The 56,200-nt window shown below is 48.0% G+C and carries 33 protein-coding genes and 1 rRNA gene; 8 read left to right on the top strand and 26 right to left on the bottom strand.

The genetic code is table 11. The annotated features are described in order from the left end of the window. Positions 1 to 197: 197 nt before the first annotated feature. The 4 genes from HPS57_RS13995 to HPS57_RS13980 all read left to right on the top strand — a co-directional run bounded on the left by HPS57_RS13995 (position 198) and on the right by HPS57_RS13980 (position 5,742). Positions 198 to 1,115 carry a helix-turn-helix domain-containing protein gene (locus HPS57_RS13995; protein WP_172184199.1) on the top strand — a complete coding sequence of 306 codons (918 nt, stop codon included), beginning with the start codon at positions 198 to 200 and terminating at the stop codon, positions 1,113 to 1,115. Between the two features lie 98 nt (positions 1,116 to 1,213). Then, on the top strand, positions 1,214 to 3,289 hold the full coding sequence (locus HPS57_RS13990) for a TonB-dependent receptor plug domain-containing protein (RefSeq protein ID WP_172184197.1): 2,076 nt from the start codon (positions 1,214 to 1,216) through the stop codon (positions 3,287 to 3,289). Positions 3,290 to 3,821: 532 nt separating this feature from the next. Continuing rightward, complete coding sequence (locus HPS57_RS13985) at positions 3,822 to 4,478, top strand: BACON domain-containing protein (RefSeq protein ID WP_172184194.1); 657 nt, start codon at positions 3,822 to 3,824, stop codon at positions 4,476 to 4,478. After that, positions 4,447 to 5,742, top strand: a complete 1,296-nt coding sequence (locus tag HPS57_RS13980; protein ID WP_172184192.1) for a hypothetical protein — start codon at positions 4,447 to 4,449, stop codon at positions 5,740 to 5,742. The genes HPS57_RS13985 and HPS57_RS13980 overlap by 32 nt, the downstream gene beginning before the upstream one ends. Positions 5,743 to 5,910: 168 nt before the next feature. On the opposite strand, the gene HPS57_RS14565 is transcribed toward HPS57_RS13980, so the two are convergent. The 11 genes from HPS57_RS14565 to trxB form a co-directional block, all read right to left on the bottom strand. After that, positions 5,911 to 6,036, bottom strand: a complete 126-nt coding sequence (locus HPS57_RS14565; RefSeq protein WP_369811555.1) for a hypothetical protein — start codon at positions 6,034 to 6,036, stop codon at positions 5,911 to 5,913. 7 nt (positions 6,037 to 6,043) lie between these two features. Then, the gene (locus HPS57_RS13975) at positions 6,044 to 6,328 is read right to left on the bottom strand and encodes a type II toxin-antitoxin system VapC family toxin (RefSeq protein ID WP_172184190.1); all 285 of its coding nucleotides are present in this window, start codon (positions 6,326 to 6,328) and stop codon (positions 6,044 to 6,046) included. A gap of 1 nt (position 6,329) precedes the next feature. Beyond that, positions 6,330 to 6,557: a hypothetical protein gene (locus HPS57_RS13970; protein ID WP_172184188.1), complete on the bottom strand. Its 228-nt coding sequence runs from the start codon at positions 6,555 to 6,557 to the stop codon at positions 6,330 to 6,332. Positions 6,558 to 6,776: 219 nt separating this feature from the next. Next, on the bottom strand, positions 6,777 to 7,331 hold the full coding sequence (gene pdxT, locus HPS57_RS13965; protein ID WP_172184186.1) for a pyridoxal 5'-phosphate synthase glutaminase subunit PdxT: 555 nt from the start codon (positions 7,329 to 7,331) through the stop codon (positions 6,777 to 6,779). Between the two features lie 4 nt (positions 7,332 to 7,335). After that, positions 7,336 to 8,208, bottom strand: a complete 873-nt coding sequence (gene pdxS / locus HPS57_RS13960) for a pyridoxal 5'-phosphate synthase lyase subunit PdxS (RefSeq protein WP_172184184.1) — start codon at positions 8,206 to 8,208, stop codon at positions 7,336 to 7,338. Positions 8,209 to 8,344: 136 nt separating this feature from the next. Next, the gene (locus HPS57_RS13955; RefSeq protein ID WP_253946590.1) at positions 8,345 to 8,785 is read right to left on the bottom strand and encodes an acyl-CoA thioesterase; all 441 of its coding nucleotides are present in this window, start codon (positions 8,783 to 8,785) and stop codon (positions 8,345 to 8,347) included. 101 nt (positions 8,786 to 8,886) lie between these two features. After that, entirely contained in the window at positions 8,887 to 10,515 is a 1,629-nt protein-coding gene (locus HPS57_RS13950) for a class I adenylate-forming enzyme family protein (protein WP_172184181.1), read from the bottom strand. A gap of 201 nt (positions 10,516 to 10,716) precedes the next feature. After that, complete coding sequence (locus tag HPS57_RS13945) at positions 10,717 to 11,463, bottom strand: LytR/AlgR family response regulator transcription factor (protein WP_172184179.1); 747 nt, start codon at positions 11,461 to 11,463, stop codon at positions 10,717 to 10,719. 322 nt (positions 11,464 to 11,785) lie between these two features. Beyond that, on the bottom strand, positions 11,786 to 14,713 hold the full coding sequence (locus tag HPS57_RS13940) for an outer membrane beta-barrel protein (protein WP_172184176.1): 2,928 nt from the start codon (positions 14,711 to 14,713) through the stop codon (positions 11,786 to 11,788). Positions 14,714 to 14,847: 134 nt separating this feature from the next. Further along, positions 14,848 to 19,335 (bottom strand): InlB B-repeat-containing protein, encoded by a 4,488-nt coding sequence (locus tag HPS57_RS13935; protein WP_172184174.1) that lies wholly within the window; start codon positions 19,333 to 19,335, stop codon positions 14,848 to 14,850. A 140-nt stretch (positions 19,336 to 19,475) separates the two neighbouring features. Then, a complete protein-coding gene (gene trxB / locus HPS57_RS13930) occupies positions 19,476 to 20,408 on the bottom strand; it encodes a thioredoxin-disulfide reductase (RefSeq protein WP_172184171.1) in 933 nt (310 codons plus the stop codon). A gap of 937 nt (positions 20,409 to 21,345) precedes the next feature. Here trxB and HPS57_RS13925 point away from each other — a divergent pair. From HPS57_RS13925 to HPS57_RS13915, 3 genes are all read left to right on the top strand, one after another. Beyond that, positions 21,346 to 22,857: an endonuclease I family protein gene (locus HPS57_RS13925; RefSeq protein WP_172184169.1), complete on the top strand. Its 1,512-nt coding sequence runs from the start codon at positions 21,346 to 21,348 to the stop codon at positions 22,855 to 22,857. Between the two features lie 62 nt (positions 22,858 to 22,919). Next, positions 22,920 to 25,304 (top strand): two-component regulator propeller domain-containing protein, encoded by a 2,385-nt coding sequence (locus HPS57_RS13920; RefSeq protein WP_172184167.1) that lies wholly within the window; start codon positions 22,920 to 22,922, stop codon positions 25,302 to 25,304. A 520-nt stretch (positions 25,305 to 25,824) separates the two neighbouring features. Next, on the top strand, positions 25,825 to 27,045 hold the full coding sequence (locus HPS57_RS13915; protein WP_172184165.1) for an ATP-binding cassette domain-containing protein: 1,221 nt from the start codon (positions 25,825 to 25,827) through the stop codon (positions 27,043 to 27,045). A 174-nt stretch (positions 27,046 to 27,219) separates the two neighbouring features. Here HPS57_RS13915 and HPS57_RS13910 read toward each other — a convergent pair whose 3' ends face one another. The 8 genes from HPS57_RS13910 to HPS57_RS13875 all read right to left on the bottom strand — a co-directional run bounded on the left by HPS57_RS13910 (position 27,220) and on the right by HPS57_RS13875 (position 40,775). After that, positions 27,220 to 28,164 carry a DNA/RNA non-specific endonuclease gene (locus HPS57_RS13910; protein WP_172184162.1) on the bottom strand — a complete coding sequence of 315 codons (945 nt, stop codon included), beginning with the start codon at positions 28,162 to 28,164 and terminating at the stop codon, positions 27,220 to 27,222. A 561-nt stretch (positions 28,165 to 28,725) separates the two neighbouring features. Beyond that, a complete protein-coding gene (gene lpxA, locus HPS57_RS13905) occupies positions 28,726 to 29,505 on the bottom strand; it encodes an acyl-ACP--UDP-N-acetylglucosamine O-acyltransferase (RefSeq protein ID WP_172184159.1) in 780 nt (259 codons plus the stop codon). Between the two features lie 20 nt (positions 29,506 to 29,525). Continuing rightward, positions 29,526 to 30,914 (bottom strand): TolC family protein, encoded by a 1,389-nt coding sequence (locus HPS57_RS13900; protein WP_172184156.1) that lies wholly within the window; start codon positions 30,912 to 30,914, stop codon positions 29,526 to 29,528. A 5-nt stretch (positions 30,915 to 30,919) separates the two neighbouring features. Beyond that, positions 30,920 to 34,177: an efflux RND transporter permease subunit gene (locus HPS57_RS13895; protein ID WP_172184153.1), complete on the bottom strand. Its 3,258-nt coding sequence runs from the start codon at positions 34,175 to 34,177 to the stop codon at positions 30,920 to 30,922. Between the two features lie 114 nt (positions 34,178 to 34,291). Continuing rightward, positions 34,292 to 35,494, bottom strand: a complete 1,203-nt coding sequence (locus HPS57_RS13890; protein WP_172184150.1) for an efflux RND transporter periplasmic adaptor subunit — start codon at positions 35,492 to 35,494, stop codon at positions 34,292 to 34,294. Between the two features lie 371 nt (positions 35,495 to 35,865). Further along, positions 35,866 to 37,212, bottom strand: a complete 1,347-nt coding sequence (locus HPS57_RS13885) for a hypothetical protein (RefSeq protein WP_172184148.1) — start codon at positions 37,210 to 37,212, stop codon at positions 35,866 to 35,868. 48 nt (positions 37,213 to 37,260) lie between these two features. Then, positions 37,261 to 38,148, bottom strand: a complete 888-nt coding sequence (locus tag HPS57_RS13880) for a DUF5689 domain-containing protein (RefSeq protein WP_172184146.1) — start codon at positions 38,146 to 38,148, stop codon at positions 37,261 to 37,263. A gap of 20 nt (positions 38,149 to 38,168) precedes the next feature. Continuing rightward, positions 38,169 to 40,775 (bottom strand): TonB-dependent receptor, encoded by a 2,607-nt coding sequence (locus HPS57_RS13875; protein ID WP_369811553.1) that lies wholly within the window; start codon positions 40,773 to 40,775, stop codon positions 38,169 to 38,171. A 211-nt stretch (positions 40,776 to 40,986) separates the two neighbouring features. On the opposite strand from HPS57_RS13875, the gene HPS57_RS13870 reads away from it, so the two are divergent. Beyond that, positions 40,987 to 42,051, top strand: coding sequence for an endonuclease/exonuclease/phosphatase family protein (locus HPS57_RS13870; RefSeq protein ID WP_172184144.1), 1,065 nt, complete (start codon positions 40,987 to 40,989; stop codon positions 42,049 to 42,051). Between the two features lie 198 nt (positions 42,052 to 42,249). Here the strand turns inward: HPS57_RS13870 and HPS57_RS13865 are convergent, their stop codons facing one another. The 7 genes from HPS57_RS13865 to rrf all read right to left on the bottom strand — a co-directional run. Further along, positions 42,250 to 43,188: an Rpn family recombination-promoting nuclease/putative transposase gene (locus tag HPS57_RS13865; protein ID WP_172184142.1), complete on the bottom strand. Its 939-nt coding sequence runs from the start codon at positions 43,186 to 43,188 to the stop codon at positions 42,250 to 42,252. A 617-nt stretch (positions 43,189 to 43,805) separates the two neighbouring features. Further along, on the bottom strand, positions 43,806 to 45,059 hold the full coding sequence (locus HPS57_RS13860) for an ATP-binding protein (RefSeq protein ID WP_172184139.1): 1,254 nt from the start codon (positions 45,057 to 45,059) through the stop codon (positions 43,806 to 43,808). Between the two features lie 266 nt (positions 45,060 to 45,325). Beyond that, on the bottom strand, positions 45,326 to 50,725 hold the full coding sequence (locus tag HPS57_RS13855) for a pectinesterase family protein (RefSeq protein ID WP_172184137.1): 5,400 nt from the start codon (positions 50,723 to 50,725) through the stop codon (positions 45,326 to 45,328). Between the two features lie 396 nt (positions 50,726 to 51,121). Next, positions 51,122 to 51,334, bottom strand: a complete 213-nt coding sequence (locus HPS57_RS13850; protein ID WP_135940897.1) for a hypothetical protein — start codon at positions 51,332 to 51,334, stop codon at positions 51,122 to 51,124. Positions 51,335 to 51,346: 12 nt separating this feature from the next. Further along, positions 51,347 to 55,066 carry a hypothetical protein gene (locus HPS57_RS13845; RefSeq protein ID WP_172184135.1) on the bottom strand — a complete coding sequence of 1,240 codons (3,720 nt, stop codon included), beginning with the start codon at positions 55,064 to 55,066 and terminating at the stop codon, positions 51,347 to 51,349. A gap of 278 nt (positions 55,067 to 55,344) precedes the next feature. Continuing rightward, positions 55,345 to 55,776 carry a Fur family transcriptional regulator gene (locus HPS57_RS13840; RefSeq protein ID WP_253946589.1) on the bottom strand — a complete coding sequence of 144 codons (432 nt, stop codon included), beginning with the start codon at positions 55,774 to 55,776 and terminating at the stop codon, positions 55,345 to 55,347. A gap of 327 nt (positions 55,777 to 56,103) precedes the next feature. Further along, positions 56,104 to 56,200 (bottom strand): 5S ribosomal RNA (gene rrf / locus HPS57_RS13835); the annotation flags it as partial.

Genomic DNA, 56,200 nt, shown 5'->3' with positions numbered 1-56,200 from the left:
ACCAAGGGAAAAACTGAAATTCTCTACGCCGGTAAGGGAGTTTTTCAAATTCTTTATGTAACTTTGCAAAAACAATTGCACTTGCGGGTTGACTCTTTAGTGGTTTCTTTTTTGCACGAATATGCACATTTTTAACTTTCATAAGTGGTAGTTTCAGGGAATTTTAGTATTTTTGCACAACTAAATAATTGGGCATAATGGAAAAGGGTTCTCTCGGTGATATATATAATATGGTGTGCGAAGCACCCTCCGGTGATGGTTTCGGCATAGAAGCGATGCCGGAATTCCTTGACATGGACATGGAAACCAACAGTCATCCGCATGTCCATACCTTCTACGAGATACTGTGGTTCTTTGAAGGTGGTGGCATCCATACTGTGGATTTTCAGGACTATATTGTTGAGGAAAATTCCATATTCTTCCTCTCTCCGGGGCAGATTCACAGTTTTGACGGCCGAACAAGGCATAAGGGCATCTCTGTGAAGCTGTGTACGGATTTCCTTAAGTATGAGAATGCCGATGAGGATATTTTCATAAAGTACAATATGTTCAATGCTTTTGATACCGCGCCTTACTTTGTGATAAAGGAATCTTCTGTGGTGGACCACCTTCACGGAATCATAGAGCGTATGCGCCTGGAGCAGGAGAGTGTGGATGATTTCGGTCACATGGACATTCTCCGTGCGCTGGTGAAGATATTCCTTGTAAATGTGCAGCGTCATGGTGTGCGTCCCGATTCCCTGCCGTTGCATACGACGCGCGCGTCCCACCGCCTGTTCCTGCTCTTCCGCAAAATGCTGGAGCAGGAATTTGACCGCATACATACCGTAAAGGACTATGCCGAACGGCTTAATGTCTCGTCAAAAACCCTTACCAACAGCGTGACGGAATGCTCGCGCAAGTCTCCTCTTGCGTTCATCAACGACCGTGTCATCCTGGAGGCGAAGCGTCTCCTGCGCTTCACAAACCTTATGGTGAAGGAGATAGCCTACCGCATGGGCTATGACGACCCGTCGTACTTCGTGAAGTTCTTCAAGCGCCAGACCGGTTATCTTCCCTCTGATTTCCGTGACAAAGTGCTTGTGGAGGAGAAGGAAAGGGTTGCCGGCAAGTGACTTTAGAACATGAATAAGTTATAGAAGAAAACTTCAAAATCCCTATATATAATAATTTTCAATGCAGGTTAGGGACCTGCTTTTATCAAAACAACATTATGCAGAAAAAATCATTCTGTGAGTTCAACAGGCTGCGTTTCACACGTTTCTCCCGCAAGAGCTATGCTCTGTTTGCGTGCGTGGGACGTGAAGTGATTATCGGCACACTGAGCGTCGCGACCCTTACGCACACGAAGGCTGAGGGAGTAAGCGTGCGCACGGACGCTGTCGGCGACTCGTTGCAGCACAACGAACTCAGGCTCGACGAGGTGGTGGTCACCGGAAGTCGGGTGCCGCTGACTCTTAGTGAGTCGGCGAAGATTGTCTCTGTCATCACACGTGAGGATATTCATCGTGCGGCGGCGGAAACCATCAACGATTTATTGAAGTCAGTCACAGGCGTGGATGTCCGTCAGCGCGGTGGCTTTGGTGTGCAGACGGACATTTCCATTCGTGGAGGAAACTTTGACCAAATTACGATTCTTATTAACGGAGTCAACATTTCCTCACCTCAAACCGGACATCTTTCGGCAGATTTCCCTGTCAGTATGGAGGACATCGAGCGCATAGAAGTGCTTGAAGGCCCTGCAGCGCGCGTGTATGGCACGTCGGCGTTCAACGGTGTGATAAACATCATAACGCGGCAGTCGGGCAATGAAGCTATGGCGCATCTTTACGGCGGCAGTTACGGCTATGCCGGAGGAAACGGCTCTGTCTCCATCGATGCCGGCAGGCTTGGCAGCAATGGTGCCGGACGCTTCCGCTCGATGCTTTCCGGAGGCTACACACGGGCGGACGGAGGCACACCGAACAGTGATTTCTCGTCGACGCGCTTCTTTTACAACGGAGGCTTATCCATGGACAATTTCTCCATAAGCGGTCAGGCGGGCTATAGCTATAAGCCCTACGGTGCGAACACATTCTATGGTGCTGCGAGCACCGACCAATGGGAAAGCACCGAGAGGTGGATGTTTGCATTGAACGGAACAGTGAAAGTGGGTAAGGTGCATATTGCCCCGCAACTCTATTGGAACCGTTGGTACGACCATTACCAATGGCATAAAGGAAACCCTGCCGGTGAGAATTTCCATAAGGTAGACTCAAAATGTGTCTCTGCCAACGCATGGGTTTCGACCTCTCTCGGAAGGACATCCCTTGGCGTTGAGGTGCGCGAAGAGTCTGTACTCAGCACATCTCTTGGGAATCCTCTTGCGGAAAACGAGTGGCAGGCGACAGGCGGACATGATGCACAGGACGGAAAATTCTACAAGTTCAAGGATTCAAGGACAAATGTCTCTGCATTCCTGGAGCATGACATTCTCCTTGACCATTGGACATTCTCCCTCGGACTGCTTGCCAACATGAACACCGGCAATGACCACCGCCTAAGGTTTTATCCCGGTCTGGACCTTGCATGGCGGCCCGACAGCCATTGGCGGCTGTATGCCTCATGGAACATGGCACTGCGCATGCCGACATTCACGGACTTGTATTACAGCGGAAAGAACATAGAAGGCAACCGCAACATCCGTCCGGAGAAGACATCCGACCTGCAACTTGGCGCATCCTTCTCTGCCAAAGGTGTTGCCGTCGACGCACAAGCGTTCTACAGCCACAAGACCGACATGATTGACTGGGTGACCTACAGCACCCTTTCTCCGTCAGGAGAGCCGGAGTCGGACGGCATATTCCACTCCGTCAATTTCCGCCTTGACAATGTCGGAGCAGAACTGAATGTGCGCTTCCTGCCACAACAGTTGTGGGGCGATAGATTCCCTCTTGCAACAGTCGGGCTGCAATACGCCTACATCAGCGAGAATCCTGCATACACCGTCGATGTCATTTCCAGCAAGTATGCCATGGAATACCTCCGCCACAAGTTGGTCCTTTCCGCCTCTGGCAGGCTGTGGAAGAACCTTGAGCTCAGCCTTTCCTGGCGCTGGCAGGACCGTGTGGGGGAGAACAACCCAAGCTATGCACTCCTTGACGGACGCCTTTCGTGGAACGCAAACCGCTGGCGGCTGTATGTCGACGGTGAGAACCTCCTCGACAAACGCTACTGTGACTATGCCACAATCCCGCAGCCCGGACTCTGGCTGCGTGCCGGAGTGGCTGTAAGCCTGTGGCGTAAATAAAGTAATGATAAATAGGGATTTTGAAGTTTATGGTAGACTATTCGCAATGCTTTTTTACATGTTTTATAAGGTATCTTGCTAAAGGAAATGTGGTGGTGTGAGAAATTAACAATTTAATTGTTTGGAAATTAAAGGAAAAATTCGTAATTTTGCACCTGACATTAATTAGTATTAACATAAATATATTGCGTATGATATAAAAACGGAATAAACGCTTATGGAAATGCCTTGCGGAGCAAGGTCGTTTTCACCGGGAAACTAACAAAATATTAATAACGGGGAAGCGTTTCCATTCCATACTTTTTAGATATATGAGCTTTTAGCTCTTGTTCTTCTTTATGCTGAATACCGCCAATATTCATGAGGAGTAAGTCTTTTTTTACTCCATTCTCTACGAAGACAAGTTGCTTGAAGGTTCACGCTTATAGGCGTGGACCATTCACACTTGTGGTAGAGAACGGTCACTTGGCGGTAACCGAGCATAAATACAAGTTGCGAATGGTTAACGCCTTTTTTTATTATCAAAAAACAAATGAGAAAATTATTATTACTATTATCTGTATTGCTTGCTGTCGCGTTTTCTGCCATGTCATTCATTTCTTGTTCCAATGATGTGGATGATGTTTATTTGGAGGTAGACAAGACGGATATTAGCATTGACAACTCGTCTGAGACTGAAACGGTGATTATAAGAACCAATGCTAATTGGAGAGTTGTCACACAAAATGCTTCTTGGATTTCTTTCGATAAGACCTCCGGTTCTGGTGACGGTGAACTGGTAATGACAATCTCCAGAAATAGCTCGAATAAACGGACGGGCAAGGTGATTGTTTGCGCTGGTACTGAATATGTTGAAATAAACGTCACACAGGCGGCATCTACTTCTGGAGTTTTGACTGTTACAACAGGCTCTTGCACCATGACACGGGTAAAAAGTGGCAGTCAATATAAATACACTGTCAAAGCTCAGTACACCATCCGTGGTGGACATCTTGCTTCAGAGGCTGGTGTTATGTTCGGAAATTCAGCGAGCAGGACTCAAGGCACTATCTCTGACGGCACACATACTGCGACTGTTACAATCACAACGTCAAATGCGAATTATGCAGTCACATATCAAGCTTATGCGGTTAAGAAATCAAATGGAGCGAAAATATATGGAACATCAAAAACTAAAAAGTACAATTAATGGTATGAAAACTATATTATCTTTTATATCAATGTTATTTATTAGCTGTAGTGTGTTTGCTCAGTTTACGCAAACATCATCAACACAGACTCCTCTGAAAGAAGGTCGCCATAGAGGACTGGACTTCAGTGTTGATGCTGGCTATAATATCGCAACAAAAGGAGGAGGCGGAAGCATATCTGCAGAAATAGGCATAGGCAAACGCTTTAACAAGAATTTTTATTGGGGCATAGGCAGCGGAGCCTTTATTCCGACAGATGAAGGCGACCCACAAATACCTGTGACATCTGATTTTAAAGTCTATTTCCCTTTGAAATCAACATCACTCACTCCTGGGGCAATTATTCGTGCTGGTTACGTGTTCAACACAGCAGGTGACATTACAGTCGGGACAGGCAAGCATGCAACAACCATAGAAATGCCTGACAATATTATGATTCAGGTAATGCCGAGCTTGTCAATTCCGCTTTCTAAACGTGTTGATTTCAATCTGGCTGTCGGCTATACCCATTTCATACCTACAAAAAGTGGTGGCGATGGCAGTGGAGCCTTTACTATCAGGACTGGATTCAGTTTTCATAAGTCGCCAATAAGCAAACCAAAAGTCCCTACGCGCGAGCGTGGATTGCAGATGACATTGGAAGGCGGGAAAGTAGGTTTTGGAGATGATGAATATGATGGTGGCTCAGGAGCACTTGTGCTAACATATAAGTTTAATCCTCATGTGAGCCTTGGTGTAGGTTTTGGTGCTGATGTCGTTTCCGCGTTCAAGCAGGATGGAGTGAAATCTTTACAAATCAGGGATGACGGTAATGTCTACCAGTCTGTACGCAATATTGATATGGATACTCCTGCCTTTAAGGTTTTCCTTCGCGGGGTGTATAGGCTGACGGATAAGCGGCTGTCGCCAATCGCCGCTTGTGATGGCGGTATGCGTTTTTATTCGTTTGATGACATCTATGGTTACAGGGACGACGAAGGTAGTGTAGAGCGAGTGCTTGGAACACCATCAAGTGTTGGATTTTATGTTTCTCCTTCTGTGGGAATCTCTATGCGTACGACTAACAATTCCTATTTGGAACTGAAGGCTGGCTATAGTATTGCTCCGAATATATTGGGTAAAGAAGGTGAGATTGAATACACTTCTTCAGGGAACAACCATTTTATACATACAGCTTCTTGCAAATCAGTGAAGATGTCTGCTCCTTTTGTGACATTGGGCTACACCCACACATTCCGTTGGGGAAGCAAATGGGGCAAATAAACCAGCAGGGAGAAATCTCAGAAAAATAATTGTGTGTACAAATGAGGGCATTTCAAATAGGAGTGCCCTCATTTTAGTTTGCCTGGTATATATGCCACAACGCAGCCTAATATGCCTATAGCCAAGAGCAAATAATAGAGCTGATAGTCAAGTATACCATGCATTTTGCTACAATCCTGTTGTGTCCAAAAACTCTTTTATTGCATAAACAGGAATCTCTGATTGGATGAAATCCTTCTTGTTTCTTGTGATGATGCAATCGCATCCGCCTTCTATCGCAACATTTGTCTGCACGCAATCTTCAAAATCTTTCCAATCGGAAAGCAGTATCTGTTATGTTTTTGCCGTTAGGTAAGTCAAGAATCTCTGTGAACGAAGCTATGTTGGCAAGGACAGATTTGATGCTTTCCAATGTAAAACCGTATTTTTTCGAGATATAGACAGCATTTACAAAGGACAATGTTGAGAATGCCATGGCAATCTTCTCGGTATAACCTAACAGAAACAATTCCTTTGCTTCCTCAATGAAATCTTTCCTTTGGCAAGCAAGGTCAATAAGGATGTTGGTGTCAACGAATACTTTCATATTACAGATATTTTTCAATTCGAGCCTCTATGCCCCTTTCGTCGTTAGGGATTTCCCTGCCTCCTGTCATTTTCAGGCTTTCAATGAATCTGCGAGCTTCTTCAATGTCTGCTCCCTTGGCGTTGCCATCTGCCGGCATTCTTTTGGGATGCGAAGCATTTGCTTTGTCAATCAACTTGCCGGCAATAGACATAAGTGAACTGTTTGACAAGTTGAGTGCCATAATCATATCAAAAACTTTGTTTTCTAATACTGCTGTTGTCATGTTCTTTCCGATTTTGCTCCAAAGTTAATTGTTTTATTTCTAATTTCCAAGGAACTAAAACAAATATTACATTTTTTCATCTGAAATTGTGTATATTGGCAATTTGAGATATAAATATAAAGGAGATGAACGCCTTATGTTCGGTGTTCATCTCCTGTTGATAATTATGCAATCCCGTTTTTTTTAATCTCCGCCATTGACAATATTCTTCACGAAAAACTCATGGACGCATGTGTCGTTGTTAAGTTCCGGGTGGAAAGCAGTGACGAGTTGGCTGCCTTGTTGTGCCGCAACAATATGTCCGTTGAGTTCGGCAAGGACCTCGACATTGTCGCCTGCGGCAGTGATGTATGGCGCACGGATGAAGGTCATGGGAATCTCGCCGATGCCTTTCATTGTGTGGACAGTGCGGAAACTGCCGAGCTGTCTGCCATAGGCGTTGCGCTTCACGGTGATGTCCATTGTCCCGAGATGCTCATGGTCAAGCATGATCAGTCCGGCGCATGTGCCGAAGACGGGCAGACCGTTGAGGATTGCGTCACGGATTGGTGTGAAAAGACCTTCGTCACGGATGATGCGCATCATGGCAGTGCTCTCGCCTCCGGGGATTATCAGCCCGTCTTTCGGCTGCTGCCAGTCATCGATGTTCCTGACAAGGAAGGATTCCACACCAATGCGTTGCAGCATTTCGCTGTGTTCGGCAAATGCTCCCTGTAATGCCAATATAGCTATTTTCATGGTTTTACTTGCCCCTTTCCGCCATCAGCAGCTCTATCTCACTTTCGTTGATGCCGACCATTGCTTCGCCAAGGTCCTCACTCAGTTCGGCGATGATTTTCGGATTGTTGTAGTTTGTGACAGCCTTCACGATAGCCTGCGCACGCTTCACAGGGTCGCCGCTCTTGAATATGCCGCTTCCCACGAACACACCTTCTGCGCCAAGCTGCATCATAAGGGCAGCGTCGGCAGGTGTTGCCACACCTCCTGCTGCGAAATTGACGACAGGGAGCTTGCCGTTCTCATGCACATACTGCACGAGGTCAAACGGCACGCGCAACTGCTTGGCAGCCTCATACAGTTCATCCTCGCTCATGGAGACAAGGCGGCGTATCTCGCTCTGCATCATGCGCATGTGGCGCACGGCCTGAATGACATCACCTGTGCCCGGCTCGCCCTTTGTGCGTATCATGGTTGCGCCCTCGTTTATGCGTCGCAGAGCCTCGCCGAGGTCTTTGGCACCGCAGACGAAAGGCACATTGAACTTGCGCTTGTCGATATGGTACACATCATCGGCAGGGGAGAGAACCTCGCTCTCGTCTATGTAGTCAATCTCGATAGCCTCAAGTATCTGCGCCTCGACAAAGTGACCGATGCGGCATTTCGCCATAACAGGGATTGTCACCGCTTCCTGTATGCCCTTTATCATCTTAGGGTCGCTCATGCGGCTTACGCCTCCTGCAGCACGGATGTCGGCAGGAATACGCTCCAATGCCATTACCGCACATGCGCCGGCAGCCTCGGCGATTCTTGCCTGTTCAGGCGTAGTTACATCCATGATGACACCGCCCTTAAGCATTTGTGCAAGGTTGCGGTTAAGTTCTGTTCTGTTTTCCATTTCTTTGTCCTTTTGCTTTTGTTGGTTACGGTGTGCCTTATGCCCACCGTTTCAAGTCGGGTGCAAAGGTAGTGAGAGGAGCATTGCCATGCAAAAATCCGTTCCCGAATGGAAAAACATTGTTCCGAAATCTGCTTTATTTCGTCAGAAGATTGTTGTCTCCCTCATATTCCGCAATCTTCTGCTTGAAGGATTCCGGCATTGGGATGGAGTGGTTGTGCACTGTGTCGAAAAAGACCATGACCGTGTTGCACTCGCACTTCACCTCCTTGGTCCTTTTGTTGATGGCTCGTTGGAAGAGTCGGAAGCTCTTTGTGCCAAGGTGCGTTATAGTCGTCTGCAGGACAATCTCGTCAGGATAGAATATCGGTGCGAGGAAATTCGCGTCGATGTGTGCCACGACAATGCCGAGACTGTCAAAGACATGTTGTCCGAGTACATCGATGAAGTACCGTGTCTTGCACATGTCGAACAATGAGAAGTAGACGGAATTGTTCATGTGCCCGAACTTGTCGATGTCGGAGAAGCGCAGCTGTGCCGGCATCTGGTGGCGGAAGGTCATATTATCTGTTTCCATGGTGGTTATGTTTGCTTATCTGTGAAGATACCGCCGGTGTCTCCATGCATGCGGAGTCACCGGCGGCATCGTGTTATGCTGTAATAATGGATGTCGTAAAACTATACTCGATAGAGCAGCCCATTCTTCAAATCCACCTCTGCAGTGTGCTTGATTTTCACATGCAGCTTCTTGCCTGTGGCATTGAACGGAATCTGCTCGACAAAGCGATAATAGCGCGGACGCTTGAAGTTGGCGATTGCTGTGCTCTCCTTGCAGAATGCGTCAAGCTCTTCCGGAGTGAGCGACATGTCGTTCCTCACAACGTAGGCAGTGACCATCTGTCCGCGAATCTTGTCAGGTACGGAGGTCACGATGCAGTCCTTCACCTTCGGATGTGTGTTGAGCACAGCCTCAATCTCAGTAGGATAGATGTTCTCTCCTGAAGAGATGATCATGTCGTCCTTGCGTCCCACGATGGTTATGAACTGATGTTCATCCCATGTGGCGAGGTCGTTGGTGTAGATAAAGCCCTTGTAGTACTTCTTCTCTGTCTCCTCATCGTTGTTCACATAGTAATAAGGAGACTTGGCAGGAGAGCAGATTATCACCTCGCCAACTTCCTTTCCGTCGGTCAATGCAAGGTCGTCCGGTTCGGCACGGTGGTCCTCATAGACTTTCACCACCCGCACATCATCATCCACACATGATGCTCCGGCTGTTCCGGCGAAGTCAGGAAGGTCGAACGGACGCAGGAATGTATTCCAAAAAGTCTCCGTCGTACCATATCCGTTGAAGATGTTCGGAGTGAGCACCTTCTGGTAGCGGATGCATGCAGAGCGTTCCAACGGGCTGCCCATGGTGACAATGCCCTTCAGTGCGCTTATGTCATAGCCCTGTCGCTCCTGCTCGTCGGCAAGCGCTTCAAGTACGGTAGGCACACCGATGATGAATGTTATCTTGTATTTCCACACATGCTTCAATGTCATGTGTGCGTCAAATTTGCCCTGTATCACCAGCGATGCGCCGGCATAGAACACAACGCAAGGACCGGCACAGTGCAGTCCGCCACGGTGGAACCATGGTGTGGTGTTCATGGTCACGTCCTTATAGCTCATCGGGAAATGAATCATCACGTCATGGGCGGAAAGAACCTCATTGATGCTCGTAAGGCAAACACCCTTCGGGCGTCCTGTAGTACCGGAAGTGTAGAGGCGTGTTGTCTCGTCATAGATGTTGTATTCGCATGTGAATGGCGGTTCTTCCGTTGATGCATCCTTCACATAGTCGCTGTAAGAGATTATGTCGCCATGGGTCTGTCCTCCAACCACAATGATTCGTTTCGGAGTATAGTTGGCGATTTTTATGGCTTCCTGCACGTCAGGGAGCTTGGATTCGCAGCAGAGAATCACCATCGGCTTTGAGTCCTCGATGTTGAATGACAGCTCGCCACAGCTTACTCGGTAGCTCACAGGAGCGCAGACACCGTGCATCTTGTGGGCAGTGACGTAGGCAAAAGCAAACTCAGGACAGTTGAGCAGCTGCATCATGATGACATCGCCCTTCTTGAATCCGTCCTTTGCCAATGCGTTGCACAGGCGGTTGACGTCGCGGTTAAGGTCGGCATAAGTCCATATTGTGTTGGTTTCGTGGCATATCATAGCCTGTCTTGTGGCATATCTGCGCACATTACGCATGAAGCCTTCTATCCAGGTATAACGGCTCTCGAAAATTGTCTTGAAATCGTTCATGTTTTTGTATTTCTTGTTTTTAACTTTCTTGTTAGGATATATTGTTCACAAATGCCTGCTTTTGGTTGCGTTATGCTTGCAAAACAGCATAGAAAACCAACATCAGGCAGTCATCTGTATGCAAAATTAAGAAAACTGTCTGACGGAACAAGAATGTTTCCTGCAAAAAATACTGAATTGTCGTTTTTGGTGGATGAAGCGTCAGTGCCATTCAAGCCATTTGCACACTTCCGCTTTCCGTGTGCGGCTGACAATAACCTCCGGATGATTGTCTCCTTTGAGGCAGACGGACATCTTCCCGTTTTCGAGGCTCTCGGTGCCTGCAACCTGTCCGAGAGGGATGATGTACTTACGGTTCACGCGCATGAAAAGCCTCGGATTAAGCAGCTTCGCAACCTCGTCGAGGTTTTTTGGCAGGGCATAAGAAGTGCCGTCCTGGAGCTTCAGGTACGTGGTTTTCTGTTCGGAGACTACATACCTCAGATTGGCTGTAAGGATTACTTTCTCGCCTTTGGTGGTCTTGACAAGGAACCGCTCGCGGTAGCCACTCTCACCGGCAGTGCTGCGTGCATGCCGTTTCCTGTGCGGCTTTTGCAGTCGGCGTGCCTTGTCCAATGCTTGTGAAAGTGCTTCGCTGTCAATGGGTTTGAGCAGATACGACAGACTGTTGTACCCGAATGCCTGCAACGCATGGTCGCCATAAGTGGTGGTGAAGATTATCGGTGTGTCCTCCGGAGCATAGTTCAGCGCATCGAAACTGAGTCCGTCATCGAGCCGTATGTCGGCGATGATGATGCCGATGCCATACGGACAGTATTGCAGATAGTCTTTCGCCTGCGCCACGGTGGATATGGGACCGATAATCTCCGCCTCCGGTCTGAGGTCTTCCAGCAGATGCTTCAGCAGGTGGAAATCATGTTTGTCGTTTTCAAGAACAAGTATTTTCATGGGCGTTATGTTGTGGGGAATCTGTTTCCGATGTTTTCTTATGTTGCTGCAAAGTTACATTTTTTCTTTGGAAACGGTGCACGAAAGGGAAGATTTTTCATAGTCAGAATGATGTTTGTTTACTTAAGTGAGTCCGCAAAATTAAACGACATTATTTTCAATCGTTATGTATGGATTTGTCTTTCGCCTTCTCTGCTTGTTAATTTTGTGGACTAACTTACTTGGGGTCATTAATGCAAAAGGTGACGATTCAATCACGAACCGTCACCTTTCATTTTATCAGTCAGAATTCCTCTGACTTCATTACCTTAACAAACAACAATCACATCATGTGAGGAGGGCGCATGCCGCCCATTCCTCCGCCACGGCTGAAGCGGCTGTCATTGAAATCAGGCCTGCCGCCGTCCCTGCCATTTCCTCGGCGTGCGTCCTTTCCTCCGAAAGAGTTTATCTTATATATAAGGTGGAACATCACGTAGGAATTTATCGTGTTATACTCCGAGTCGGTACGCTGCGTATCCGAGATTGCGCGTGAGAGGCTGGACTGTTTCTTCAGTATGTCGTAGAACTGCACGGAAAGTGTCAGAGGCTTGCCCTTGAGGAACGACTGCGAAACCTGCGCGTTCCATACAAACTCATTGGTGTTCAGGGACGCATCGTTATATCCTCTGCGGGAATTCATGTGCGCGTCAGTAGAGAATCCAGTGCCCCACGGTGCAGTAACGGTGATGTTCATACCGTAATTGAAGTTCCATGTGTCAAGATTTGACTGCGACTGGAGCAGGTTGCGTGTATGTGCGAAACTCAACTGTCCGTTCGGTTCCACCTCAAGCCATGAACTGCGGTAGCTGATTGACAAGCGTTCGCCGACGGTTGTTGAGCGTGTAGTGTTCTTCAGCGTCACCTTATCCTGCATGAGATAAGAGACACGGTTCTGATAATTGACGCTTGTGAACGTGTTGATGTTCCACACTCCTGCGGAGTCTATGCTGCGGTTGTACATCAATGCGCCATTGAGATTCCAGTTACCGTTGATGTTCTCCGGCTTTGTAATCTTGCCACCGGTATCTTCATCATATGTCACGCAGCTGGCAATACTGTTCTGCGTCAAGGAGAAATTAACATGTGTCATCCATGACTGGCTGTGATTTGGAGAATATCCATTATAGAACAGGCGGAAATTATGATTGAACGAAGGCTTCAGTTCCGGGTTGCCTTGAGAGATGTTGAGAGGGTCGGAGTTGTCTTCGATGTCGAGAAGGTCGGTCATTGACGGCTGGCTCGTTGTTGAACGGTAGGTGGCGCGCAGCTGGCTGACCTTTGAAATCTTGTAACGCAAGTCAAGTGAAGGTGCGAAATTGACCACATCGCGCTTCACATCTACGTCCGCTCCCTGGTATTTGTATCTAAGGCGAGTGTGCTGTGGTTGTGCCATCACTCCGACGGTATAGTTCCATTTCCTGCCGATTTTCCTCAGCTGAAGAGAGCCTTCGTGAGTGTATGTATCGTATTCAGACTTCTTTGACAAGTCTTCGTCAAGATATTCACCCAAATCAGGATAGCCGTTGAGTCTGCCGAGATATGTCTCCCAATCGCGATATACAGGCATTACAAGGTCATATCCGCCGATATTGGAATAGTCATAAGTGCTGCGGTCGCTCTTCGACTTTGAGTACTTGAATGAGTATGCAGCCTGCAAGAACATCTGTTTTCCCAACGGTTCGGAGTAAGTTCCTTTCAATGTATAGCCATAAGACTTTGTCGGAGTTACGTTATACCTGTTTATTTGATAATTGTTGTTGTCCAACGCCTGGAATATGGTCACATCCTGAAGGCTTGTACTCTTGGAATCACCGTCACTGTAACTGAAGTTTCCACGGAATGTTATGTTGCGTCCGCGGTTGCCCAGCTTACGGTTGAACTGGAACATTCCTTTCGCCGATGTTGACTTGCTGTAAGAAAGTGAGCTTGCTTTCTTTGAGTTCACAAGCTGTCCAAGTTCTTCCAACTTGCTCAAGCCTTCTTCCGAAAGAGGGTCACCGACACTCTCGTAAGGGTCGGCATTGAACGTTGCATCGGCAGAGTTTGACGCATTGTCGGAAGTGGAGATAGAGATGTTCGGACGGAACATGATGTTCGTCATCGTGTCCGGTGTCCATTCGAGTCGCATCTGGGCATTCCATGAGTCGCCACGTGAGAAGGATTGGGACTTAGAGTTGCCGAACGACTTTGTGGAACTGAGGAAGTTCTCTGTGGATTTCTTTGACATCACATCCTTGTCATTATGGTTCCAGCGCACCGAACCGTCGATTTTCAGAATCTTTGCATTCTGATAGTTGACATTGAATCCCAACATCTTGTGCGCATTAAGACCATTGTTTCCACCGCCGAAGCGCATACCGCCACCACCGCCGGGGAAACCTTTGTTGCCGGTGTTGTTGGCACTGCCGAATGCCATTATCTTCAGATTGTCCCTCATGTATGCCCCCATGCCACGCTCGGCATAACGGGCGTCGGTACCGATGGACAAGTCCACATTAGCCATGATTCCCTTGTTCATGCCGCGCTTGATGCCAAAGTCGAGGACAGTCTCCTCCTCTCCGTCATCGATGCCTGTCACACGGGCAAGGTCAGACTTTTGGTCGTAGGACTTCACTTTCTCGATAATCGATGTCGGAAGGTTCTTCAAGGCGGTCTCTGTGTCACCTGTCATGAACTCCTTGCCGTCTACAAGTATCTTCTTTACCTCCTTGCCATTCATGGTTATCTTACCGTTCTCATCCACTTGGGCACCCGGAAGACGCTTGACAAGTTCCTCTATGGCAGAGCCTTCGGGAGTATGGTAAGCTGCAGCGTTATATACGAAAGTATCTTCCTTGACAGTCATCTTTGCTGCCTGTCCGGTGACGATAGCCTCTTTAAGCATCACAGCATCGAGGGCAAGCGTGATCTTCCCAAGAGAGACATTGGAGCCGCTGACCCGAACAGGCTTGACCAAAGTCTTATAGCCCACACTTGTCACTTTCAGCAGATAGCTGCCGTCCTTCGGTGCTGTCACCGAGAATTTGCCGTTAATGTCAGAAATCACACCTTTCACGAAGGCGCTGTCTCTCTTCAGAAGCGATACCGTAACCTGTGCGATACCGTCATCGCTGTCTTTGTCAACGAATGTTCCGCTGATAACCCTCTGCGCCATCACGTTGACCGTGGCACAAAGAGCGATAACCATCAATAAAAATATTTTCTTCATATACATAAAAAAAGTGTTTACACCCTTATTAGATGCAAACACTTTATTGAAAGTTTAAATTGTTCTTGTTTTTTTATCTGACATTTTGTCAAGTTGTCAATTTGCCAACCTGACAAATCGCCGGATAATCAGCCTTATTTCAGCATTTGTCCTGCTGCGGAGAACTTCTTGCCGTCCTTTACGATAACAACCTTTCCGTTCTCGATGAACTTGCTGACGGTATTGGCATTGGCAGCATTGCCTGTCTCAACATTGCTGATACCCGTGCCTGTTGTAGCGACAGCAGCCTCGCCAAGTCCACCCATCTCGTTTGCAGCGCGTACAGACCATACAGCCTTCGCGTCATCGACAGTGTAGGTAGGCTCTGTTGTAAAGTCAACAACCTTGCCGTCCTTGCATACAGCCCAGCAGAGAACATAGTAGGAATCATCCCAAGTGATGTCGTTGCCTGTCAGCTTAACGTTCACCGGAGCACTTGCCTGCTCTGTCAATGCAGTAGGATCCCAGTCATCATCCTGTCCCATAACGTTTGCGAGAGTCAGCTCTGCAGCCTCTTCCGCTGTCAGCACAGGATTGTTCTTGTGACCGTCACCGAAGGTTGTCTTACGCTGAGAAAGGTCAACCAATGTGCCGGAAGAGAGATGAGAGTTGTATTCTGCGAAACGTGCCGGCCAGCCGCCTGACATCTCGTTCCAGCCCACAGCAGAAGGAGCAACCTCCATTTCTGTATTCAGGAAGTATGCCTTCGGTGTGCCTGAACCCCAAGGACGGCCGAGTGTGAACTGGCCATTCACCTTGCTTGGGTCAGCATCATCGCTGACAATCTTGCATGATTCGAAGACATATCCGTACTTCTTCGGTACAGAAGGAACAGCAAGATAGCCACCTGCAACCTGACGGAGAGTCACCTGATTATAGTAAACATCGCCCTTACCACAGAGGAAGTCAGTGCGTCCGCGAAGCACACCGCCCTCGAAGTAGTACTTGCTCTTGTCGCCGTTGGAAACGTATGTATCCTGATAGCCCCAGAGGCAGGCATCCTTCATGATTGTCTTGTTACCCTTATCCTGGAAAGCAATGTCACGTCCGACAGCATCACCGAGGGATGTCTTGACAGTAACGCCCTGGATATAGAGTCCTGTTGATGAGTTGATGAAGACATCAGAGTTACCGATACCCTCAGCAATGTTTGCAGGACCGTACTTGCCCTGATATGTCTCTGTAGGAGCAGAGTTGGTGATAACAGTGTTCTCGTAGTTCTCACCGATGATAGAGATATTGTTACCGGTGATGTAAGTACGTGGCTCCTTGTAAGTCTTCTTCACCTTTGTGCCGTTGGCAAGCTCAACTTCCACAGTGACATCGCCGTCATAAGCAGGAATCTTCACATTGCCCTGCTTCACGAAGATGCGGTAGCGTGTAGACTTATCAGCACGCTTGTTGGCAGCAGCGATAGCAGCAGAAAGCTCTGCACCTGTGGTAACGACAGCATCATAGATGCCCTTTGTGACCTCAGGCTTTGTCCTTGTGGTGAAATTGATTGTTATGTCGTCTGCCACCTTGTTATTACCTGTAAGGTCAACAACAGAATTTCCGCTAAGAGTGAACACATAATCTGTAGAGTAAGCGAGACCTTTGTATTCGCATACGACAGTCTTGCCTGATACCACAGGCTTCAGATCAGTTGTTCCAAGAGTAGCCTTAGCGTTTGGAGTGAGCTGAACCTTCTTGTCAAAGGTAATGACAATCTTGCCGTTTGCACTTGCTGTGCTGCTTCCCTCGACAGGGACAGTAGTCACAACAACAGGAGCCTTGCCGTCATCGAATACCTTCTCAGAGCCTGTGATGTAGATTGCACCGATACAAGCACCGTCATTCTTTGAGCTTGTACCGTCAATCTTTGACGACTTGTCTGCTATCCAGCGGAAATAAACCTCTGCCTTGTTGTTTGCTTCAGCAGGAACATCCACAGCAAGATCTGTCCAGTTCTTTGCACCGGTCATATTGATTGCGCCGAGCTTATTCCAGCTCTCACCGTCAAGAGAGTACTCAACATTGTAGGTCTGATAAGCATTGTAGTTGTACACCATTGCCGACTTCACCTTAATGTCAGTGAAATTGCTTGCGTCAACCTTTGTCTGCCAGTAGTATGTGCCTATTGCCACATCATTCTTCCAGCAGACACCGCCCGGACGACCTTCGTAGCCTCCGTTGACTTCCGGCTTGTCAAGCCAACCTGAAGCATTGCCTGCCTCATCACGCATAACGAGGGCTGCTGCCTCATTTCCTTCTGCAGAGAAGTCGGCGATACGGCCGTTGTTGCCCGGCTGATAGAAGTCCCATATTGCAATGAAGTCAGAAGCGGAATATGTCGCAGTAAGCGAGAGGTCCTCTGTCATCTTGCAGACAATCTCAGCAGATGTCTGTCCGTCGCTCCATGAGCCGAACTTGACAACCTCATTGGATGCAGCTGTGACAGTCACGTTTGTGTCTTCCTCGTACATCTTCTTGCCGTCAACCAAAGTATAGGCAGGAGAATAGCTAATCATATAGTCCTTACCACCGCCGTCAACAGTGACATCAAGAGCATAAGTGTTCACCTTCTTGAAGTTAGCTGTCAATGTAGCGTCAGCAACGACTGTATACTTGAACTTCGCTTCCTCAGAAACGACATTGCCGTCCTGGTCTGTCCAGTTGACGAAATCATATCCAAAGTTCTTTGTTGCAGTGAGTGTGACCTCGTCATTCTCCTCATACTCAGCAGAGTTAGGATAGATTGTAGCCGAACCACCCTCAGCAGGAGCAACAGCAACGCTGACAGCATACTTGTTGACATCAGCCATTGTACCGTTGACAACACCTGTAATGGTCACTGTACCGAAGATACTGTTCTTGGTGTTGCCTACACCGATAGTAGCCATCAACTGGAACATGTCAGAGCCTGTGAGTGCAGTCTGCTGTTCAGGAGTAAGCTCTACAACATACTGTGCGATACCCTTCTCGTCATAAGGTTTGTTGATACCCTTTCCACTGCGCAATGCTGTCCATGTTCCGAGAGTCACAGCAGCATTCTCACCCTGCTTGACACTGACAGTAAGACCGTTCTCTGCGTCAGTACCGTCACGGTTCACATAGCCTGTAACCTTAGTAGGAGTGAATGTAAGACCTGCTGCCGGCTTGACATTCCAGTACAGCAAATCATCCTTGCCATTGGCAGGAACTATCTTCAAGCCTGCCGGACACACTGTGTTGTTCTCCTTATCGGTTATCTTGCCAAGTCCATTTATTTTAGCACTACCATAGTCAAAAGCTACAGTTGACATTGCAACTCCGGTCTCTACAGGAGTAATGGTGTACTTGCCCGGCTCATCTGTTGAGTCCATGGCAAATGTCACAGTCACCTCCTGATTGTCGAAAGTCATGCCACCTCCCTGTGCCACGACAGGAAGGACCATCTGAAGATAGCGGAAATAGCTGCCGTCGCCAATGACAATATCGATTGTCTCCGACTTGCTGCCTATCTCTGTGGTATAGACAGTGCTGCCATTTCCTTCTGCTGCGACACCGTCAACGGTTGTCGTAGTTGTAGCACTGTAAGATTCAAGAGTGAATGTAGCACCCTTGCATGAAGGGATTGTGAATTTCGTGCCTGCATTCATCTGACACCAGTCATTCCAATTGGCATTGGCAATCTTGCCGCCATTATTTGTGTCGAAATCAACTTTGACATCGATTGTCTGTCCGTTGACAAGAGCCTGGGTGACATAAATGCCTGTGACATTCTGCCAACCAACAGTAGGCGCACCATTCCTTGTCTGGAAATCCCATTTCAAAGTGACAGCCTCTGTGCGGTCAGCAAGAGAGACAGTGTTCTTTGTAAACACCGGAGTCAGTGTCACATCGGATGCAGGAGCATACTCCTCACCTACTCCGACAGTCTTTGTGCCGTCGTTCCAGCCTGTGAGAGTATAACCTTCTTTATATAATGTGAAGTTCTTTGGAGCGTTAAATGTGTCGCCCTCTGTCCATGTCACGCCGGCCGGAGCGATACCTTCCACACCTTCTTCTGTACCAAGGCTGTAAGTGATGTCGAACTTCTTCACAACGGCATCGCTCTTCTCTACGGCAACATAAGGGCAGTAGCCCATGCCGGAGATAGTCAGTGTGGTAGCCTCGCCTGTGTAGTACAGTTCGGTGACATTGCTACGGTCATTCTTCCAGCAAGCTGTTCCCGGAGTCTTTGTGGCAACCTCTGCGCCGTCACTGTTGGTCACCTTGATAGCACTGCCACTGTAAGTACACTGTCCGACAGTGATTTTCACATTACCGTCCACAGGAACCACCACTTTCAGTCCTGTAGAACCATGGTCATTGTGGTACTTGCCACTGACAGTAGCCACAGAATTTGCGTCACCGGCAGCCACACGGCTCACAGCTCCGTCCGATGCCACAGCGACACCGAACTCAAAGGCTGTGTGCTGCACTGCCACTTCCTCAGAGGTCAACAGTGTGCCTTCCTGGTTGTTCACCTGCACACTGAAATCCTTGAAGTCTGCCCATGATGCCACCGTCCCTATACACATGAGGAACAGCATCAAGGCAAATCGCATTGATTTCTTCATAAATGGTTGTTTTTAAGTTTTAATTATTAGTGATTAAAAAATTATCTCTTTCCAAGAAATTGCCAACTCGACAAATAGGCAGGTTGTCTGTCATGCAATCCACATAATGCGGATTGCATGACAAAACAGTCTGATTATCCTTATTGTTCCCTAAGGAAACGGTCTGCCTCAATGGCAGCCTTGCAGCCCGAACCGGCGGCTGTGACCGCCTGACGGTAGAGAGGGTCGGCGACATCACCGGCAGCGAAGACTCCCGGAATGTTTGTGCGGGGTGTCGCCCCCTCGGTCTTGATGTAGCCCACCTCGTCAGTCTCCACATATTTCTTGAAGACATCAGAATTTGGCTTATGGCCTATGGCGAGGAAGAAGCCGTCGACAGCTATGTCGTAACGCTCCTCGTCAGCCTCCCCTTTACGCTTTACGACGTGGACACCCTCCACACCGTTCTCGCCGAAAAGCCCCTCGGCGTTATGCTCGAAAAGGACTTCTATCTTCTCATTCTCCATGACGCGCTGCTTCATCACCTCGGAAGCGCGGAGGAACGGCTTGCGGACAAGGAGATAGACCTTGGATGCAAGTCCTGCGAGATATGTCGCCTCCTCACAAGCTGTGTCACCGCCTCCGACGACAGCGACCACCTTCTTGCGGTAGAAGAAGCCGTCACAGGTGGCACATGCGCTGACACCCTGTCCGGCATATTTCTTCTCATCGTCAAGTCCGAGATATTTTGCCGATGCTCCTGTGGCGATGATCAGTGTCTCCGCCTCTATCTTGTCGCCATTGTCGGCAGTAAGGACGAAAGGACGCTTTGACAGGTCTGCCTCGACAATCTCACCGTCACGGAGGTCAGCGCCGAAGCGTTCCGCCTGAGCGCGGAGGTCCATCATCATCTGGTTTCCGTCCACTCCTTCCGGATAGCCGGGGAAGTTCTCCACGTCAGTGGTCTGCGTCAGCTGTCCGCCGGTCTGCATTCCGCAGTACTCCACAGGACTGAGATTGGCGCGTCCTGCATATATCGCCGCCGTATAGCCTGCCGGTCCTGAGCCGACAATCAAGCACTTTACATGTTCCATAGTCGTATTTCAATGATTTGTTTTTACTATTTTTCCTTATAAGAAGTCACCGCCGATTCTTCCGCCGCATGGCTTCCGCCGATTGTGCCGTCACACAAATCTGTTTCATGCATGGCATAACATGTGAATCATCGTGTTGCGCAATCAACCGCAAATTTACAAACAAAAAACACAATACACAACAATTGTTTGTACTATTTAACAAGAACAGTCTTATTTTACACCCATTTTCGGCATTTTTTCCACATTTTCCGCATCTCCACTGTTGTTTTCTGTACACCAAACAGTGGCGTGCCACCATTTGTTTACTGCAAATGTATGCCGGGATAACTGCAAAAAAATCGGCAATGCCACTGTATGCAGATCGCATTTTATCCATACCCACACGAAATCTTGCAGAACCGATTTTAACATAATTCCTTGGAATAACAAAATCACAAGATGAAAATACCGAAAAACATGTGCTGTTTTCACACCTCCATGTAACACCCTATCTGTCAAACAATTACAAGAAAAAGCACTGCTCATCCACACACTTTTAAGCCACAAAAGCATCATTCCTGCCTGCAAAAGGTAACGATTGGCATGACAAAAGGTAACGGTTGACAGTGTGAAAGGTTACGATTGGCATCACAAACCATAGCGATTCGGAGTGCTTTTTGCCAAAAACAAGGTCAAAAAACAATGAAAACCGCATTTTCTGTCGCCATTTTCTTGTCTTCAAAAGAAAATCATCTGAAAAACCATGAATGTGGTTTGTCAAAATTATTCTTACCGCTTAACAACCTTGAAAAGTCGTTAAACAAATGCCTGCCGTGCTTTCCATGACCGCACATTGCCTTATATGCCACCAAGCACGAAAGAAAAATAACGAATGTTTTTGTTTTTTCACAATAAAGCAGTAACTTTGCCAAAACAAACAAAAAACAGACACACTATGAAGAAACTTTTTACATCCATAGCCGTACTGGCGCTTGCCATTATGAGTGCCACGCCTGCTTACTGTCTTGACCGTAAAGGACTGGCAGAATACGCAAAGAGCCTGAAAGGGCTGAAAAAGGAAGCGCTGAAGACAAAAATCTACAGCATCAGCCAACCGAAGACTATCATTTCCTACGGTTCCGGAAAAGAAAACACATGGGGAGGCTTCTACACCACCGACCGCATAGCGTCAACCAACCAGTGCGTGAACCGTTACAGTGCCGGCAAATACTATTTCGGAAGCAAAGGTTCTGTCATCAGCGGCATGAACATCGAGCACTCTTTCCCGAAATCATGGTGGGGAGGTTCACAGAACAATGCCTACAAGGATTTGCACCACCTCTACCCTTCACCGTCCGAAGACAACTCAAAGAAGAGCAACTACCCTATGGGCAAGGTGACCAACCCAAGCATTCTCGATGGCTATGAGAAAGTGGGAAAAGGTCCTGCCGGCAACCATGGCAACATACAGCTATGCGAACCAAACGATGAATGGAAGGGAGATTTCTCACGTACATATTTCTATATGGCGACCACCTACCAGAACCTGACATGGCAAGGCACACAGGGACTGCAGCAGTTGGAGAACAACGACTGGCCTACATTGCAGAAATGGGCGTACACTCTCTATCTTGAATGGACACGCAAGGACAAGGTTTCCCAGACAGAGGTGGACCGTAACAATGCGGTCTGCTCACTTCAGGGCAACCGTAACCTGTTCATCGACTTCCCTACCCTCTCGGAATATGTCTGGGGTGATAGCATCAACGTGGCTTTCGACCCATACACAGCCATAACAACCTGTACCGATGATGACCGCTACGCTGACTATCTGCCGGGAGAAGGTGGAGAACCTACCGACCCGACTGACCCTGACAATCCGGATCCTGACGAGCCTGTGATTGAGGGAACAGTAGTCTTTGAGGATGATTTCAGCTGCATAACCAAAGGCTCCATTGACGAGACAGGAACACAATGGCCAGGTTGTGACAAGATGACTGCTACAAACGGCTATGAAGCAGGTGGAGTTGTGAAGCTCGGTTCCGGCTCTAAGACTGGCTCCATAACAACAAAATCCGGAACTATCAAGTTCCCTGGCGGAAAACTTTGCGTCTCTTTCGACATCAAGGGCTGGACATCTGTTGAAGGAAAGATAAAAGTTTCCATGACGGGAAGCGACACGCAGACAAAGGAATACTCGGCAACGAGAAGCGATGAGTTTGAGACTCTGACGCTCACATTCGAGGATGTCTCTGCCAATCCGCAGCTGAAAATCGAGACAACGGCAAAGCGTGCCTTCATCGACAACATCAAAGTGTTCGTTCCGGAAACAACAGCAATCGATGCTCCTGAGACATCTGCCGGCACAACCAACGATTACTACAACATCAACGGACAGAAACTGACCACTGTACCTACCCTTCCGGGCATATACATCCATAACGGACGGAAAATAGTAATCAAATGATTTTCTTGCAGAATCCTGTATGACGCGGCTTTGGACAAGAGCCCGTCATACAGGATTTTTCCATGTCCCAACCTCAAAAAAACGCCATGCCTCTCCTCCTTATCCTGCTCCTCTCACTGCTCCCCTGCCCTGCCTTTGGCGCGCAGGAGTACGGTTTTACCACCGATAACCTTGACGACATCTCGGACATCTCCCACCAGCATGTCACCCAAATCATGCAGGACAGACGGGGATTCCTGTGGCTTTCGTCATGGAACGGTCTTTATCGCTTTGACGGCTACGACTTTGTATCGTTCAAAACGAAGCCCGGTGACGGCAACGAGATGAACAGCGACAGAGTCCGCAACATCGTGCCTGACTACGATGTGACACCGGAGACGGCAACCGGCAACATCTATTGCCTTGTCGACTATGATGTGTTCCTGTTCGATGTGCGCACATCGGCATTCTCACCCGTGACCGGCAGCATAGAGAAAAAGGCGCGGAAGGTGTTTGCAAAGAATGGAAGCCGATGCGAGGATTTCACGGACAACAGGGGCATCCATTGGCAGATGACACCGGAAGGATTCCTGCGCAAGACTCCGCACACACGGAAATGGAGCCGCATCGACGGCATCAGCCCTTCCGTTGTACGCATGCAGTACCGTGACCGCAAAGGAAATCTGTGGATAGGCACAAAGGACGGCATACTGACGGTGCTGGATTCCGCTCTGCAACTCCAAGGATACATGGGCAAGGACGGCAGGCTTCATACGGCATCCACAGAGTTTATGCCGGTCTACAGTCTGCTGGAGGACAGCCGCGGCATGTTGTGGATTGGCACCAAGCCTCACGGCCTGTTCCTCAAGCATGGGGACAACATGCAGAAAGTCAACGGCATAAACTCCACACAAATCTATGACTTGAAGGAGGACAAGAAAGGAAGGATATGGGTAGCGACACATGTCGGCGGAATAAATGTTGTCACACCTGCCAAAGGAAAAGGCACAAAACCGCTGTCACTGACAGCAAAAGCCGTCAAAGCCACTGAGGGGCTGCGCATCAGAAGACTGCTCATCCTTGACGACGGCACCATGCTTGCCACAACGACAAAAGGGCTTCTTGTGGCGGACAACATCTACAAACCGACAGAAAAGATACAATGGCGCATGCACACTCGTGAGGCGAAACGCAAGGAAAGCCTCTCCGACAACGCCACAATGAATGTCATTCAGGATTCCAAGGGGCGCATATTCGTCACCACGGAAAGCGGCGGGCTCAACCGGCTGCTTACAACAGACCTGCATGCCGACAGGTTTTCGTTCAGACATTATAACACCGACAACGGTCTTGCCTCGGATGTTACCATGGCGTGCGTGCCGCTTTCCGACAGCAAACTCCTCATACAGTGCAACAACACTGTGTCAATCCTTGACACGGAGACGGCTCACATAGAGAACTATGGCAGGGCTTTCTGGGGAGAGAACCTGCAATTCTCGGACGCAGAGCCTGTAATCATCGGAAAAGACCGCCTCCTTCTGTCACTGCAAACGGGAACTTTGACCATTCCTGTACGCGAAATGTTCGCGAAAGGATTCACTCCACGCATCGCACTGACACAGCTTCACGTGGCTGATATGCCGGCAGACTACAGCATAGAGTACAGTGACACCATACGCATACCGCGTCACAACCGTGATTTCTCACTGCGTTTCGCTGCTCTTGATTATACGGGCAACCGCTACATCCGTTATGCCACACGGCTTGATAACGACAGCACATGGAGTCATCCGACGGCAGCCAACAGCATCGACATAAGGGACATTGATGCCGGAACGCACACTCTGCTGATACGTTCCACAAACGCTCTTGGGCAATGGACTGACAATGTGCGCAAGGTGACGATACTCGTAGAACCGACATTCTTCGAGACATGGTACGGCAGACTGCTCATTCTCCTGGTCATCGTGGTAGGCATCGCCATGCTCACCTATGCCATTGTGTATGTCCGCAACCTTGAAAAGCGGCGCAAGGAGACATTGGAGGCCTATCTTCGGCTGCTTGACCACAAGAATGAAGCGGAGGACAGCGCGCCGACACATGAGGAAAAACCGCAGGCACCAATAGTAATCGCACCGCGACTGTCGGCAGAGGACGAGGCGTTCATGCAGAAAATGACGGACTTCATAGAGAAGAACATCGCCAACAGCGACATCACAATCAATGACATTGCTGCCGCGACAGCTGTCAGCCGCTCAGGACTGAACAGGAAGATGAAGCAGCTCCTGGGTGTCACTCCTGCCGATTTCCTCAAGGAAGCACGCATGAAACGCGCGGTGAAGATGCTCAAAGAGACCTCCGCACCTATCTCGGAAATAGCCTATTCCTGCGGATTCTCCGACCCGAAATATTTTGCAAAGTGCATAAAAGCCTCAACAGGCAGGACTCCGAGTGAGCTGCGAAGCTGAGTGGCAATGGGATTGCTCATCATGAAACGCAATGCATCTGGACAAGAAGAAAAGGGCATGGCGGATTGAACTGTAAAAGAAAATGTAGAAAATGAAGACAAATATTTATTTATTCAAACAGAACTGATATGCGAAAATATACAAGTGCATTACTCATGGCTTTCCTATTATTCCATGATTGTGTTTTTGCAAGAGGCTACTGTTTTCTGTATAATCGCTTCTTATAGAAATGTGGCGAAGGCACACTGTGCATGGAAATGTCTACAATACGGTGTGAGTATTGTAGACATTCAATTTTGTTTGACTTTATATAATAATTTATCCCAAACAATTTGGTGGCTCTCTTTACATGAAAAAAGTCTATGGCATAATTTTTTTTGCAGCATATTTTATTTGCAATCATGTAAAAAGAAAGACTATACATAGTAATCAGATGGTCATGGCGGGAGTTTGTCTCGCCTAATGTATAGTCGCGTATTTGTACCGAAGTTGTTTTATTTTTAATGATTACAAATAGAATATGAGCTTACAGGTTCAGAGCATTTCCTATGTACATCCTGACAAGGAGGTGCTGTTTAATGATATAAGCTTCTCCGTCTCTGACGGGGAAAGATGTGCCATTGTGGGAAACAATGGCGTTGGAAAATCTACACTTCTCAAAATCATTGCCGGCATTCTGCCACCGTCGTCGGGACAGGTGGCTTGTGATATGCCGTATCTTGTGCCGCAGCATTTCGGACAATTTGACGGTATGACGGTAGCGGAAGCCTTGGGAATAGCACCGAAATTAAAAGCTCTTGCCTGCATTCTTGACGGCAATGGCACAGAGGAGGACTTCGCTATGCTTGATGACGACTGGAGCATCAATGAGTCCGTGGCAGAGGCTTTCGGGCGGTGGGGCATCGGGCATGTCGCTCCCGGCATGCCGATGAGTGCGCTCAGCGGAGGCGAGAAGACAAAAGTGTTCTTGGCAGGCATGGACATCCGGCATCCTGCCGTGACACTTATGGACGAGCCTACCAATCATCTTGATGCCGATGGCAGGGCTTTGTTGTATGAGCACATCAGGCGGACAAACGGCACTGTTGTCATTGTCAGCCACGACAGGACACTGCTGAACATTGTGCCGGCTATCTATGAGATGTCGCAACATGGGATGCAGTACTATCCGATGCCCTACGATGAGTACAAAGAGGTGACGGACAGTCTGACGGCTGCAAAGCTCACCCGTCTGCAAAGTCAGCAGAAAGAGCTGGCAAAGGCGGAGAAGGCGGCGCGGAAGAGTACTTTGCTGAAACTCGTGACAGGGGAATTGCAGCCTACTGGCGGTGAGATGTCAAGGGCTGAGGCGTTGAAAATCGTCTATCTTGACCAGGAATACTCTTGCATAGCCAACGAACTGACAGTCTATGGGCAGCTGGAAAGCTGTGCCACCAAGCGTCCGGAGCATGAGCTTAAGATGCTTTTGAGTCGCTTTCTGTTTGACGCCACGACATGGGAGAAGAGGTGCGGCAACCTCAGCGGTGGTGAGAAGATGAAGCTGGCGTTATGCTGCCTGCTTGCCGGGGACAATGCGCCTGACATGATTATTGCCGACGAGCCAACCAACAACATAGACATCGCAAGCATGGAGATACTTGCCGCGACACTGAGAGACTACCGTGGCACATTGGTTGTGGTAAGCCATGACGAGGAGTTCGTCAGGGATGTCGGCATCGAGCGTGAGATAAGTCTTGGTTAACTGTAATTCGTTGAAAGATAGGTGGTTGCGCCTTGCTCCGCAAAACGTTGCCTTTCATTATGCAAAAGGTAACGGTTTGTCAGGTAAAAGGTATCGTTTAATACAGTAAAAGGTAACACTTTGCAGTGCAAAGTGTTACCTTTTGTTTTGTCAATCATGAGGTCTCGAAGATTGTTATTTCCACTCGCCGGTGTTTAGACGCCCTTCCACCGCCTGCTCGATGTTGTCAGGCAGGTTGCAGAAGAAGTCATATCCTGTGCGTGCCTCAAGTTCATCGATGCTTATCATGTAGGGAGTGAGGTTGGAACTGTTGTCTTTCTTGTGTTCCGCCCAGAACGCCACGGCAGAGTATGTGTTCTCCTTCGTTTGTTTCAGCACCGCCATGAAGAAATATTTCGGTATGGGGATGCGGTTCTTTATCATACCTGTGGTGCCGCTTTCCTTCTTGCCGTTGAGGTTTACATCGTTGATTGTGCCGCCTTTGCAGACATACAGCACACCATTGTTGTTGGTCGTTGTCTGTGCCCAAGTGCGCACCTTCGCCTCCATTTTTGCCCATACCTGAGCATTGAAGCCATTGATTTGCGGCTGCATGTTTGCGAGGCTGAATGTCTGACCGTTGACATTCATCGAACAGATGCGGTCCTCTGATGCGCAGATGTGCCCGCGGTCATATCCCGAGGACTTGTAATCTGTCAGCAATGAGCGGTAGTTCGCGTCAATCTCGCTATCCTCATGGAATGGGTCGCCATACCATTTCTGTCCGTTCCATTGTACGCCGTCTTGCCATTTCTTACGTTCCCACCCCTTGAAGTTATTGCTCTTTGTCCATTGCCAGCAGGTCCAGCGCTGTGCACGTTTGGTCTTGTCCCACTCAATGATGTAGTTCACACCGATTTCGTCGTCATATTTCACAATCAGCTGATAGTTGTTGCCCGGCTGCACGCGTGGCATTTCAAGGCGCAGGGCGTGCGGACTCTTCTGAGTGTCGTTGGCATTGACATTGTTTCCGGCTGCGTTTCCGCCCTCGTCATCTCCGCCACAGGCTGCGAGGAATGACATGGTCGTGATGCCGAAGAACATGGCCATCACGGTCTTGTTGAATAGTCTTTTTATCATACTTGTATTGCTTTCCATGAGATATGGGCATAGTTCCTTAGGTTGCCGGCCTTTTATTTTGTGGCATAAGGAAAAAAGCCTTTGTTTTGTTTGAGCATACAAAAATAAGCATTTCCCCTCAACCCTACAAGATTAGGCCGTGGGCAATGGCATTCTTTTTCCATTTTTTAACGCTTATGGCGATGTACCACCCCGTTTATTGGTGTCGCTAAAACGTATACAACACATTATTATTTATCTGTTTCTGTTGTGACAAGTCCCTATCCTCGCGTACTGCAACAGGATTTCGCTGCAAGGTGTGGCGGAGCCACATCTTATGCGAAACATTTAATATGAAAAATTTATTTCACAACAAATTGTGGAGTTTTGGCGTATACCAATAATACCCTTTACTATTATGTGACATTCTTCTTTTCCGAATGTTCCGCATAATGAATGCGCAGATATGCCTCAATGCTGTTATAGCATGGAAAAGATTGCATGAAAAATCCTCCGCCGGATGCCTATGGACAGGCTCACGGCGGAGGATTGCTATCGTTTCGGTATTATTCCATGGAGACTTTACATCTTGGAGATAATGCCTATTTCTGTTGTTTCAAGGAACTTGATGATGCTGCGTACTGCATCTCCGTCAGGCACCTGCTGCTTAATCTGGTTGATTGCGTCCAAGACGGCAGTCTGACCGTGGAAGAGAAGGCGGTAAGCGTTGGCGATATGGGCGATTACTTTGTCAGTAGTGCCGGATGTTTTCAGCAGTTTCTCGTTGACGCCTCCGTACTCCACAGGGTTGTGGGTGGCAACAATGAACGGCGGAACGTCACGGCTGACACGCACACCGCTGGTAATCATCGAGCCGCTGCCGATGCGCACGTTAGGGTTGATGATTACGCTTGACGAGAATATTACACCGGAATGAATCTCGCAGTCGCCCGCCACCTTTGTGCCATAGCCGAAGGTGCAGTAGTCGCCGACCTTTGTGTCATGGGAGACATGCACGCCTTCCATGAAGAAGTTGCGGTTGCCTATGCGTGTGTTTCCCTCACAGAATGTGGCACGGTTGATTACAACGTTCTCACGGAAGATGTTCTCATCGCCGATGATGAGGCATGAGCAGTCGCCCTGATAGTTGAAGTCCTGTGGCTCTGCGCCCAACACGGTGTTCTGGAAAACCTTGTTTCCATGACCCAGGCGTGTGCCGTTCATGATGCTGGCGAACGGGTAGATGACGCAGTCATCGCCTATTTCTACATTACCCTCGATGTAGGCAAAAGGATAGATGGTGACATTGTTGCCGATTTTTGCCTTCGGGTCGATGTGTGCTTGTTGACTTATGTTACTCATAGCTATGTCTTTTTTTGAAGTTAATCCCTGCCTCCGCCGAGAGCGTAATAGAGGTTTACGACCGCCTGCATCTTGTAGAAGTCATCCTGCACTTTGGCCAACTGTGCGTTGAGCAGGTTGCTTTCTGCTGTGATTATCTCAAGGTAGGTGGTGTTTGGTTTTGAGCTGAACAGCTCTTTTGTCATCTCAACGTTCTTTTTCAGCACTTCCACGCGCTTGCCGTCAAGTTGGCTCTTCTCCTCGGAAGAGTTGTAGAGCACGAGAGCGTTGCTCACCTCGCTGCCTGCTGAGAGCACTGCCTGCTGCCATGTGTTGAAAGCCTGTTCCTGCTTTGCCTTTGCCACTTTCAGTCCTGCTACAAGCTGTCCGCGTGCAAAGATAGGCTGGGTAAGGCTTCCTACTGCGCTGAGAAGCCATTTTCCCGGATTGACGATGCCACCGCCACTGTTGTTGGTGAAAGCGCCGCTGCCGCTAATGGTTATGTTAGGATAGAACTTTGAGCGTGCCTGCTGCACATCATAGAAGCAAGAGGCGAGGGACATTTCAGCATAGTGTACATCAGGACGGTTGTTGAGCATGCTGATTGACACACCTGTGCTGAAGGATGAAGGTAGGCTTTGGTTCTCCAGTTTTCCTCGTGCGATGGTCTGTGCAGGCTGTCCGAGGAGGAGTGACATGGAGTTCTCTGTCTCGCGAATCTGTCGGCGCAGGTCAGCGGCCTGTGAGAGTACTAAGTAATAGTTCGCCTCTGCACTCTGTACGGCGGTTTCGTTGACAGGTCCCATCTCTTTGCGGAGCTTCATGATGCGCCATGTCTCTTTGGTCAGGTCAGCCATGTTGTTGACAATCTCCAGTTGGCGGTCAAGCATCATGAGTGTGTAGTACATGTTTGCCACGTTGGAGATTACTCCTGTCTTCACCACGAGCTGGTAGTCCTTTGTTGCAAGCAGCTGCATCTGTGCGCTGCGCTTTGCGTTGAGGAGGTTGCCGAAGAGGTCGATGCTCCAGCTTGCCTGTACAGGCAGTGAGTAGATTTTGCTTGGAGTATGTCCGTCCCATGAAGACAATGTGCCCTGTGGTGAGAACGTGAATGAAGGCACGAATGCCAGTTTGGCTGCTGTCAGCTGTGCCTGAACCATCTTCACGTTGAGTGCGGCATTGAGCATGTTTGTGTTATGCTCCAATGCGTACTCTATGAGCGTCTGCAGCTGCGGGTCGGTGAACACGCTGCGCCAAGGCAGGTTGCCGAAGCTGGCGGTGTCGGACACAGCAAGAGTATCACTGATACTTGCTGTGTCGCGCACCAAACCTTGTGTGTTTACGTCAGGACGCTCATATTTGTTGTATATTCCGCAACTGCTCATTACTGCTGCGGCAGATGCAAACAATATGATATTTCTAACTTTCATTGTCACTATTCTTTATTTACGTTTTTGTCAAACTGCTTCTGAAGCTCGGCGGCAGCATAAGGGTTTGTGTACTGACGCAACTCCGAGTCGACATTGGCATTGTTGTCATCGAACTCTATCGGCTTTATCTTCTCCTGCAATGCCTGGAAGATATAGAACAGGGCAGGAACGACCATAATCTGGCAAAGCATACCGATGAGCATACCGCCGATGGCTGCTGCACCAAGAGTCATGTTGCCGTTGTAGCCTGCACCCATTGGCACAAGGAGTGGCAACAGACCGATAATCATGGCGAGTGAGGTCATGAGAATCGGGCGCAGACGGGCTGCGGCGCCAAGCACTGCCGACCATGAGATAGCCATACCTGTACGACGGCGTTCAAGGGCGAACTCCACGATAAGGATGGCGTTCTTTGCCAACAGACCGATAAGCATGATGAGCGCAATCTGCATGTAGATGTCATTCTGCTTTCCGAAGAGGTTGGTGAAGAGGAACGCTCCTGCCAGACCGAACGGAATGGAGAGGATTACAGACAGAGGCAGGATGTAGCTCTCGTACTGTGCTGAAAGGATGAGGTACACGAAGGTGAGACAGAGCACGAAGATGATGGCTGTGGAGTTGCTGGACTCCTGCTCGGAACGTGTCAGACCGGAGAACTCGTAAGAGTAGCCTTCCGGCAGATTTTCCGCTGCCACTTCTTCCATCGCCTTGATTACGTCACCTGTGGAGTAGCCTTCCGCTGTTGAGGCGTTGACATTGATAGAGGTGAAGAGGTTGAAACGGTCAATCTCCTGTGGCGCATACATCTTTGTAAGGTTGACGTAAGTGCCGATAGGGCTCATTGTACCGTTGCCTGTGCGTACATATATATTGTCAAGGCTCTTCAGATCTCCACGGAACTCCGGTGAAGCCTGGATCATCACACGATAGAGCTTACCGTAGCTGTTGAAGTTAGATGCATAGAGACCGCCGAAATATCCCTGCATTGTTGACAGCACAACAGATGGGTCAATGCCACTCTGCTTACATTTTGCAACGTCAACATCCATCATGTACTGAGGATATTTTGAGTTGTACTGTGTCATGGCACTGGCAACCTCCGGACGCTTGTTGAGTTCGCCGAGGAACTTCTGTGTTATGTCAAAGAATTTGTTGACATCGCCGCCGGTACGGTCCTGCATGGAGAATGTCAGACCGTTTGTTGCTGAGAATCCCTGAATCATAGGTGGCTGGAAAGCAAGAATCTGTGCACCCTTTATGGCAGCTGTCTGCTTGTAAATCATGCCAAGAATCATTGATGAGCCAAGGTTGTGTACACCGATATACTTCAGCGGACCTTCCGCACCGTTACGCTCCTCGAAGGTCTTCAGCTTGACAATGAATGTTCCCTGGTTGGAACCCTGACCACCGATGAAGCTGTAACCGGCGATACGCAGTGTACTCTGGATACCCGGATTGGACTTCAGCATCTTGTCCACCTGGTCCATGACACCATTGGTCTTCTCCAATGATGTTCCCGGAGGTGTGGCTACGGTAACGAAGAGTGTACCTGTATCTTCGTCCGGCACAAGACCTGTACGTGTGTTCATCATGAGCAATGCCATAGCGACAATGCCGACAATGACTGATGCGATTGCTATCAGCGGACGCTCGACTATGCGACGCACTCCATTCTGGTATTTTGCCTGAATCTTTCCGTATGCAGCGTTGAACGAAACGTGGAAGCGGTCAATCATTGACATCTTGCGCTCCGAACCGTCCTCGTTGTGCGGCTTAAGCAGCACGGCACAAAGTGCAGGGGACAGGGTCAAGGCGTTGAGCGCGGAGATGATGATAGAGATGGCCATAGTCACACCAAACTCACGGTAGAAAGTACCACTCGTGCCACCAAGGAACGATACCGGCACGAACACCGCAGCCATAACGAGAGTGATGGAGATGATGGCTCCTGCAATCTCGCTCATGGCATCCTTTGAAGCCGTGAGCGTACTCTTGTATCCCAAGTCCAGCTTGGCGTGGACGGCCTCCACCACCACAATGGCGTCATCGACCACAATCGCAATGGCAAGCACAAGGGCTGCAAGAGTGAGGAGGTTGAGCGAGAAGCCAAAGGCATAGAGGAAGAAGAATGTTCCGACCAATGACACCGGAACCGCAATAAGCGGAATGAGTGTAGAACGGAAGTCCTGCAGGAAGATGTAAACCACGATGAACACAAGAACAAATGCCTCAAAGAGGGTCTTGATAAGCTCATCGATAGAAGCGTTAAGGAACTCGGAGACATCCTGCATGACCTTTATCTCCATGCCCGGAGGCAGGGATTTCTCAGCATCTGCAAGCACTTCCTTCACGTCCTTGATAATCTGTGTCGCGTTACTTCCCGCTGTCTGTGTCACCATCATCATGATTGACGGCTCTCCGTCCACACTCTGCTTGAATGAATAGTACAGACCGCCGAGCTCGACTCTTGCCACATCTTTGACGCGGACAGTCTGACCATTGGTGTCGCTGGTGATAATCATGTCCTGGAATTCCTCGGGAGTTCTCAGACGACCTTTGTAGCGGATAGTGTACTCATACTGGTTGTCGGTCTGCTCGCCAAACCTGCCCGGCGCCGCCTCGATGTTCTGCTGTGCAAGAACACCGGTGATGTCGCTTGGCATAAGGTTGTGGCTCTTCATCTTTATCGGGTCAAGCCACAGGCGCATGGTGTATGACTGCAAACCCATTGCCTGACACTCACCGACACCCTTCACACGCTTGATGGCAGGGATGATGTTGATGTCGGCATAGTTGCCGATGAACTGGTTGTCATACCTTGCAGAGTCACCGGTCAGGGCAAAGATGATGACATTACTGCTCTGTCGCTTCATGACCTGCACACCGGCACGGGTAACCTCGGCAGGAAGCAGGGCGGAAGCCTGTGACACACGGTTCTGGACATTGACCTGTGCCATGTCGGCGTCAGCTCCCTGCTGGAAATACACAGTGATTGATGCCGAACCGTCGTTGGTGGCGGCAGATGTCATGTAGGTCATGCCCTCCACACCGTTGATTTGCTCCTCAAGTGGAGCAATTACGGAGTTGAGCACTGTCTCGGCGTTCGCACCGCTATAGGATGCGCGCACCATGATTGTAGGAGGAGCGATGTCAGGATATTGCTCAATAGGCAATGACACCAGTCCTATGAAACCCAGGATGACTATCAGGATGGAAATCACCGTAGACAGCACCGGGCGTTCAATAAATCTGTCTAATTTCATGTTTGTCTTATTTTCTTGTCAATACTGTCGGTATTGTCAATATTGCGAATATTGTCAGACTGTTAACACTGTCTGTCAAGCCTGTCAACACTGACAAAACCTCAGATTGCTTTGTTATTTTCCCATAGCCTTCTTGAACTCCTCGAGGTCTCCCTGAGCCTCACCGAGTTTCTCGGCATCTTCCAGTTTCTTGGCATACTGTGCCTCTGTGAGCTGCTTGATTTCCATGCCGTCGCTAAGTGTGCTGACACCGTAGACAACAATGGTCTCGCCTTGCTTCAGACCGCTCTGGATGATATAGTTCTTGCCGTCGTTCTCCGGGTTGATTGTTACAGGAGTGTATTTCACCTTATTGTCCTTGCCGACAACATAGACAAAGAACTTGTCCTGCACCTGCATAACAGCGTCCTGTGGAATGACAATGGCATTCTGAGTAGGATTAGGGATAATAACCGAACCTGAGCCGCCACTCTTCAGAAGAGCCTCCGGATTAGGGAAATCGGCACGCATCTGTACTGTACCCTTTGTTGCGTCAATTACGCCGCTGACTGCCGTGATTTTGCCTTCATGGTTGAACAATGAACCGTCGGCAAGCTGCAGCTTCACGGAAGGGAAATCCTTTATGGCACTTGCTATGCCGCCGTCCTTTCTTGTGAGTGCCATGATGTCTTTCTCTGTCATGGAGAAATAAATCTGCATTGTGCGTATGTCGGAAACTGTTGTAAGCGGTTGCTGAATGGAAGAGCTTACCAACGCTCCCACCTTGTAAGGCAACTCGCCAATGACACCGGTTGCCGGACTTGTCACGTAGCAGAAGTCAAGGTTCTGCTTTGCCGCTGTATAGTTTGCCTCAGCCTGAGCCACAGCAGCCATGGCAGTCTCGTAAGAGTTGCGCGCTGATGAAAGCTCATAGTCGCCGATGACGTTGTTTGCATGGAGCTTCTTGCTGTTCTCGTAAGTGAGCTTCGCAGTGGCAAGCTGTGCTTTTGCCGAGTTGACAGCTGCCTTCGCCTGATTCTTGGCTGCCTCATAAGTGACATTGTCAATCACGAAAAGCAGCTGTCCTGCTTTCACCTGCTGACCTTCCTGCACACAAATCTTTGTGATGAAGCCGGCAATTTTCGGACGTATCTCCACATCCTGCACACCCTTGATGGTCGCAGGATAAGAGGTTTGCAAATCAGCACTCTGTCCCTTCAGTGTCCTTACCGCGTACTCATTGTCGCCAAAGTTGGGCTTGCCGCCACCACTTTTGCTACCGCAAGACACCAACATCGCAGCCGCAGCTGCAAGCATTACAATCTTGTTCATTTTCATACCTACTAAAATCTTTGTTCTTTTTTATAATTTTATCTTTGTATATTGCTGAATTATTGCCACATACGATATTGAAGAAACTCACTGCATATAATATAATGTATAGCACAACCCAACAGGCATTACTCTTGCGAATAATGGTACTGAAAATTGTTTTTGAGTTTTTTAATTGTGCAAAATTACTTGTTTTTTCTTAATACGTAAAATTAACAATAAACATTTAACAAATAATTGTTTTGTTTCTGTTAATTTTCTAAAATAAAGGGATATAGCTCAACAACAACGACATAACACCAGAACATATAAAACAAAACATGGTGGCACAGCGCAAGCCATGCCACCATTGTTACTAAGGTTATATCAGATAATGTTTATTCTGCGTATTCCACACTGATTGTCTTTACGCGGAAATGTCCGCCTTTGGTTGTATATGTCAGAGTTGCAGTGTTTCCACCAACTGTCCATGTTGATATATTGTTGTCAAAAGCAACAGTTGCCGGATTGAACGCACTGTTGTCCGCTGTTGCATAATAAGGACGATTGCTGGTATCTGTACCTGTTGCAAAAGTAATAGTTATATTCTTGATTGTCTTTGTAGAGTTGATAGTCAGAGTGTTGCTGCCATACATACGCATCGCACTACCTGTGTTGTAGTATGCCGGAGGTGTTCCACCATCTGCTTTTGCAAACGTCATAGTGGTGTTCTCATCATATTTGATGGCTTTTCCGTCAACATTCTCAGCATTTGTATAACCCTGCTTAGAGAAATCGAAGCCTTTGACTTCCGGTTCAACAGGAGTTTCGCCGGCATCACTTGTTGTCTTTCCGTTAATAGAGTAAACATATGCTTTTCCCTGCGCAGTTTCCAATGTTGTACCATACTCACTTACATACTTCATCACTTTACCATATACAACAACCTCATCGCCTTCTTTAAGCAGGATACCTTCTGTATATTTTTGGTTTCCAAGATAGAGTGCACGGTAAATGTAGAACTGGTCTGTAGCCGTACCTTCATCAGAGATATAGAATGTTGCGTTACCAAACTCTTTTCCAAACTGCTCTTTGATAGAAACAACTTTACCCTTTATGTAGACATCTTCGCTTGTTGCATTGTCTGCAAGCTCTGCTGCGAGTTCAGTTGCAGCGACACTGTTATAAGGATTTTCCAATGTGCCGTCACCCTTAGCCTCACCTGTGGATGGTTTGTCTCCACCTCCTGTGTTGCCGTTCACGGAATAGAGATAAGCCTTGTTGGTTACTGTCTCCGGTGTATTGCCTTTAAAATTCACCACAAGACCTTTGACAACAACTTCATCACCAACCTGAAGATATTCGGAAGTGAACTTCTTGTTACCCAAATCATAGCAACGGAACACATAGAATGTATTCTTGTCGTCTCCTTCATCAGCAAGATAGAATGTTGCATTGCCAAAGCTGCTTGTGTTGATTTCCACAATGCTTGTTATCTTACCTTTGATATATATTTCATTCTCGGAATTGACATCAGCAGGAAGAGCTTTTGTGTACTGCAGTGCACCTGTAACGTTATATGGATTAGCCTCAGTACCGTCACCGGCAGGCTCCACTGTAGGAATATCCGTGCCACCACCTGTCTCCTGACCCGGAATGTCGTATGGTTCCGGCACATCCTCACAACTCTGGAGAGCGAAAGCTGACATGGCGAGAGCTATTATGGTATAAAGAATCTTTTTCATAGTGTTGTATGTTTTAATTGTATAATGTTCTTTTGTTGTTTGTGATTATCAGTTGGCAGCCGGTTTCACATCGTTTGCTGTGCGGAGAGTGAGCTGGCATTTGCTTCCGTAGCGCACCACGAGGGCAGTGATGTCAACTTTGCCTTTCGGCATGATTTCGTTGGAGAACTTTGCGCTTGTAGATGTGTTGATGAAGATGGAGGTCTTCGGCAGTCCTACGATGGCGCGTTCCACACTGAAATCGTTGGTGTCTGCAAGGTCAGCCTTTGAAGCCCATGTCTTTGTGCCGTCAGCTTCGGCAATCTCAGCGTCTTTGATTGTCACCACACGTCCGGCAAGTTTGCCGATGTTCTGTGAGACAGCGTTCTTGAACTCTGCAACAGTGAACTCCTGTGGTCTGACAGCGTCAGGGTTGAAGCCCACGATTTTGAAGTGCTGCTGCCATACCCAGTAAGGCATGTTCTTAGGATATGTGTTGCCGCTGCTGGTCATGTACGGTGTGCTTATTGCCTGCTGGTTGCCGTTTGTGCCTACAGCCAATCCTTTCAGGTCAACGAGAATCTCCTGGCCGATTGGCAGATAGGAGAACAGTCCGCCGGAATAGATGTAGATGAGTACGGACTTGCCGTCACCGCTTGTCACATCCTCGCATGCGATATAGTTATAGATGTTGCCGCCAATGTCGTTGGCTGTGACACGCAATTTCAGCTGAATGTCCTGGTCAACATCCTTGCATCCGCGATAGGAAGACTCCTTGAACTCCGCATAGAGAGCTTCAACATCTTGCAGTTTGACAACGTTTCTTTCGGTAATGTTCGGATTTCCATAGGCTGTGATTGCCGAAACGTGGTCCATATCGCCATATCCGCCATCTTGGCATGAGGTGGTAAGGAGTGCTGTCGCAAAGGCGGTTAACGCTAATAGTTTCTTTTTCATTGTTTAGTCCTCCTTATAATTTAGAATTTATATGTGACATTGAACATTCCGTTTGTGCCGTAAGCGTAGAACTTCTTTGGGTTTTTGTAGAAGCTGTAGATACGGAAACCGCTTAAAGCTCCATCGTTGCCCGTTGTATAATCCATGCGTGCCTGCTCATAACCACCTGTGCATATTCTCACATTGTTGAGGATGTTTGTCAGAGAGAGGTTGAAAGAGAGGCTTCCTTTCTTGAGGTAGATGTTCTTGCCGATAGAGCCGTCGACCATCCATCCGCCTCTTCCGCGTGACTGCTCCGGCACATCAACGTTGGTAATGATGTTTCCGTTCTCGTCTACACCGGTGTTAATGAGGTCCATTTTCTTCAAACTTGTCTCGTAACGAAGTGGAATTGACCATGAGAGATAGATGCGGTCGTACCATTTTGCAGCGAGGTCTATGTACCAGCCGTTCATGTGGAAGCTCAGTCCGAGTGATGTAGCTGTGAGCGGAGTGCCGCTTTCGCGCATGTCCTTGCTGTAGACAAGTGTCTCCTCGTATGTTCCGCCTGTTGACTTCATGTAACGCACGTTGGCATTGTTGAGATACTTTGCATCACTGATTGTGCCGAGAGCCTCGAAGTCGAGGAACGATGTGAGTTTCACTCTTGCACCGAGTTCAGCACCGTAGGCTGCCTTATGGATGCCTGTCATGGAAACGTAGGTGAATGAGTTCTCATCGTCAAAGTAGTAGTTCTGCCACTCTGTTCCGTTGGTGATGAATGTATAGTATGCCGAAGCGTTGAGAGCCAGCCATGATGTTGACATTTGGTAAGAGAGCTCTGCATTGGTCACCATCTCATTCTTCAGGTTTGTGACAAAGTCGTTGTTGACCTCCGGAGCAGCGAAAGCTGTGGAAGCCTGTGGTGCACGTGACTCGACACTGCCGCCGAGAGAGAGGGCGTGTCCCTTGCCAAGATTGAATGAGACAGCCGCTTTGATAGAGCTTTCAAGGAAGCGTGCTATGCCAGACTTGCCATAGGAATTGTTCTCTGCCATACCGTTGCGCATCTTTCCGTCGCGCTGCATGTCGGTGTAGCCGATTCTTCCTCCGAAGAACAGGTGTGCACGGCCATGGTTGGCAGTGTAGGCTGTCCATGCGTTTGCCTTGCGCACATTGATATAATAGTCGTATGCGAAGGTATCGCCCTCACGTACAATGGCGTTAGGGTTGTTGAGGTCATACTGCACCTTTGGTGAGTTGATGCCATAAGAACTCAGGGCATAAGTGTTGATGTTGTGGTAAGTTGCTGCACCGAGCAAGTCCTCCATAGTCTGATAGTGGCGTCCGTGGTTTGCACCGAGTCCTATGCCTGCTGTGAAATGACGCTTAGGGTCGATGTCGATGTTCAGCACAGAGTTGAGTTGGAGGTTAAGAGCGTCAATGCGCTTTGCCTGAACAAAGTACATGGCATCTGTCCCTGCTGCATTAGCACCCTTGTTGGAAGCATAGAGACGGTCCCAGTTGACCTGCCTGTTAGCTTCTGAGTAAGCGAGAGACTGGTAAGCAGTGTACCAGTTGACCGGCACATCGTGGCCGAATTCCGGCGCGAAGATGCTTCCCTGCACTCCGTTGCGTGAGTTGTCAGGATTCCAAACATCATAGAATGCTGACGGGAGTCGCTTCCAATAGTCTGGCTGAGGGTTATCGGAGTTGTTGTAGTTGAGCTTTGTGCTCTTGTACATGGAGTATCTTCCGCCAAACGTAGTAGTGAGCTTGGCGTTGTCGTTGATTTTGAAATCCCATGTGAATAGTCCTGACGGAGCAAAGTCATTGACAACGCGGGAGTTGCGAATCTTGCCGTTCTGATATCCCCAATAAGGGTTATAGAAATTTGAGTTTGCAAGCCAGTAGCTCTCATCGGTACATCCGGCCTGGCTGGCGCGCTCAGTCGGGTTGCCCCATGTTGCGAAAGAGAGGCTGTGCTTGGTGCCGAGCAGTTTCTCGACGCCGAAGAAATAGCTCAGCGAGTTATAGAATGTGCCCTTGACATAAGCCGTCTTGGTGTTTGCCCAGCGGTAAGTCAGTGAGCCGGAGAATGCCCAACCGTTGTTGTTGAAGCCACTGTTGTAAGTGTACATGGCACGTGCAGTATAGTTGCGGTTTGCCCCGGCTATGCTCACACGATGACCGACAGGCATGGAGCCGGCACGGAAATTATAGTTGTTTGAGCCGCCCATTGCAGTCAGCGAGAACTGGTTGTCCTCGAAAGGCAAGGCGAATTCCACACTGCGTGTCTGGTTGTTGAGACCTCCGACGAGAGAATAGCGGAACTGTCCGCTCTCCATGTCGTTCAGCTGCATGCCGTTGACATAAATGTCATTGTACTTCTGGTTGAAGGCGCGGTAGCGGAAGCGTACGGGAGAGAAAGCGTAACCCACTTCTGAGGCATAAGTGTTGGAATTGGAGTTGAGGATTGTGACACTCTGCGACATGTCGTCATCCTCTCCAAGCTGTGCCTCTGTGAAAGTAAACTGTGCTTCCTCGTCCACCGCAGACTCGATGGAATCAGTCGCGTATGGCTTCTGTGCCATGGCAAACTGTCCCAGCGCTATCAGGGCAACGACAAGTGTTTGTTTCTTTTTCATAGGTTCAATAATTGATGTGTGTTATTTTATTACGGTTGCAAAATTAAAGGAAATTTCACGGAAAAACGAAAGTTTTCTGATATTTCTTTCTTACTTATGCATGTTTTTTGCTAATTTTGCATCAAAGAATTTGAAAAACAGCAAAAGTCAGTCTTTTTGCCTTACAAAATGACAAGCTGAGCAACATAATAATACGTAAAACTATACGACTATGAAAAGATTATCTCTTCTCACTTATTTCCTTTTTCTTGCCCTTGCCGTGTGCTTTGCGCAGAAGAAGTATTCAATGTATGCCATCGGTTTCTACAACCAGGAAAACCTCTTCGATACTTGCCATGACGAGGGCAAGCGCGACTACGATTTCCTTCCGACAGGCTCATACAAGTGGAACGGACTGAAGTACACTCACAAGCTAAGGAACATGGCTCACGTGCTTGCGGAAATGGCTACCGACAAGCTGCCTTACGGTTGTGCCTTCATCGGACTGTCGGAGGTGGAGAATGCAAAGTGCCTTCAGGACCTTTGTGCTCAGGAACCGCTGAAGAAGCGTGACATGCAGTTTGTGCATTTCGAGGGTGTGGACAAGCGCGGTGTGGATGTTGCGGCGCTGTACAATCCTAAGATGTTCAAGATTGACAACGAGAAGACCTGCCTTGTCCCTTTCGAGCGTGAGGACACAACATTCTTTACCCGTGGCTTCCTTGTGGTGAGGGGCACAATAGCCGGTGACAAAGTATGCTGCATAGTGTGCCATCTGCCGTCCCGCCTGCGTGGCGATGACTTCTACCGTGTCAGCGGTGCGCAGCAGTTGGCCAAGATTAAGGACAGCATCCTTGCGCAAGAGCCGGAAACAAAGTTCTTCATCATGGGCGATATGAACGACGACCCGACAGACCGTTCCATGACAAAGGGCTTGCGCGGCAAGGAAAATGTTGCCGAAGTTGGTGACGGTGATTTGTACAATCCGTGGATAAGTGTGCTGAAGAGCGGCACCGGAACTCTCAGATACAATGGCGCATGGAATCTCTTCGACCAGATTCTTGTCACTCCGAACCTGCTTGTCAATGGCGGCGGCAAGGACTATCAGAAGGCTGTGATGAAGGATTGTGAGTCACTGAAATACTATAATCACCAGATTTTCCGTCGCGATTACCTCTTCCAGACAGAAGGAAAGTACAAGGGAAATCCTAAGCGCACGCATGCCGGAGGTCAGTGGCTTGACGGCTATTCCGACCACCTTCCGGTGATTGTTTATGTCGTGAAGGAGAAGAAATAAAGTTTGATTATGCGTCATAGCTTGTGGTTTCCATTACCTAAAGGTTATGACGCATTTTCGGTTTTTATTGAGTTCAAGTTAGAAAACTCACAACATTATTGTCATTTATAATAACAGACAGTGAAATTCCATAAGGGTTTCACTGTCTATTATTATTACAACTGCTTCAAGGTCAAGTAAGTTGCCAAGACATAATATCTACAGATTTAATAGTCTCTTGACTTCCTCTGCAGACAAACCTGTCGCAATAGACATGATGTCTATGCTTGTGCCGGCTTTCTGCATGCGTATGAGGGTGTCACGTTTTTCTTTCTCAGCACCTTTCAGTTCTCCTTCCGCCATACCTTTCTCCATTCCTTCCGCAATGCCTTTCTCCATTCCTTCCGCAATACCTTCTGCATGTCCTTTCGCATAACCATGCCTGTGGGCACTGTTGTAGTAAGTCTTCTCCGTGCGGATGATGTCCCAGAACTTGTCATAGCCAAGAAGTTGCGCCGGCGTGTAGGCAGACTCCTCAACTACGGTGAGCGCCTTGCGGATGTCGGGATTGTCAAGGAACTCCTGCGGAACATCGATGGTCTTCTCCTCAATCTCCGTCAGATACCTCAGCCACAGCACCTGCATCTTCTTCTCAGAGAATGTGTGAGGCTTGAACTTCGGAAGCTCCACGAAGACAAGATGCAGACCGTCAATCACTTTCTCAGAGTACAGTTCGTGGACCATGCGGTAGTAGTGGTAGTATTCCGGCACATCCTTCTCAAACACATCGTTCACAAGGTTGAGCGAGTAGACAGGCTCCAGCAGCTTGTAGTCATCTTTGCTGTCCATCTGCCTTACATACGCCTTGGCAGAGTTGAACAGCACACGCTGCGTGAACTCCCTTGACCAAATCATCTGCATCTCCACAAGGAACTGCCTGCCTTGGTTGTCACGGCAGCGCACATCGACAATACTGTTCTTGCGCAGTGGGTTGTCCGGCACGAGCTCTGTCGGGAGATATTCCACACTTTCAATCTCCTCCTCCTTGCTGTCGAACGGCAGAAGTGCGTTCAGCAGACTGATGACAAGGTCTGGGTGGTCACCGAACACTCTCTTGAATGTCAGGTCAGCCTTCGGGTCTAAATATTTTTTTAGCATAAGTTGTTCTTTTTGATTGTTTTGGCAAAGATACGTATAATTTCCATATTATCCAAATGCTGTATTGAAAATCTTTTGCCGGCATGCACAAAATCCGGACTTTATACGCACCGACACAGGCTGACACAACATTTGCATGAAGAAAACCAATTGCTCCCACAGCAGACAGAATTAGAAAACTCGTACCGTTTTTGCCCTCTATGGTTTACGAAAAAACAGCCAAAGATTAACAAACGGCGAAATATCGCAAGATTTTCACATTCCACTATGACACTGAAAATCAATTCATTACTATACACAAGACAACTGCGAACATGAAAATAACACTGTGATTCGTTACCTTTTTGTGCATTTTTGGTATTGAAACGCAGTGTTTTCCCTATTGTTTTGCCATGCCAAAAGTTACCTTTCACATAGTCAAAGGTAACCATCCGCCCAAAGAAAGGTCACCTTTGACAGCCTGAAACCTTATTTTCCGTTTCAGAAAGTCACTTTTTGCCGATTATGATAAACAGAACATTTGAAAACTCATGCATGATTTTTGCGGTCGGAAATGCCTGGAGGCAAGTAATATTCATGAACCAATCAACATTTCATTCCTACGCGAACGTCTGCTCCTAAAGCTCCAATGAATTTTCATTCAGCAGGAAATCGTAGATGCTCATTGTGGTAATGCCATACTCGTTTCTACTTATTACGATATCGTCTCCTGTCACAACTATCCGTTTGAAAAAATCCCCGGCTTTCCTGAGTGATGCTTCTTCTTGCTCAACTTTGTCAGGGGTAGGCAAAGAGTAAGCTGACTGGACATAATATCGTTTGCTTCCTTGGTTGCATACAAAATCTATTTCCAATTGCGTCCTTTGCTGTTTGCCTTCGGAATTGACGCTTCGCACAGGAACAACACCGACATCAACATTGAATCCCCTATATAGCAATTCATTGTATATAAGGTTTTCCATCAGATGGGTCCTCTCTATCTGGCGGAAATTCAAACGTGCATTGCGCAAGCCTAAATCAGCAAAATAGTATTTGAATGGCGTACCTATGTATTTCTTGCCTTTTATGTCATACCGGGTAGCCTTCTTTATTATGAATGCATCTTCAAGATATTCAAGATACTTTTTCACAGTCTCATAGCTGATGTCTGACTTTTTTACACTTTTGAATGTGGAAGCCAATTTGTTGGGATTGGTCAGGCAACTTATGTTTGAAGAGACCAAATCCATCAGTTCTTCCAAATCATCGTCGTTACGTATGGCATAACGCTCTTTGATGTCACGCAGATAAGTTTCATTGAACAGTGTCTTCAGAAACTGTGACTTCTGCTCTTCCGTCGGGAAATCGAACAATTGCGGCAATCCACCATATACCATATATTGGTCAAGACCTTTCTGAATGGTACCGTCAAAAGCTGACATGTATTCACTAAAAGCCAAGGGATACATTTTAATTTCATATCCTCTTCCGCGGAATTCTGTAATAATATCTTTTGACAGCAGTTTTGCATTGCTTCCGGTAACATATAAGTCCACATTGCCACGTCTCAGGAACTCATTAAGGATTTCTGCGAAATCAGGTACTAACTGTATCTCGTCCAACAGGAAATAGTACATTTCCGAATCTTTTACTTGCGAATCAAGAAAGCTGTACAACTCTTCCGGCTTTCTAAGTTTTCTGTTACTGAAACTGTCCAGACTGACTTTTATGATGTGTGACGCATCGACACCACGTTCCAAAAGGAAGTCAGTGAACAGAGTAAACAGCAGGTATGATTTCCCACACCTGCGTATTCCGGTTATGATTTTCACGAAGTCCGTGTGCATCATGGACTCTAACTGTGCCAGATATTTATGTCTTTGTATCTTCATCCTATCTGAAATTTGTGGCAACTATGCCACTTTTTTCAGATACAAAGGTAACTATTTATTTTTGAATTAAGCGCATTTCTATCTGAAAAAAGTGGCATAGTTGCCACAAATTTCAGATAGAAAGCGTTTTTTTCAATAAATTCAGGTAAAATCGGTAAGGTCTTCTGTAATCATAAAAACCAAAAAGAGCCGTATCAAACTCGGTTAAGAGTAATGATACAGCTCTTTTTGGTTTTCGTCCTTACGGACAGTTCATCAGAAAAACCTTATTTGCGGACAAACTTTCCACCTTTCTTTATAAGGATTCCTTTGGCGGATTCTGTCACACGCTGTCCTGCAGTGTTGTAAAGATTGCCATTGTCCTTGCGGTTGCGGCTGTCAGAGGATTCGAGGTTCTCTATATCCGTTGAAGCTCCGAGGACAACTTCCGTTGACATAGGCGACAGGATTCCATGCTCGTTCACAGACTGCACTGTGGCTTTATCGCCTTCGTTACCCACGAAAGTAGTGCCGGTGAGGAATGCCGAAGGCTTGCCGTTGACAGTCACGACATAGCAGATAGCGAAGTCGTCCGCATCCCATGTCAGGACATTTCCATTGACATTAACCTTTGGAGTCTCAGTCTTCTCGACAATGAACAGAGGATTCCACACACCGGTCTGTGCGTTGCTTGTCCTGTCTCCTGCCATAACGTTCTCGACAGTGTACTGTGCGATGTCGGAAGGTGACAGCCAGTTCTTTGACTCACCTGTGACCTTGTTGCCCGAACCGTCAGTGTACCAGTAGTCTTTGATAGAGGCATCGGAGTAGACCTTGTTACCATTCTCGTCCGCAAGGTCATCATGCAGTGCGTTGCCGTTCTTGTCCTTGATGTCGTAGATAGCCCACAGTGCAGGCAGACCACCCATTGTCTCTGACCAATAGCCGCTAATCGGAGTGAGTTCCATCGTTGTATGCAGGAACACAGTCTTCGGATATTCATGCCAAGGGCGTCCGAATGATATGGAGTAAGTGGACGGATCTGACGCATAGTGTGTCGTGATGGTCGTGTTGTTGAATACATATCCCCAGCGTGTCTCCTTCTCATGGTTCGGAGCCACTATCCATCCGCCTTTCTCACGGTTGATGTCAAGGATTGTGTTCTCGAACCATACATCACCGTTTCCATAGATAAAGTCCACAGAGCCCTCAATGGTTGAGTTGTTCCAGAACGCACGCTTGTAGGTGCCATTACTCTTGTATGTGTCCTGATAAGAGCGCGCTTTCACACCGTCGAACACGATTCTGTCAGCGTCAGTGTTCAGGCAGAGAGCCTGCGGACCAGCCTTGCGGTCCTTTGTCCAGTTCTCGTTGTCAACAGTTATGCCTGACATAAGGAAGCCGTCGCCACCACTCTGCACCTCAATCGTTGCACCGGCATTGACATGATACCACGGCTTCTGCCAGTTGTTCTTGTCTCCGCCGTCCTGACGGTCGGAAGCGATGATGACTTTCTCCACATCCTGACCGATGAGGTGCACATTAGGCTTGTTGACATGCACAAGGCGGCAGTCGTCGTACTTGACCTTTCCGTCCAGGCTCTTGCCGTTTCCGCCGATACGTTCTGTCTCGGTCATGGAAGCATCCGTCCAGCGTGTGCCATAGCTTGAGTTGAAATAAGGATTCGGATCGTCATAGTAACCCTCCTTAATATATATAAGGTATGGCTTTGCAGATGACGCAGGAGCATCGTTGATTGCATCCTGGATGTAGCGATACTGCTTAGGCATGGTCTCCGTTGCAGGAATACTCTCGCCATAACCGAGTGACAACGCCTTGTCAACAATGGCATCGAAGATTCTTGCCACCGGCTTTGTGCGCTCCATGACAGTGAATGCCAGTGTCACGGCGTCACCGTTGTTGCCGGACTTGTCCACCACATAGCCCGCAGGCATGGTGAATGTATAAGTCTTTCCGTATTCCAGACCGACATAATCGAAGGAAACGGAACGTGTGTTCCATGTCGGAGTGAGAGGCTTTCCGTTAAGTGAAGCCACACCGTTGACAAGGTTTCCTGCCTCGACACGCTCATTGTAAGAGACTGTTATCTTGCCGGAAGCAGAGATTCCGGTGGCATTGTCAGCAGGGATAGTGCTTGTTACGACAGGTGCCTCGGAGTCTTTCTCCACCTCGGCAGTGCCCATGATGTACACGTTGCCGACACCGGACTCTGAGTGGAGGTAGTACTCCAGACCGTCAAATGTTCCCTCAACATCGTATGTTCCGTATATGCCCTCACCGGTACCTGTGATGCGGATGTACACCATTTCCTTGCCCATGGCATCGGCAGGGATGCCGAACACGAAATCGGTAATCTTTCCTGCACCTGTCGTTTGGCATACGGCACCATCGATGTCCATGAAGTTTTTGCCGTCAAGAGAATACTGCGCCTTATAGTTCTTGTCGGCATTGTTCTTTGCACACATCTGTGAAACGAAGGTCGCAGCAGTGAATTTCGCTGTTGAGAAGCAGTACATCCAGGCGATGTCGGTGGTCTTGTAGCCGTTCTGGTAAAGTCCATTGAGTCCCGTTGTGACAACACCGATGCGGTTTCTCACCACAGGTGTGCCACCGTCCTTTGTATATACAGGAGAACCATCAGACATCTTCACCACCAGAGCCGTAGCGTTGCGCTCCGCGTCCCATGTGAGGTCGGCAGGGAAAGGATAGTTGGCTGTGGTAGGATAAGCATACGCCTGCACCTTGCTTGCATCAAAGACAGCGATGAAATCCTGCACTTCGTACTCGGCAGTGATGTTCATGTCACTGTTGACAGTTATCACACGAGGGTTCACAGTGCTGTTGTCCTCCCACTTAAGGAAGTTGAGAATCTTTGAGTTTTCTGCCGTCACGGTCACCTCCGTGCCTTCCTCGTATCTGCCGTTGTTGTCGTCCGGCGAGAGAGTGACGGAGCCGAGAGACAGTTCAGCGTCGTTCTTGACAAAAGTTTTCACGGTGTATACCGGAATTGTCTCGAAGACAGCGTTGAATGTCTTGTCACCGTCCATTGTGAAACTTATCTTCTCCTCTGTGGAATAGTCCTCACCGTTGAGAGTCCATTTTTGGAACTTATAGCCGAAATTCCTCTTTGCGGTCAGGGTGACCGTCTTGCCTTCCTTGATTTGGTCGCCACCCGGATTGGCTACGATTGTGCCGGCATCCGCAGGAGACACAGAGGTTGCGAGATTGTATTTAACAGACTGTGAGGCAGTTGTCAGTGTGCCTGTCACTGTCAGGTCTTTCAGTGCGTAGTATGTCGCGCCACTTCCCGAGTACCAAGGCATAAGGATGTACACATCGCCGCTGAGCTCTTTGAGAGCGTCTTCCGCAGTGACATCGACATTGTTGGTGCAGAGACCGTTCTCGACATTTGCCGCAAACTCGCCTCCGTCATAGAGGAAACTCTCGGAATTGAGGTCGGTCTTTACGACGAACTTGCTTGTCAACACGTTTTTCACGCCATAGACATCGGAGAAAAGTCCGGAGATGTTGAGGGAATAGTTCTCAGGAATGGAAACTTTCACGCCCCAATAGAATCCGTCGACATAGCTGTCCTTCACGCCCGTGCCCTTTGCCACGAAGTAGTTGCGCCAGCCGTCAGGGACGGTATATGTCGGAGTTGCCGAACCATGCTTCATGGTCTGGTTCTTTCCCGGGCTGTCCATTGTGGAGATGTTTGTCACGGTTATTGCCGGCGATGAGTTCTTCACGTTCTCCGTACCCTCGGCAAATGTCGTGCCGTTCATCTCGCGTGTCAGTCCGAACGCCACATCCTCCGCCTGAGGAGCAGAGAGGTCTGTAGCCACACCCTCTATGGTCATGTCCTTCAGGCAGAATGTCTTGCTTGAAGCGGCAGAGGAATAGTAAGGGTAAAGGCGAACATAGAGTGTCTCACCGTCAGCGATTGTCACCACAGGCACTGTCTCCACGTAGTACGCTTTGTTACTTGTCATACTTGTCTGCCACAGGAAATTCGTGGTGTTCTGTTCGTTTGTAGGGAAGTCAGGGCTTGTGCTGTAATACGCTTTGAACCTCATTCCGTTGCCGCCGGCTCCTCCTGCATAGAAGGAAATCTTGCTGATGGCAATCTGTATGTCGGCAGGTGCGGTCATGCCGAACTGTATATAGCGGCTTGTGTTCTCGTCCTCCTCGCCTGCGGGCCAGTTGTTTCCCTCGATACAGTTGCGCTGCACCCTCGGGTTCTGACCTTCATAAGCAGTGCCGCTCCAGTCGGCTTTCGCATTCATGGTGTTGTAATCCTTCGCGTACATATTACTATATGTCTCGGGAAGGGCGTTGCATGGTCCTGTCACGGTCACATCGGTGTTGGACGAAAGGTCATAGAACACTTTCACTGCCGTGCCGCCTTCGAGTGAGATGGCTTCCGCTTTAAGGTCTATTTCGCCGGAAAGTGACGGGCAGGCAGCCTTCAGTGTGCCGGAGATGGTGCCCTTGGATGCAACGTCGAGTTTGATGTAAAGTGTCTGAATGAGGGTGGAACCGGAATAATCGGCTGTCACACTTTCAGCATAGTTCTTGCCGTCCGTGGACACAAGGAAACCTCCCGTTGTGGTGAACGTGAAAGTTCCGGTCGGTTCGGCTATGGAGAAGGCGGAGACACTTATGGCTTTTGTGAGCGTCTGACCTACATACGCTTTGCCAAGGTCGCCGGTTGTCGGAGAGAAGGTTATTTCGGAAGTGAGGTTTGTGCCGTCGGCAAGGAGCTTCAACACAGCCTTTTTCTTCGCGTCGGTCTCGGAATTGTATTGGTCCTTGACAAGTTGTGCGAACTGTCGCGCTATGAGTGTCGCACCGAAGGGTGAAGGATGTGTGCCGTCGCCTGTCCATCCTTTGGAGGCGTCAGTCACGCAGAAGATGTTGTCGGTGCAGTATTTCTCACCGAAATTCTCGTACATTTCTTTTGTGGCAGACGTGAGGTCAACGAACGGAACATCATCATAAGAGTCCGCAACCTTCTTAGCCTGCAATGGATAGTTCATGGAACCGTCATCGGAAGCCATGCCGGTATAGTCCTTTGTGTACACCCCACCCTCGAGTCTGTCGAACTTCTGCCAGAGGTTGTGCTGTCCGGCGGCACTGATTTTCGTGCCGGAGAAATACTTTCGGCAGATGGCTCCCACGACAATCGGTGTCGCTCCAGCAGCCTTTGCCTCGTCGATGTACGCCTTGATGTAGTCAGGGAATGTTCTGGAAGGATGGGTTCCGCGATACTTGTTGGAATAGTCCCAGTCCGAAGGCTGTTGGTTCGGGTGGGTTTTGAAGAACTCGTTGAGCTCGTCACCGTCAGCTCCGCCGCACTTCTCGTCATTGTGTGCGAACTGGATGATGACGATGTCACCCTTGCCTACTTGCGGACGGATGGTGGGCCAGAAGGCAGTCTCTTTGTAGAACGACTTGCTTGACGCTCCAGACTTCGCCTTGTCGATGATTTCCACCTCATCGACATTGAAGAATTGCTGGAGCATCTGTGCCCATCCGCGCTTGTTTCCGTTCTCGTCCTGCAAGGCTGCGGTCGAGTCACCGAGTACCCATACCTTGCGTGCCGCCTCGGAAGGGAGGACGCAGAGCAGCAGTAGGGACATCAGTGGCAGAAGAAGTCTTTTCATGATGTTGTCAGTTGATTTAGTTAAACAATAAAAATTATGGTGTTTCAAATGTTATTCAAACAATGTTCCTGATGCAATTCGAATCGAGTACAGTCGCCTTGCACGGAATGCCAATGTGCAGCTAAGCTTTTGCAAAGTTACTGTTTTTGTGCGTATTGTAAGTGGAAAATATTTTCATTATGGTGAAAAAACGCGTCAAAAGTGCTTGTTGAGGACATAAACCAGAGATGAAGAACATCATTTTTGGCATTTCTTTATGCCAAAAACATGAAAAAAGCGTTGGATAAAAGACGGCAGAAACGCCAATCTTTCATCCAACGCTAAACAATATAATATTATCCATGCCTCTGGCATATTGCCAAGAGGACACGTCTAAAGAGTGTAACAGAATAACAACTACATATCGAAGCCGAAACCATCTTCCCATGGGAAACCGCCCTTGGAACATTCCGGCACTTCTTCATCACTGCCACCGGCTTCCAGACCACTGCCATGACCGCCCTCATTGTCGGGAGCAGCACCTGTGGTACCAATCTGCGAAATTGCGGTCTCCATGATTTCGTCCATTTCGATAATCTCTATCTCCGGCTTTGTATATACTTTTTTCATAACACTTGCAGTTTATTTTACAACAGTTTTCTGTCCGTTAACGATATATATTCCGGAAGGCAGGTTGTCAGCCGTCTCCGCAACCTTCTGTCCGTTGAGGTTGTATACCCCTCTCAATCCTAATGCCATGGCTGCCTCCGGGGCAAGCTCCGTGAAACGAATCTCTGTGGTTGTGTTGTCAAAGTTGTCGTCAACACCGGAGTAAACCATGGAAATAGACTTGGCAGGAGCACCGGTTCCCGTATGTTTGATGTAAGCACGGTAGCCTTTGCCATAGGAAGAGCCTTTTGACACATACAGCTTGCCATCGCCATCACTGAGGAATATGTCGCCCTCCTCATATTTCGCACTGTATAGCGATTTACCTGTCGCCAGTTCAGTGCCATCTTCATCATTTCCAGGATGGCAATAGCCTTCTATGCCACGTGTCTCATAGTCACCACAGACAATATTTTGCTGCTTGATGTCCGGATTAAGATGCTTCACCGGAACGGTGAACGCTTTAAGGACATTCTTTTCATCGGCATTGTCAAACTCAAGTATATCATGTACAGTGCCATTATTCTTGGTGAATTTTGCCTCCGTATCGACTCCTTCGAATGTCGGCTTTATCAGGTATGGATAGCCCGGGAGGACATTCTGAATCTCATGGTAGATGAAATGCAGTCTGACAGCATCTCCGCCACCTGTGATTTCTGTGCCATTGAGAAGAATAAGCTCTGTTCCTTTGCCGAAGATTTCCTCCACACGGTGCTGTGTGATGTTGAACGGCAAAGTGAGGGTGTTCCATTTGTCTTTCACGAAATCACGCTTGACGGTGATTGTCTTGAACTGTGGGACCTGAACATTATTCACATTTATATAACCAGAAAAATGTTCTTTTACCTTCTCAATATTTTCAACAACAAACTTTTTACGCTTCACGCCTGAAGGATAGTCTTCCCTATCTACTATAGGAACCAGCTTTATATGTTCCCATGTATCAGACAGTTCAAGTTCTGCTGTAGGCTGCAACTGTTTTTCATCCACCTCCTGACCTGTGCTTTCAGGATAAGCATCCGGAACGAAATTAGCCCCACAGAATCCCAGTTTGGAGAAGTTTGAGAAGAAATAGTAAGTCTCATGACCTGTCACATGGAATCTGTACTTCACAATGCCTTTCTGCACTGTCATGAAGGAACCAGTCGAAAGTTCTATGACGCTCTGCGCACCACGCACACCATTTTTCCAGTTGTTGTAGACAGCTGCACGCTCCTTGTCGTCAAAGTATGTGTAAAACTCTTCCCAATTGGCAATGTTCTTGCTGTTATTGTCAAACTCCCAACCAGGGGTTGCTGTCTTCATATCTTTATCTGAGAAAGATCTTACCTGCCCGGTTTCGCTGTCAAAGAACCCCTCGGGAAGCACTGGTTTGCATACATACTCATCTGTGACTGCCTGTTTCGTCGTAACACTATAGTGTGTAGAGAACTGTCTCAATGGCAATCCGCGCTGGTTCACCACTTGGAAGGCGTGTGGGCGGAACTCACCTGGCTTGATACCATCATTGTTCGTATTCCATGAGCCATTCTGCAAGATGTAAACCGTAAGGTAGCCATTCATCTGCGGCTCAAAAGTCATGTACGCACCACGCACAGGAAGGGTGAAAGGATAAGTTTCGATATTGCCAGAAGCGTCTTGGGTTGGTGATTTGAACCATCCGTTGCGCCATCCGTTGCGGCGCCACTCCAGTTTCATCGCCTCGTCCATGGCATCACTCTTTCCTGACACCGAAACCTCATAACCGTCAATAGATGCACAGTCAGACGCTTTTGTTCCTTGTCCCCAACCGTCTGTCTTGTCGCTTGGTTTGTCATTGCCTGCCCCATCTTTGCCTATAGGGGTGTACTTATGTTCATTACGCTTCCAGCCGCCGAAAGTGACTCTGACCAATGCCTGTTCTGTGCCGTTGACAGTACCGCGAATGTCATAGTCAGCATTCTCCGTACCATCAGGATTATTACGGTTCATTACTGGAGCCGGAGTTTCTGTTGTGATTTCTTTTGTATAGTATCCGTCTTTGATGATGAAATTATAGAAAGTCTCTGCAGGCTCATAGTAATCATCACCCTTAAACTCCGCATAAACCTTTGCACCTCCAAGACCTCCGTCAACAATGATTATATTTCCAAACTCGTCCACAGTGGCAACATTTGGCATATCGCTCACAAAGGTCAGTTTGCCCTGTATATTTTCGATTACATCTACTGTAGTTGGTTTGCCGTCATCACCAATCTTGTATGCATGAAGCGCAGGTTGCTCAAACGGATTTGTACCACCTGCATGTTTGTCCCAAATGTTTGTCCCTTCAGGATATGTATATTCCAGTTTCAGCTTGGTCTTAAGCAGCTTCGCTATTATTATATATGTGACAGTCTTCGTGCCATCAAGTGAAGTAGCCTTAAATTTGAAGCGGCGTTCGTCCTCTCCTACCGTTGGGGCGTATAGTTTATGGTAACCATTCACTTCCCATTCGTGTAATTTTCCGTCCACATCAGTCCACGGATTCACCACTTTGCAGCCCGGATATTTTTTGACATAAATCTGGAATTCGTTACCTGCCTCCGTTGCAGGTATCTCTATTGTCGCTTCGCTGTGTACATCTTCGGCTTCCCCTACCGCTTTGAAGGAGATAGGTTTGCCACCATACGAGAACTCTGCTTTTGCAACATCACCGGGATAGAACTCAAAGCCATAGAAGCCTAACTTTGAGCCTGTGACATACATATAATACTCTGCATTGGCTTCAACATTGAATTTGACAGTATCTGTATAATTCTGTGTAGCTTCAGGAGTTTCACCTTTGCCTATTCCACCGGTCCATGCATTATTGCTTTTATACTGCGCCTCTATTGGAGTCCCGTTTTTTGAGATATAGAGTGGACAGAGCTTGCCATCGTTCCGTCCCCAGTTCACTTTGACAGCCAATACTCCGGACTTCTTGGGAGTGAACTTGTAGAATGTTCCACCGGTAGGGATTTTGCTCTCCACATTATTGCCACCATTATCACTCGGTATGCTCTGACCATTTGTCATACCATTTTTCTTTGGCTGACTCCAGAAATGGTCATCGCTGAAAGTCATCTTTATGCCCGTGGCAATAATGGACATGCCATCACTGACAGGAATCCCGCTTGTGTCAAACGAGAAACGATTGTCGTCTTTTGTGATATCATTGCCTACAATGATATTTATATCCAAGCTGCCTTGCTCATAGTCACCATCTGCTGCTTGTGTCAATGTTATTTTACCACTTTGGCGTACAACTATAGAAGGCTCTGAGCCGTCCTCCGGATTGGTCAGAGTCGCGACAGGATTGCCGTCAATACCATTGCCTGCTATGCTGTATTTACCTGTGCTCGATGACTTGACAATCCACCTCAACGGCATTGGGAAATTTGCAGCCGGTGTCCATGTGTTATTATTACTATTATAGTTGCTTGCATCATTTAGTGCAAGATCAGACTTCTGTAATGTTGTTCCACCTGCATCCTCATCCGTTCCTTCCATAGAAGCAGCAGATGATTCGTTAGGTTGTGGAGATTCCGCAATCTCCGACTGTGGATTCTGGGCATAATGGTTGAATACAGCCTTTGCCCATCCTGTTGGGACATCGGCAAAGCCTAATGCCCAAGAGGCATTGAAACTGGTGACTGTCACCAATATCAGCATCGAAAGATGTTTCAGTTTCATGTATTTTGTTGGTTTATAGTATGTTCTATCTCTTTATGGCTTTGCCATACAGGCATAAAGTCATTGCAGCAAGTATATAATATTGCAAAATTACATATATATTGCATAAAAAAAGCAAAATGGGGGGGTAATTAACTATATAAAAACTATTTTAACTCATTTTACACGCTAAAATAGCAAATACTATTCAGTCCCTCATATTTGCATGACAATATGAGGGACTGAATAGTTACAATTAAAATAAAAGTAAAGATAGCGACATACTTGTCGTTCCTTCCCTATCGCTTGTTACAGCATTTTGGGCAGACTCCTTTCAGCATGTAGTTTATGGAATTGATTGCGAACCCGTCAGGCAGTTCAACTATTGGAGCACGTATCTTATCAAAGCAATAGACATGGTTGCAGGACTCACAATAAAAATGCACATGCAAATCATCTCCCGTACAATTGCCATGTCCTGTGCATATCTCATATTTCACAATCCCTCTGCCATCCTCAATAGTATGCACCACTCCATGTTTCAAAAGCAATGTCAGAACACGGAACACACTGGACTTTTCCAAAGAGAGCAACTTTATCTCCAAATCCGACAGACTTAAAGGACAGGTACTTTTGACCAAAGCACGCAACACCAATATTCTGTTGGAGGTAGGCTTTATACCTGCCTTTTCCAATATTTCTATAACGTCATCATTTCCCATATACTTCATTATATTATCACTGCCAACTCATATAAACATGCAGAAGAATAGTTTGAATTCTATAAAGTAGGTGCAAAGTTAATCAATTAAAGGCGGAAAGAAAAATAATACAACACAAATTATCAATAAAATACATAAAAATATCTTAGGGAAAGGCCTCTTGGCATAACATCAATTCATGTTTTAGCAGTTATCAACATTCTGTGTCATGGTTCACCATGATGTGCATTATATATCATGTTGCAACATTCTAAACAATGTAACCACAAAACCATATCCCCTAAACGCAGAATTCCCCCGCCGACCTTTCAGTCAGCGAGGGAACCTGTCTGTAAAAGAAGGCGGCCTCCTACTCTCCCGCATTGCAGTGCAGTACCATCGGCGCAGGCGGGCTTAACTTCTCTGTTCGGAATGGGAAGAGGTGGAACCCCGC

It is taken from the genome of Palleniella intestinalis (genome assembly GCF_013166595.1).
Lineage (GTDB): Bacteria > Bacteroidota > Bacteroidia > Bacteroidales > Bacteroidaceae > Prevotella > Prevotella intestinalis.
The sequence above is the reverse complement of the archived record's forward strand: the minus strand, read 5'-3'. Positions and strand labels throughout refer to the sequence as shown.

Coding starts and splice junctions, on each gene's coding strand:
- HPS57_RS13995 (WP_172184199.1), top strand. CDS start 198: ATGGAAAAGGGTTCTCTCGGTGATATATATAATATGGTGTGCGAAGCA.
- HPS57_RS13990 (WP_172184197.1), top strand. CDS start 1,214: ATGCAGAAAAAATCATTCTGTGAGTTCAACAGGCTGCGTTTCACACGT.
- HPS57_RS13985 (WP_172184194.1), top strand. CDS start 3,822: ATGAGAAAATTATTATTACTATTATCTGTATTGCTTGCTGTCGCGTTT.
- HPS57_RS13980 (WP_172184192.1), top strand. CDS start 4,447: ATGGAACATCAAAAACTAAAAAGTACAATTAATGGTATGAAAACTATA.
- HPS57_RS13975 (WP_172184190.1), bottom strand. CDS start 6,328: ATGAAAGTATTCGTTGACACCAACATCCTTATTGACCTTGCTTGCCAA.
- HPS57_RS13970 (WP_172184188.1), bottom strand. CDS start 6,557: ATGATTATGGCACTCAACTTGTCAAACAGTTCACTTATGTCTATTGCC.
- pdxT (WP_172184186.1), bottom strand. CDS start 7,331: ATGAAAATAGCTATATTGGCATTACAGGGAGCATTTGCCGAACACAGC.
- pdxS (WP_172184184.1), bottom strand. CDS start 8,208: ATGGAAAACAGAACAGAACTTAACCGCAACCTTGCACAAATGCTTAAG.
- HPS57_RS13955 (WP_253946590.1), bottom strand. CDS start 8,785: ATGGAAACAGATAATATGACCTTCCGCCACCAGATGCCGGCACAGCTG.
- HPS57_RS13950 (WP_172184181.1), bottom strand. CDS start 10,515: ATGAACGATTTCAAGACAATTTTCGAGAGCCGTTATACCTGGATAGAA.
- HPS57_RS13945 (WP_172184179.1), bottom strand. CDS start 11,463: ATGAAAATACTTGTTCTTGAAAACGACAAACATGATTTCCACCTGCTG.
- HPS57_RS13940 (WP_172184176.1), bottom strand. CDS start 14,713: ATGAAGAAAATATTTTTATTGATGGTTATCGCTCTTTGTGCCACGGTC.
- HPS57_RS13935 (WP_172184174.1), bottom strand. CDS start 19,335: ATGAAGAAATCAATGCGATTTGCCTTGATGCTGTTCCTCATGTGTATA.
- trxB (WP_172184171.1), bottom strand. CDS start 20,408: ATGGAACATGTAAAGTGCTTGATTGTCGGCTCAGGACCGGCAGGCTAT.
- HPS57_RS13925 (WP_172184169.1), top strand. CDS start 21,346: ATGAAGAAACTTTTTACATCCATAGCCGTACTGGCGCTTGCCATTATG.
- HPS57_RS13920 (WP_172184167.1), top strand. CDS start 22,920: ATGTCCCAACCTCAAAAAAACGCCATGCCTCTCCTCCTTATCCTGCTC.
- HPS57_RS13915 (WP_172184165.1), top strand. CDS start 25,825: ATGAGCTTACAGGTTCAGAGCATTTCCTATGTACATCCTGACAAGGAG.
- HPS57_RS13910 (WP_172184162.1), bottom strand. CDS start 28,164: ATGATAAAAAGACTATTCAACAAGACCGTGATGGCCATGTTCTTCGGC.
- lpxA (WP_172184159.1), bottom strand. CDS start 29,505: ATGAGTAACATAAGTCAACAAGCACACATCGACCCGAAGGCAAAAATC.
- HPS57_RS13900 (WP_172184156.1), bottom strand. CDS start 30,914: ATGAAAGTTAGAAATATCATATTGTTTGCATCTGCCGCAGCAGTAATG.
- HPS57_RS13895 (WP_172184153.1), bottom strand. CDS start 34,177: ATGAAATTAGACAGATTTATTGAACGCCCGGTGCTGTCTACGGTGATT.
- HPS57_RS13890 (WP_172184150.1), bottom strand. CDS start 35,494: ATGAAAATGAACAAGATTGTAATGCTTGCAGCTGCGGCTGCGATGTTG.
- HPS57_RS13885 (WP_172184148.1), bottom strand. CDS start 37,212: ATGAAAAAGATTCTTTATACCATAATAGCTCTCGCCATGTCAGCTTTC.
- HPS57_RS13880 (WP_172184146.1), bottom strand. CDS start 38,148: ATGAAAAAGAAACTATTAGCGTTAACCGCCTTTGCGACAGCACTCCTT.
- HPS57_RS13875 (WP_369811553.1), bottom strand. CDS start 40,775: ATGAAAAAGAAACAAACACTTGTCGTTGCCCTGATAGCGCTGGGACAG.
- HPS57_RS13870 (WP_172184144.1), top strand. CDS start 40,987: ATGAAAAGATTATCTCTTCTCACTTATTTCCTTTTTCTTGCCCTTGCC.
- HPS57_RS13865 (WP_172184142.1), bottom strand. CDS start 43,188: ATGCTAAAAAAATATTTAGACCCGAAGGCTGACCTGACATTCAAGAGA.
- HPS57_RS13860 (WP_172184139.1), bottom strand. CDS start 45,059: ATGAAGATACAAAGACATAAATATCTGGCACAGTTAGAGTCCATGATG.
- HPS57_RS13855 (WP_172184137.1), bottom strand. CDS start 50,725: ATGAAAAGACTTCTTCTGCCACTGATGTCCCTACTGCTGCTCTGCGTC.
- HPS57_RS13850 (WP_135940897.1), bottom strand. CDS start 51,334: ATGAAAAAAGTATATACAAAGCCGGAGATAGAGATTATCGAAATGGAC.
- HPS57_RS13845 (WP_172184135.1), bottom strand. CDS start 55,066: ATGAAACTGAAACATCTTTCGATGCTGATATTGGTGACAGTCACCAGT.
- HPS57_RS13840 (WP_253946589.1), bottom strand. CDS start 55,776: ATGAAGTATATGGGAAATGATGACGTTATAGAAATATTGGAAAAGGCA.